Below are 57,671 nucleotides of genomic sequence, written 5' to 3' on the forward strand. Positions count from 1 at the left end.
TCAGCCCTTTGGACAGGCAGATGAAGTCCGGCCTGATACCGGCCTGCTGGTGGGCAAACAGGCTGCCGGTGCGGCCAAATCCCACGGCGATCTCGTCCACCACCAGATGCACTGAATAGCGGTCGCACAGCGCACGGGCCAGACGCAGGTATTCGGCGTCATGCATGGCCATGCCGGCGGCGCACTGCACCAGCGGCTCCAGAATCAGGGCAGCAGTCTCCTGGTGATGCGCCTGCAACCAGGACTCCAGACCCTCTGCTGCGCGGCGTGCCACATCGGCAGCGGTTTCGCCGGGCCTGGCCTGGCGTGCATCGGGACTGGGCACTGTGGCCGACAGACGCACCAGGGGGCCATAGGCATCGCGAAACAGCGCAATATCGGTGACCGACAGCGCGCCTACCGTCTCGCCGTGGTAGCCGCCGGCCAGGCCCACGAAGCGGTGCTTGGCAGGATGCCCCTGGTTGCGCCAGTAATGAGCGCTCATCTTCAGTGCGATCTCGGTGGCCGAAGCACCGTCACTGCCGTAGAACGCATGGCCCAGGCCGGTCAGGCCGGCCAGGCGCTCGGACAGCTCGACCACGGGGGCATGGGTGAAGCCGGCCAGCATCACATGATCGAGCTTGCACATCTGCTCGGTCAGCGCCGCCCGGATATGCGGATGCGAGTGACCGAACAGATTGACCCACCAGGAACTGATGCCGTCCAGATAACGGCGGCCCTCGGTGTCCACCAGCCAGGGCCCGGTGGCGTGGTCAATGGCAATCGGCGGCGCGGCTTCGTGCCGCTTCATCTGGGTGCAGGGGTGCCAGACATGGCGCACGCTGCGGCTGGCAAGACTGTGTTCCATCAAAAACTCCTGAGGCGAATCACCCGCCTTGTCAAAACGCAGGCGCAGCGCGGCCTGGCCCGCACCAGAGGCAGGGCCATGCAATTTGCAATGAGAAAGCCCCGGCGCGATGGCCGGGGAAGATTCAGGGATCAGCTTGCAGCCGATGCCCCCAGCCCCTTGAGGCCCAGCTTGCGCATCAAGGTGGTATCGGCCTCCACATCTGGATTGCCGGTCACCAGCAGCTTGTCGCCGTAGAAGATGGAATTGGCTCCCGCCATGAAGCACAGGGTCTGCACGGCCTCGCCCAGTTGCTGGCGGCCCGCCGACAGGCGCACGCGGGCCTTGGGCATGGTGATGCGCGCCACGGCGATCACACGGACAAAGTCCAGCGGATCCACCGGCTCGCTGTCGGCCAGCGGCGTGCCGGGCACGGGCACCAGGCTGTTGATGGGCACGGACTCGGGGTAGGGCTCCATGTTCGCGAGCTGGGCAATCAGGCCGGCACGGTGGACCTCGGTCTCGCCCATGCCGATGATGCCGCCGCAGCAGACGCTGATGCCCGCATCACGCACGGCAGCCAGCGTGTCCAGCCTATCCTGGTACTGGCGCGTGCTGACCACATCCTTGTAGTACTCGGGCGCGGTGTCGAGGTTGTGGTTGTAGTAGTCGAGACCCGCATCGCGCAGCGATGCTGCCTGGTGGGGCTGCAGCATGCCCAGCGTGGCGCAGGTCTGCATGCCCAGTCCCTTCACGGCACCGATCAGCTCGTTCATCTTCTCGATGTCGCGGTCCTTGGGCGCGCGCCAGGCAGCGCCCATGCAAAAGCGGGTGGCTCCGGCATCCTGGGCCGCCTTGGCGGCGCGGGTGACCTCCTCCACGCTCATCAGCTTCTCGGCCTTCACGCCCGTATCGAACTCGGCCGACTGCGGGCAATAGCCGCAGTTCTCGGGGCAGCCGCCGGTCTTGACAGACAACAGGGTCGCCAGCTCGATCTCGCCTGCAGGCCAGTTCTCACGGTGCACGCTCTGAGCACGGTGCAACAAGTCCAGAAAAGGCAGGTCCAGCAAGGACTGCACTGCCTCCACGGGCCAGCGCTGCGCTTCGGGAGCCGCGGCGGGCTTGGCCGGCGCATGCCAGTGCATGGTCTGGCTGCCGCAGGCAGCGGCTTGCTGCGCGTCGGCGGCGCGCACTGGGTTGTCTTGCTCGGGCACGGAATAGGACATCGCGGTCTCTCCTCAATCGGGGGAATGCCGCGCATTTTGGGCAAAAAAATCAAGGATTTACAGAGCCCGCATGCAAATAGTTGCTCACCAAAGAGTTGCAACAAGAAGCGCTATTTTTGAGCGCTATTTCAATGCATTTGACAGATTTTCAGCACTCATTAGAAACAGCCAGCCATAACTTCTGCCAAATTGAGCTCTTGTGCACTCAATTAAGTGGAATACACCAGATTCGGACCTTGGATTTCAACGAGGAAGAGCGTAGATATCGGCAAAAAACACGGGTTTTGGTGATTTTTACCCGGACAAGGCCTGGATCAGGGCCAGAAACGGTGCTGTACCGCCCGTGCAAAGGCGGACAAACACCCCAAACTGGCGGATTTAATTCCCTCAACTCTTGTTGGACATTCGCACCGGGCGCAAAAAAGCCGCAGCAAGGCTGCGGCTGTGGGGCTGGAGGCCTGGGCTCAGAAGGCGTGAGCCATGCCCACGCCGAACGAAGTTCCCGAGTCCGCGCCGTACTCGTAGCTCTTGCGCCCCAGGCTGGCATAGAGCGTGGTGCGCTTGGACAGCGCGTAGTCGGCGCCCAGAGAGTAGAAATGATTGGTCTGCTCCTGCATGCGCTGGCGTCCATAACCGGCCTTCAGCGTGGTCTGTCCCATCTGATAGGTAGCGCCCAACGTCACGGCCTTGGCCGAGAGTGCCGTCTGTGCCACGCGCGAATAGTCCCAGGCGGCCATCACGGCGGCTGCGCCAAAGCGGTATTTGCCAGCCACGAAAGTGTCCTTGTCACCGCTGCCGTTGCGCTCGAAGGCCAGCATCCCGCTCAGGCTTTCCGAGTCGTAGTTGAGAGAGGCCGAATAACCGCGCCCTTCGCGGCGCAAGGTCAGCGGTACCTCGGTGCGCTCCGGCGAGGCACTCAGATGCAGGGTGAAGCCGGCCACCGTGGGCGAGTCGTAGAAGATGCCATTGGCCATGCGCCCATACTCGGCGGTGCCGTTGTTGCTGTAGCGGTCGGTAGGCGTGAGGTAGTGCCACTGATACCAGGCGGGCGAGGAAATGCGGTTGAAATTGGCCCAGGGGTCGAACTTCCAGTCCTGCGACCACATGGCCGACAGGGCGCGGCCCAGGCGCAAGTGGCCAAAGCCGCCCTGCAAGCCCACCGTGGACTCGTCGTGCCAGAACGGCTTGCGGCCCTGATCCTCCAGACGCCCGGTATCGATATCGAAACGTGCGCTCAGACGGAAGGTGGCCTTGAGGCCACCGCCCAGGTCCTCCCAGCCGGCAATCGCAAGATTGCTGCGCTGAATCGTGCCGGCCTGCGCCGTGCCATCAAAGCCGCGATAGATGCCGCCGTCGATCAGACCGCCAATGCTGACGCTGGACGACTGGGCCGCCGCAGGCAGCACGGCAGACAAAAGAGTGAAACATGTGGAACAAGCAATGCCAGTACGCAAGCGCATGCCGGTGGTTCTCCTTGAATTGTGAAGTCACTGCCCCGCAGCCAGCTCTTGGCACAGCAGAAGACAGAGAAAGTCGAAGACCTGTGAGATGAGGTGATGACAGGCAGTCAGGCCCTGCCTGATGCACTGAAGACAGCCGGAACATGGCTGGCAGCCTGGCTGCCAATTCCGACCCGAGAAGCCTGCTCAAAAAGCAGGCAACGGGAAGCATTATGAAAGTGCGGCACGCGCAGAGTCCAGCCCTGCGTCAGCTTGGTTCAGCCGCTGCGCGCCACGCCGGAGGCGGCCCAGATGCGATTCATCTCGCTGCAGAACGGCTGGGCGCAGGGTGCCAGGCCCTGGTACTGGCAGCCTTCGGTCATGCACAGATGCGAACGGTGCTCGCCGCTGCGGCGCGGCACAGGCAGGGCATTGGCAGCCTGGGCCGCGGCCATCATCAGCCAGGGATCGGACTTGTTCTGCAGCAGTTGCTGCACTTCCTGCGCCAGTGCCGGTGCGGGCATGGCCAGAGGCAGACCGGCCATCTGTACCGGCGTCGCCTGAGCGGAACTCGCCGTGACGGGCTGCAGCTCCAGCCACAGCAATGCGCTGGTAGCCAGTGTGCTGGTCGCCACCGACGACTGCGGCTGCACCACCAGAGCCAGAGGACCGCTGCTCAAGACACCCGGATCCGCCATGGGCAGGCGCAGGGCCGTCCCCGGCCCCTGGGCTGTCGGGATGCTTGCCGCACCCACAGCCTGCGCCCAGGCGGCGGGTACCTGCAGTGTCAGGGAAAAGCTGCGCTCGCCTTGCGGCGTGACCAGCGTGCCTTGCTGCACCAGCCAGTTCTGCAGCTGGGGCAGACGCGGTGCGGCAGCGCCGCCAGCAGCGGTTGCAGCCATGCCCTGCTGTGCCTGCTCCAGCGCCACGGCCGCCGTTGGCGACAGGGCCGCAGCCGTCTGCAAAGCCGAGCTGTGCGGCTGCGCGCCAGACACCGCAGCCTGCGCCAAGGCCTGCATCAGCGCAACCGATCCCTGCTGGCCGGCCAACAGTTGCAAGGGCTGGGCCTGTCCCTGCAGGCTGACCTGAACCTGCGCGAGCAGGCTTTGCACAAACTGCTGCACGGCCGCTGGCAGGCCCTGACTGGGCCAGCTCGCCGCAGGCGCACCGGGTTGGGCTTGCACCTGCAGTGCCAGCTGCGCAATCAGATGCTCAAAGGCCTGGAGCTTGAGGTTCTGCAAGGTTTGCGGCGACCACTGCACCATGCTGGTCGCCGGGGGCGCAGCTTGAGCAGCAGGCGGTTGCTGCGCTGCGGGAAGATCCGGGACAGCGGCTGCAGCCACATTGCCGGCCTGCGCAGCCGCCTGGCTCGTGGGCACGGACACGGGCAGTACGGAGGCAACGGGTTGCAGTGGTGCAGTCATGCGGTCGTCGGTGGCGGGCCATCAAAGCCGGAATCAGGCCATTGTGCCCGCCCCTGCGGATAAGCATCGGAAAAAGAGCTGCCAATGCTTGTGGCTCAAGCACCAGGGCTGCCCGGATCGTGCCGGGGCCGCATGGTTCACACCGGCGATCCGAAGCGCGGGTCAGGGGCGAACCATTCCAGGCGGAATCAGGCTTCGGCCGGGTAGAACAGCTTGCGCGTGGCCGTGGCCTGCACAGCCTTGGCAATGGCTCCGATATGGTCGGGCGTGGTGCCGCAGCAGCCGCCCACGATATTGACCAGACCTTCGGCCGCGAACTCGTGCACCAGACGGCTGGTGATCTCGGGCGTTTCGTCAAAACCGGTGTCGCTCATGGGGTTGGGCAGGCCGGCATTGGGGTAGCAGCTGATGAAGGTGTCGGGAGCCGCCTTGGCCAGTTCCTGCACATAAGGACGCATCAGCGTGGCACCCAGGGCGCAGTTCAGACCCACGGACAGCGGGTTGCTGTGGCGCACGCTGTGCCAGAAGGCCGTCACGGTCTGTCCGCTCAGAATGCGGCCCGAGGCATCGGTCACCGTGCCGCTGATCATGATGGGCAGGCGCTCGCCGGTCTGCTCGAAGGCCTCGTCCACGGCAAACAGCGCGGCCTTGGCGTTGAGGGTGTCGAAGATGGTCTCGACCAGGATCACGTCGGCACCGCCTTCAATCAGCGCCAGCGTCTGCTCCAGATAGGCCTGGCGCAGCTGCTCGAAAGTGATATTGCGCGCGGCAGGGTCGTTCACATCGGGGCTGATGGAGGCCGTCTTGGGCGTGGGGCCCAGGGCGCCGGCCACATAACGCTTGTGATCGGGCGTGCTGTACTTGTCACAGGCCGCACGCGCCAGCTGGGCGCTCTTGAGGTTCATCTCATAGGCCAGATCGGCCATGTGATAGTCCTCCTGCGCAATCGTGGTCGCGCCAAAGGTATTGGTCTCGATCAGATCGGCGCCGGCGGCCAGGTATTTCTCATGGATGTCGCGAATCACGTCGGGACGGGTCAGCGACAGCAGTTCGTTGTTGCCCTTGACGTCATGGGCGAAGTCCTTGAAGCGCTCGCCCGCACCGTCGGCACCGGCATAGCCCTCGCCGCGATACTGAGCCTCGCCCAGCTTGAAACGCTGAATCATGGTGCCCATGGCACCGTCAAGAATGACGAGGCGCTTGGCAAGCGTTGCGGGCAGCTCCTGGGCTCGGGTGTAGGCGGGGGTGGGGTGCGACTGGCTCATAGACCGCCATTGTAGGAAAGCTGGCCGGCTTTGCCGGGCAGCCGGGCATTGCCCTGTCGCCAGCGCCTATTCCGATGGCTGGCCTGCCGGGTAGCGAGCCTTGGCCATGCGGAACGTCAGATTCCAGCGCTCATTGCCAAGCAGCGGGTGCTGGCCCTCCCTGAGCGGAGCGACGCCATGAAAAACCAGGCGCGAGGGGCCGCCCCAGACCAGCACATCGCCATGGGTGAGCGCAAGGCGCCGGGTGGGACTCTGGCGCGTCAGCCCGCCCCAGAGAAAACGACAGGGCAAGCCCAGCGAGACCGAGACTATGGGCGCAGCAAAGTCATGCTCGTCCTGGTCACGGTGCAAGCCCATGCGCGCACCCGGCTGATAGCGGTTGATCAGGCAGGCATCGGGTGCAAAGCCCGGATAGCCGGCCAGCGCCGCCGCTCTGGCGGCCTGCTCGCCCAGAAAAGCCGGGATGGCAGGCCAGGGCTTGCCGGTCTGCGGATCGACGGCACTGTAACGATAGCCCTGCAGATCCGAAATCCAGCCCCAGCCGCCAGCGTTGGTGATCGCCACCGACATGAACTTGCCGCCGGGCACCTGCATGGTGCGAAATGCGGCCCGCGTCTGCAAAGCCGTCACCTCGGCCACCCAGCGCTGCTCCTCGGCTGTCGCAAACCCGCGCAGCAGCACGGCACCGTCATCAATGATTTCGGCGGGCAGGGAGTCGGCAGGAAACAGCGAAAGCGTCATTGCAACGCCATCATAGGCCTGGCCGGCGACTGGCCCTCCCAGCCGCCAGCCAGCGCCTGGTACAGCGCCACGGCGGCACGCAGGCCGCGCGCGCGGCTGTCGGCCGCCGCGTCCTGGGCCGCATAGAGGTCGCGCTGCGCGTCCAGCACCTCGTACAGGCCCACGCTGCCCAGGCGGTAGCGGCGCTGCGCGAGCTGCTCGGCCCGTGCACGCTGCTCGGCGGCCTGGGCCAGATGGGCGTCCTCGCTGCGGGTGCGCGTGAGAAGCACCAGGGCGTTCTCGGTGTCCTCCAGCGCCAGCAGCACGCTTTGCTGGTACTGAGCCAGCGCGACCTGAGCGCCCGCTTCGCTGGCAGCGATGCGAGCGCGTACGCGGCCCACGTCGAGGAAAGACCAGTCCACGCCCAGGAACACGCTGCGGCTGGCACTGCCGGCCCCGAACAGCGCGCCCGTGCTGAGAGCGGAGCTGCCCAGCAGACCGCCCAGCGACAGGCGCGGGAACAGCTCGGCCGTGGTCACACCCACCCGCGCCGTGGCCGCATGCAGACGCGCCTCGGCGGCGGCCACATCGGGGCGACGGCGCAACAGGTCGGCGGGCGTGCCGGGAGCGATGGTCTGCGGCAACTGCGGCAACGCGGCCGGCGCGTCCAGCGTCGCGATCAGTGCCTCGGGCACCTGGCCGGTGAGCACGGCCAGCCGATGCTGGGCCACAGCGATCCGGGCCTGCAGCGCCGGAATGCGCGAGCGCGTGGTCTCCAGCTGCGCCTGGGCGCGCGCCAGGTCGAAATCGGTGCCACTGCCATGCGCCAGCCGCAGCTGCACCAGGCGCAGCGTATCTTGCTGATTGGCGGCATTGGCCTCGGCCAGATGCAGACGCTGCTGCCAGCCGCGCAGGTCGGCGTAGCTGGCCGCGACCTGGGCAGCAATGGCGACCTGCAGCGCAGCCAGATCGGCGGCACTGGCCCGCAGATCGGCTCTGCCTGCCTCGATGTTGCGACGTACGCGACCAAACAGGTCCAGCTCCCAGCTCGCATTGATTCCGGCGCTGTAGCTGCGCTGGCTGCGCGGCCCGCCCATGGCTTGGCTTTCGCTGCGTCTTTGCTGCAGCGCCTGGCCCGACAGGGTAAGCGTCGGGAGCTGATCAAGACGGCTTTCGCGCAGCAGGGCCTGGGCTGCATCGAGCCGCGCCAGCGCAGCGCGCAGATCCTGGTTGGCCCGCAGGGCCTGCTCGACCAGTTGCGTGAGTTGCGCATCCTGGAACTGGCGCCAGAACGCGGCGTCGGAGCCGGTCTCGGGCGATGCCTGTTGCGGGACTGCCGACGGCTCGGCCCGCGCGAACTGCGCGCCGGCCTGGGGCAGCTCGGGCGTGCGGAAATCGGGGCCGACGGCGCAGCCTGCGAGCAAGGCCGAAAGGCCCGCCACGGCATATGCCAGAGCATGTTTGCGCAAGGGTTTGCGGATCTCAGACATGGCTGCCCTCCAGGGATGTGGGTGAAACAGGTGAAGCAGGATGGGCAGGCGTGCGGGTCGCCAGCGACCGGCCCGACAGGCGGCGCAGCGTGACGTAGAACACCGGCGTGAGGAAGAGGCCGAACAGCGTCACACCCAGCATTCCCGAGAACACCGTCACGCCCGTGGCCGCGCGCACCTCGCTGCCCGCGCCGCCGCCGATCAGCAATGGCACGGCGCCCGCGATGAAGGCGATGGAGGTCATGACGATGGGACGCAGCCGCAGACGGCAGGCCTGCAACGCGGCATCGACGATGGGCGAGCCGCGCATCTCCAGCTCGCGTGCGAACTCCACGATCAGGATCGCGTTCTTGCAGGCCAGGCCCATGAGCACCACCAGGCCCACCTGCACGAAGACGTTGTTGTCCCCCCCGGCCAGCCAGACGCCGAACAGCGCCGCGCAGATGCACACGGGCACGATCAGGATGACGGCCAGCGGTAGGGTCCAGCTCTCGTAGAGCGCGGCCAGCACCAGAAAGACCAGCATCACGGCGATCACGAAGACCACGGCTGCGGCATGGCTCTGCTCGACCTGCTGGTAGCTCAGGTCCGTCCAGGCCAGCTCGATGCCGCGCGGCAGCGTGCGCTGCGCAATCTCCTGCAGCTTGGTCAGCACCTCGGCCGAGGACAGCAGGCGCGGATCGGAGTCGCCGATCAGGTCGGCGGCCGGAAAGCCGTTGTAGCGCAGCACCGGATCGGGCCCGTAGCTGGGCACCACCGTGACCATGGAGCCTATGGGCACCATCTCGCCGCGCGTGTTGCGCGTGCGCAGCTGGGCGATGTCCTCCACGGCCTGGCGGTAGTCGGCATCGGCCTGCAGCATCACGCGCCAGACGCGGCCGAAGGCGTTGAAGTCGTTGACGTAGACCGAGCCCAGATAGGCCTGCAGGGTCTGGAACAGGTCGGTCAGCGCCACACCCTGGGCCTTGGCCTTGATGCGGTCCACCTTCACTTCCAGCTGCGGGATGTTGGACTGATAGCTGCTGACCGGGTAGGTCATGCCCGGTGTCTTGGCAATCTCGGCCTGAAAGGCCTCAAGCGCCTGCTGCAGCGCTGCATAGCCCAGGCCTGCGCGGTCCTGCAGGAACAGCGAATAACCCGATCCGTTGCCCAGGCCCTGGATGGGCGGCGGCATCAGCGCATAGGCGAAGCCGCCCTCGATCTGCGCGAACTTGGCACCCAGTTCGGCATTGATGGCCTCGGCGCTACGTGTGCGCTCGCCAAAGGGCTTGAGCATGATGTAGGAGCTGGTCAGATTGGGCGTGGTCGTGGACTGTAGCGCATTGAAGCCCGCGAAGGCCGCGACCATGTCCACGCCATCCACGCTCTTGGCCGTCTCCACCATCTGGCGCGTGAGCGCATCGGTGCGGTTCAGCGACGCGCCCTCGGGCAGCTTGGCGCCGGCAAACAGGTAGAGCTTGTCCTGCATGGGGATGAAGCCCCCGGGCACGGCATGGAACAGCACGGCAGTGCCGGCCAGCAGCGCCGCATAGACCGCGAACACCAGGCCGCGTCGACGCAGCGAGCGGCCCACCGAATTCTGGTAGCCATGAGCGCTGCGATCGAAGAAGCGGTTGAAGGGCCGGAAGAGCCAGCCCAGGCCCTTGTCGATGACACGCGCCAGCGCGTCGCGCGGTGCGCCATGCGGCTGCAGCAGCTTGGCCGCCAGTGCCGGCGACAGGGTCAGCGAGTTGATGGCCGAGATCACCGTGGAGATGGCGATTGTCACCGCGAACTGCTGGTAGAACTGGCCCGTGACGCCGCTGAGAAAGGCCATGGGCACGAAGACCGCGCACAGCACCAGGGCGATGGCGATGATGGGCCCGGAGACCTCCTTCATGGCCAAATGGGCAGCCTCCTGCGGGCTGTGCCCCTGCTCGATGTAGCGCTCCACGTTCTCGACCACGACGATGGCGTCGTCCACCACGATGCCGATCGCCAGCACCAGGCCGAACAGCGTCAGCGTGTTGATCGAGTAGCCCAGCAGGTACAGGCCCGCGAAAGTGCCGATGATGGACACAGGCACGGCCAGCAACGGAATGATGGAGGCGCGCCAGGTCTGCAGAAAGACGATGACCACCAGCACCACCAGGATCACGGCCTCGATCAGCGTGCTCTGCACGGCCTTGATCGAGTCGCGCACAAAGACCGTGGGGTCCCAGACGGACTCGAAGGCCACGCCTTCGGGCAGGTCCTTGGAGAGCCGGTCCATGGCCGCGTAGACCTGCTCGGCCACGCCCAGCGCATTCGCGCCCGGTGACAGGAAGATGCCCACGGCAGCCATGTTCTTGGTGTCGCTCCACGAGCGCAGCGTGTAGTCGCTGGCGCCCAGCTCGATGCGCGCCACGTCGGCCAGACGCACGACCTGGCCGCCTTCGCCGCTCTTGAGCACAATGCTGCCGAACTCCTCGGCCGTCTTCAGCCGCCCGCGCACATTGATGGACAGCAGCTTGTCGGACTTCTGCGCACTGGGCTCCGCGCCCAGCTGGCCGGCCGAGACCTGGATGTTCTGCTCGCGGATGGCGGCGATCACCTCGCCGGCCGTGAGCTGGCGTGCCGCCACCTTGTGCGGGTCCAGCCAGACGCGCATCGCATAGTCGCCCGCGCCGTAGATGCCCACGTCGCCCACGCCGGGAATACGTGCCAGCACATCCTTGATCTTGAGCGTGACATGGTTGCGCAGATACAGCGCATCATGCGCGCCGTCGCGGGACACCAGGCCCACGTACATCAGCGGCGTGGACGCCTGCTTCTGCGTGGTCACGCCGAACTGTCGCACCTCCTCGGGCAACCGGCTCTGGGCCTGGCTGACACGGTTCTGCACGCGAACAGCTGCCGTGTCGGGGTCGATTTCGGGGCGGAAGGTAGCGACCACCTGCAGGCTGCCGTCCGAAGCCGCGACCGACTTCATGTACATCAGGCCTTCGACCCCGTTGATGGCTTCCTCCAGGGGCACTGCCACCGACTCGGCGACCTCCTTGGGATTGGCTCCCGGATAGGTGGCGCGCACGACCACGCTGGGCGGCACGACTTCGGGATATTCGCCCACCGGCAACTGCGGAATGGCCACCAGGCCGACGGCGAACATGATGATGGAGAGCACGACCGCGAAGATGGGCCGGTCTATGAAGAACTTGGAGAAGTCCATGGCACTCCCCCTTACTGCGCAGCGGCGGGCACAGGCTGCACGGCCGCTGCCGCCACCGGCCTGGGATTGACGGGCATGCCGGGGTAGTAGATGCGCTGCACGCCGCCCACCACCAGCCGGTCACCCGCGGCCAGTCCTTTTTCCACTAGGCGCCGACCATCGACCATGCGACCCAGCGTGAGGTCGCGACGCTCGGCCACATTGCCTTCGCCCACCACATAGACGTACTTGCGGTCCTGGTCGGTGAGCACGGCCTTGTCGTCGATCAGCAGCGCCTGGGACTCGCCCCCCTGCGGATCCGGGCCGCTTTGCATCTGCACGCGTGCGAACAGGCCTGGCGTCAGCACCCGATCGGGGTTGGCCAGGCGCGCGCGCAAGCGCATGGTGCCCGTGCCCGGCTGGAGCTGGTTGTCGCTGAAATCCAGCGTGCCCGCATGGGCAAAGCCGCTGTCGCCGACAAGGGCCACGCGCACCGCGCGGCCCTGGCCGCTCAGGCCGGCCTTCTGGTAGCGCAGAAAGCTGTGCTCGTCGGCATCGAAATAGGCATACACCGGGTCCTGCGAGACCAGGGTGGTCAGCACGCTCTGGTCGGCCTGGGCCATATTGCCCACGGTGAGCATGGCTCGGCTGGCACGGCCCGTGATGGGCGCGCGCACCTCGGTGAAATCTAGCTGCAGCCGCGCTGTGGCCAGATCGGCCTCGGCCGCGCGCACCTGGGCCGTGGCCTGGGCCAGTGTTGCGGCCCTTGTATCGGCCTCTTCGCGCGAGACCGCATTCTCGGCCACCAGCTGACGCGCGCGTTGGTCCTGCGTCTGCGCCAGCCCGGCAGCGGCACGCGCGCGTTCGAGCTGGGCCTGAGCGCTGGCCAGGGCCGCGCGATAGGGCCGCTGGTCGATCACGAACAGCAGCTGGCCTTTCTTCACCTCCTGGCCCTCGGCGAAGGCGATGCGCTCGATATAGCCCGACACGCGCGAGCGCAGCTGCACCGACTCCACGGCCTCGATGCGGCCGTTGAACTCGTCCCAGGGACGTATGGCCTGCAAGGCGACCTCGGCCACCTGCACCTCGGGCGCGGGCGGCGGGCCGTTGCTGGCATGTGCATCGCCCGCGCCGGGACGGCCGCAGCCGGAAAGCAGGACCAGCGCCGCGAAGCCGCCGGCCAGCAGCAAGGGCCGCAGTGGCGGCGTGGAATGGACTGACATATGGACTCTCCCAGAATGAATGCGCCCGCCCTGCTGGCGGCAGCAGGCCTGACGAAACGGCCGCCTCTGCCTACAAGACGCAGGAGCAGCCAGGCTTGTGACAAGCATTGGCAGGTGGCTGAGAGAGATTCAATAAAGATAGCTGCTGCCGCAATTCACCAAATGACTTCAGGCACAAAACCATCTGAAGTCGTTTTTCATCAAGCGAATACAGCTACGGATATCAGAAGAACTCCGGCCAGCGCTTGGGCCGTTGATTGCGGCTCCACCGGCTATCGATCACAATGGCGGCATTCTTCAAGTTCAAGTGAACTTTAAGTCAAGCTCCGGAGAAAGACATCATGAAAACTGAGGATGATCCGCTGATGAGCATCAGCGACTTCGCGCAGCGCAGCGGCGTCAACGCATCGGCGCTGCGCTTTTACGAGTCGCTGGGTCTGATCGAATCGGTGCGCAGCGCCGGCGGCAGGCGGCGCTACCACCGCTCGGGCCTGCGGCGCATTGCCTACATCGTGTTTGCGCAGCGCGTGGGCTTCACGCTGGAGGAGATCGCCGCGCAGCTGGCGCGGCTGCCGACGCGGCATGTGCCCACGGGCGGCGACTGGCAGAAGATGTCGCGCATCTGGCAGCAGCGGCTGGACGAGCGCATCACCGAGCTGCAGCGCCTGCGCGACAGCCTCAACCAGTGCATAGGCTGCGGCTGTCTGTCGCTCAAGGTCTGCAGCATGTACAACCCCGGCGACCAATGCCAGCGCGGCGGCCCTGGGCCCCGCCGCTGGCTAGGCGACGAGCTGCAGGCCGAGGACCACTAGCCTCGGCCAGGGCTCAGCGACCGCTGGCCTGGGCGAAGGCCAGCACGGCCTGCAGCAGACGCTGCATGGTGGGCTGGATACGCGCCGCAACCTCGGGCAGGTAGTCAAAAGGCATCTGCTCCTGCATATAGCTGGACTGCGTCATCTCCAGCTGCACGGCGTGGAAGCCCTGCTCCGGCTGACCATAGTTGCGCGTGATGAAGCCGCCCTTGAAGCGGCCGTTGAGCACGCTGGTGTGGTCCGGTGCCTGCCGTGCAATATCCAGCAGCTGCTGGGCCAGCGCCGGCGCGCAGCTCTTGCCGTCGGCCGTGCCCAGGTTCAGATCGGGCAGCTTGCCCTCGAAAAAGCGCGGCAGCACCGAGCGGATGCTGTGCGCATCCCACAGCATGGCCACGCCATGCTGGCTCTTGATGCGATCGAGCTCGGCGCGCAGCTGCGCATGATAGGGCTGCCAGTAGAGTTCGCGGCGGCGCGCGACTTCTGCCTCGTCGGGCTCCAGGTCCTTGCTGGCATACAGGGGCTTGCTGTCGAAGCCGTCAACCGGGCACAGCCCGGTCACGCTCTGGCCCGGATAAAGGCTGGCACCATCGGGCGGACGGTTCAGATCGATGACATAGCGCGAATGCGTGGCGACCAGAATGGATGCGCCCAGCGCCTTGGCGAAGTCGTAGAGCTGCGGCATATGCCAGTCGGTGTCGTGGACTTCGCGCCCTTCGGGCGTGAGCCTGGCCGCAATGTCGGCCGGTACATGGGTGCCGGTATGCGGCATGGAAATCAGCAGCGGTGCCGTACCCTGGTGGAAGACAAAGGGGGCGATGGCTTGGCTCATGGAGCGTCTCTCTTCTGTCAAAAATCTGAATGCAGCGGCCCTCAGGCGCCTTGCAGCAATGCCTTGCGGGCCAGGACAAAGCCCTGTTGCGCAACCTCGTGCAGCGCATGGCGGCCTGCCTGCACGCGCTGCTGGCCGCGAACCCAGACATCGGCTATGGCCGAAGTGCGATGGCTTGCAAACACATGGGCCGCATGGCCGCTGTCGGCTGGCAGGCCGTTGAGGGCCACATGCCGGGCATCGAGCACCACGAAGTCGGCCTGCTGGCCCACGGCCAGACCGGCAATGGCGCGGCCGGATGCCTGGGCACCGCCGGCCACCGCCTGCAAGGTCATGGAGGTCGCCACCTGGGGCTGGGCACCGCCGCCGAGCACATTGCGCTGGCGCAGGTTCAGGCGCTGGCTGTATTCGAGCATCAGCAGCTCTTCGGCCGCGTTGACCGTGGCGTGGCTGTCCGAGCCAATGCCCCAGCGGCCGCCATGCCTGAGCCACGCCGGCATGTCGAAAATCCCATCACCGAGGTTGGCTTCGGTGGTGGGGCAGATGCCGGCCACGGCAGCGCTGCGAGCCGCGCCCGCATATTCCTCGGGCGTCATATGCGTGGCATGAACCAGGCACCAGCGCGCATCGACGGGCGCATGCTCGAGCAGCCATTGCACGGGGCGCTGACCGCTCCAGGCCAGGCAGTCATCCACCTCCTGGGTCTGCTCGGCGATATGGATGTGCACCGGCGCCTTGGGCAGCATGGCGTGCAGGCCTGCGAGCGCGGCCTTGAGGCTGTCCGGCGGCACGGCGCGCAGCGAATGCGGAGCCAGGCCCAGGGCTGCCTGCTGCGCCCTGGTCACGGGCTCCAGCTGCTGCAGCAGGGAGAGCATGTTGTCCGTGCTGCGAATGAAGCGAGCCTGATCCTCGCGAGGCGGAAGCCCCCCGAAGCCGCTGGTCTGATAGAGCACGGGCAGCAAGGTCATGCCTATGCCCGTCTTCTGCGCCGCACGCAGCAGCGCCAGGGACAGGCTGGCATCGTTGGCATAGGGCTTGCCGCCCACATCATGGTGCACATAGTGAAACTCGCACACCGAGGTGTAACCTGCCTCCAGCATCTCCAGGTACAGCCAGGTCGCAATCGCTTCCAGCGCCTCGGGCGTCATGCGGTTGGCAAAGCCGTACATCAGCTTGCGCCAGCTCCAGAAACTGTCCTGCGCCTGGCCACGGAACTCGGTCAGCCCGCCGAACGCACGCTGGAAGGCATGCGAGTGCAGATTGGGCATGCCGGGGATCAGCGGGCCAGCGGCGCGGATGGCGGTATCGACCTCGCCGGCCTCTCCGCTTTGCGGATCCACATCGGTGAGCACCTCGGCCAGACGCCCGCTCTCATCCCAGCTGAGCAGGACATTGCGCGCCCATCCCGTGGGCAGTAAGGCGTCTTCGGCAAAAAGTGTGCCGCTGGAGGAGGAAGAGTGCATGATCATTTCGAAATGCCTGAAGGAGATGAAACCAAACGCTGGCCACGGGCCGCAAGCGCCAGCGCAGCCACAGCCAGCAAGGCCAGCGCGGCGCTGACCTGGATGGCCTGGGTGTAGCCGCCAGTCTGGTCGAACACCCAGCCGGACGCGCTGGCGCCGACGACTGCTGCCAGCCCCACGCTGATGTAAAGAATGCCCAAAATGGCACCCAGCCGCAAGGTGCCGAACCACTGGGCGGCAAGGACGGGAAACAGGGCGATGCAGCCGCCATGCGCCGCGCCGAACAGCAGGGCAAACACGGCAAGCGCGGCCCAGCCATGTGCCTGCCACCACAGCAGGTGCAGCAGGGCCAGAAAAATGCTCAGACCCATGAGCAGACGCAGAGCTCCCAGCCTGTCGCCGAGACCGCCGAGCAGCGGCCGGCCCAGCACATTGCCAGCGCCTATCAGGGCGATCAGCCACTGGCTTGAAACGGCATCGATATCCAGGCCCTGGGCCATGGGAGCGATATGCACCAGGGCCGCAAACAAGCTCACCGAAGCCAGGAAGATGGCCAGGAAAAACCAGCCGAAGCTGCTGCTGCGCACGGCCTGGGACAGCTCCATGCCCTGCGCTTGAGCTTGAGCTTGCGCCTGGGCAGGGTGGGGATCGCCGTCGCAGCTCAGGCCCAGCTGCGAGGGCTGGCCGACCATGGACAGCGCGGCCGGCAGTCCCAGCAGCAAGATGGCCAGCGCAAACCACTGCATGGTGATCTGCCAGCTCTGCAATTCCAGCAGCCAGCCCGCAAACAGCGGCGCGGCGAAGGTGCCGACGCCGGTGCCGGCCGAGGCCAGGCCGGAGGCACGGCTGCGTAGCCGTATGAACCAGCGCTGCACGGCCACCAGGGCCGGTACGTAGATCAGGCCCACGCCAGCGCCCACGAACAGGCCGAAAACCACGAACAGCTGCGCCAGCGAGCGGGTCTGGCTGGCCAGCGCAAAGCCTGTGGCCAGCAGCAAGACCCCCGCACCGGTCACGCGGCGCAGGCCTATGCGGTCGGCCAGGGGGCCGGCAACAGCGCCCACGCAGTAATACAGCAAAGCCGTCACGGCAAACAGCGAGCCCACGGAGAAACGGCCCGCATCGAACTGCGTCTGGATGCTCTTGAAAAAAGCGCCAAAGGAATAAGCTGCACCGAAGGCCAGGGCGAGCAGGCCATGGGCCGCCGCCACAATCGTCCAGCCCCGGAACAGCTTCATGGCTCAGGCCTCGAGCGCGGCCAGCAAGGCCTGCACAAAACGCACGTTGTCGCCTTCGGTGCCTATGGACACGCGCAGGAAATGCTCGAAGCCGGGCTCCTTCCAGGGTTTGACGATCACGCCCTGCCTGAGCAGCGCCTCGGTCACCGGGCCATTGTGACGGCCGAGGTCGAGGAACAGGAAGTTGGCCACCGAAGGCGCAATGCGCAGGCCTTGCAGCGGCCGGCCCGGCCCTGCCAGCGCCAGCAGCTGTCTGCGCAGATCTTCGCGCAGCGCCACCGTGGTCGCCACACCGCTGCGCATGTGCGCGGGATCGTTCCAGGCGGCCAGCGCCGCACGCTGGGCCGCCATGTTCACATTGAAGGGCGAGCGCACCTTGTCCATCAGGCTCACCAGCTCGGCGCTGTCGGCCATGCCGTAGCCCACGCGCAGACCGGCCAGGCCCCAGGCCTTGGAGAAGGTGCGCAGCACGATCCAGGGCCCGACACGCGCCTCCAGCATGGCCAGCACATCGGGGTAGTCGTCGTCATGCAGCGCGTATTCGTAATAGGCCTCATCCACCACCAGCACGGTGTTGACGGGCGTGGCCTCCAGCACCTGCGCAAACTGCGCCGCATCCATCATGCAGCCCACGGGGTTGGACGGGTTGGGCAGGAAGGCTATCTTGGGGGCCTTGGCCACTGCAGCGCACCAGGCGCCCAGATCGAAGCCCAGCTCCTCGTTGAGGTCGAGGAGCTCGACCTCCGCGCCCATCATCTTCGGATAGATTTCGTGCAGGCCGAACACGGGGCGCTGGGTCACAACCAGATCGCCGGGAGCGAGAAAGACCTCGCAGAGAATCTTGATCAGGTCTTCCGAGCCGTCGCCGAACACCAGGCGCCCGGCGGGCAGCCCCGTGCGCTCGGCAATGGCTTCGCGCAAGGCCGTGCAGTTGGCATCGGGATAGTTGCCCACATCATTGGCCACATCGGCAATCGCCCGGCGCACCGAGGCGCTGGCACCGAAGGGATTTTCATTGCTGGCCAGTCGCGCAATATCGGTCACGCCATAGCGCGCCCGCACCGCTTCGTTGGACAGGCCGGCGTTGTACGCAGGCAGCGGGCGCACCTGGGCACGGGCCAGCGAGGCCACCAGGGAATTCGTCATAGATCAAACACCTTTCCGGGATTCATCAGGCCCAGTGGATCGAGGGCCAGCTTGATGGCCCGCATCGCCGCCAGCTCCGCAGGCGTGCGGCTGTTGCCCAGATACGGTTTCTTGTGCAGGCCGATGCCGTGCTCCGCGGAGACGCTGCCCTGCATCTCGCCCACGATGCGGTAGAGAAGCTCCTCCACCTGCTCGCATTCGCCGTTGACGGTCTTGCCATCCACCGAGACATGGAGGTTGCCGTCGCCCACATGGCCGAAGTACAGCGCCTGGTGACCAGGCCAGCGAGCGGCAAAGGCCTGCATGCAGGCTTCGGCAAAACGGCCGATGTCGGCCTGAGGCAGGCTCACGTCGAAGTTGATCGCGGGATGCATATTGTTGTTGAGCTCGGCCGGTGCCTCGCGCAGCTTCCACAGCTGCTGCACCTGGGCGACCGACTGGGCCACGATGGCATCGAGCACCTCGCCAGCCTCCATGGCTTCCTCAAGCACCTGCTGCAGATCGCCCTGCAGCTGCGCCTCGTCCTTGCCGTCCACATTGATCAGGGCCAGCAAGGGGTACCGCTGCTCAAAAGGCGCAGCGAGCTTGAGCCAGGCCATGGAGGCCTGCACAAAGCTGTCCCACATCAGCTCATAGGCCGCGACGCTGTTGCCGAAGCGCGATTGCATGCGCTTGAGCACGGCCAGGGCCGAGTCGAAATCGGGCATGGCCACCAGCGTCGTGGCCGTGGCCTGGGGCGCGGGGCGCAGGCGCAGCAGCACGCGTGTGATGATGCCCAGCGTGCCTTCGGCACCGATGAAGAACTGCTTGAGGTCGTAGCCCGTGTTGTTCTTGATCATGGGACGCAGCATGGGCAGCACCGTGCCGTCGGCCAGCACCACTTCCAGGCCCAGCACCTGCTCGCGCATCATGCCGTGCTGCAGCACGCCGTTGCCGCCCGCATTGGTGGAGACATTGCCGCCGATCTGGCAACTGCCGCGAGCACCGAGATCCACGCCGAACACCATGCCGACATCGACGGCAGCTTCCTGCACGGCTTGCAGGGTGACGCCGGCCTGCACCTGCATCAGTCCAGTCTTGGCATCGATGTCCTCGATACGGTTCATGCGATCCAGCGACAGCGCGACAGCGCCCTCCGTAGGAACCGCTGCACCGGCCAGCCCGGTCAGACCGCCCTGCGGCACTACCGCAATCCGGTGGACGCTGCACAGACGCATGACCGCGCTGACTTCCTCCGTGCTGCGCGGGCGCACCAGCGCCAACGGCTGCTGGGGCGGCGTGCCGCTCCAGTCGGTGCGGCTACGCTCGGGCGTGTCCGTGCCGTGCAGCGCCACATCGGCGCCCAGGGTGGAAATCAGTTCATTGAGAAATTGTTCGTGAGACATCAGCAACCTTTCGCGCTCCCCGCTTTCAGGCTTTGGCTTGCTGCGCAATCAGGCCCTGGCGCACCACCGTACAGTCAGGCTTGCTGCCGAACCAGTAGGCCAGCTCGGCAGCCTGCTTTACGGGCCAGAGCACGAAGTTGGCGGGACGGCCCACGGCAATCAGGCCTTGCTCGTCCTGCAGACCCAGAGCCTGCGCGGCATGCCGGGTGATGCCTGCCAGAGCCTCGGGAACCGTCAGACGGAACAGCGTGCAAGCCATATTGGCCATGAGCAGCAAGCTCAAGCACGGGGAGGTACCCGGATTGTGATCGGTAGAAACGGCCATCGGGACCTTGGCGGCCCTTAATTCCTCAATCGGCGGCACTTTGGTGTCGCGCAGCGTGTAGAAGGCTCCGGGCAGCAGCACGGCCACGGTACCGGCCTTCTTCATCTCGTCAATGCCGTGTTCGGACAGGTGCTCGATGTGGTCGCAGGACAGCGCACCATAGCGGGCCGCGAGGGCTGCACCCTCCATATTCGACAGCTGCTCGGCATGCAGCTTGACGGGCAGACCCAATGCCTTGGCCGCCTGAAAGACCTGCTCGGTCTCTGCCAGCGAGAAGGCAATGCGCTCGCAGAACACATCGACGGCATCGATCAGGCCTTCGGCGGCCAGTGCCGGCAGCATGACCTGACAGACCAGATCCGTGTATTCCTGGCTGCGGCCTGCATATTCGGGCGGCAGCGCATGGGCCCCTAAAAAGGTGGTGCGCACAGTCACCGCACACAGCTCGCCCAGGCGCCTTGCGGCACGCAGTTGCTTGCGCTCGTGTTCCAGGGCCAGGCCGTAGCCCGACTTGACCTCTATGGCCGTCACGCCTTCGGCCAGCAACTGCTCGAGACGCGGCAGCGCCAGCGCCACCAGCTCGTCCTCCGACGCTTCGCGCGTGGCCCTGACGCTGGAGACGATGCCTCCGCCGGCACGGGCCACTTCTTCGTAGCTGGCCCCGGCCAGGCGCATGGCAAACTCGTTGGCACGCTCGCCGCCATAGACCAGGTGGGTGTGGCAGTCGATCAGGCCCGGCGTGGCCAGGCGCCCTGCGCCATCATGCCGGGGCAGCGCCTGGTATTCGGCGGGCATGGCATCCTGCGGGCCCACCCAGACCATGCGGCCTTGCTGCACCACGATGCAGGCCAGCGTGCCTTCGGGAATATCCGCCACTTCGGAGACATACAGCTCCGGCGCCAGACGCAGGTTGTACCAGCAGCCGTCGGCAGAGACTGCGGGATGGGAAATAACTTGCGTCATGGCGATGCTCCTAGTGTTCGATTACGGCAATTCAAACCATGAAACTACTAATTTCATAGCTTCATGCGCTTGCCACTCCTGATTTTTCATATCAATACACATTGAAATGACCAACCAAAGCGCGCAAGCTGCTCCTGTTTCAGCTATGCGGCGTCAGGCTGACCAGGATCAGCCTGGCCTTTTCGTCCTGCGCCAGCAGCGGCTCGGGCCGGACGCTGCTCCACCACAGGCCCTGACCGGCTTGCAGTATCCGCCCGTCGGTGCATTTCCAGCCACCCTGCAACACCATGCAAAGCCCCGCGGCGCTCAGCCCCGCCTCTGCCTGGCCGCCGAGCTGCTCCAGACTGGCCGACCACTGTCCGCGCCGGGTCATGACATTGAAGTCGCTGGACGGCCCGCCCAGCAGATCGCAATCCAGCGCCATATCGCCCGAAAAGGCGAATGGCTGCCAGCGCTCGTTCAATGCATGCTCGAGCCCGGCCTGGGCGCTGTGCAGCCGTACCCCGTCGCCATCGAGCAGCATGATCTGGCGGTCTATGCCCGGAAATGCAGAAAACGGGCCGGCCTGGGCAATTGTGGCCACGCTCACGCGCCAGCCAAAGCTGTCCATGCCCGCACCCTGCGGCCAGCAGGCAATCTCGCGCGTGCTGCCGCCCCCGTTCTTCCACGGGCTGGGCGCAATCTGGTTCAGGTCAAAGCGTTGCATCGATCAAAAGCACAAAGAATTAAAACAAACGCCGCGCTAGAACCGGCGTACTCCAGCGCGGGAGTACCGAGCCGGGGCCGCAGCCGTCTGGCACGCAATGATGCGTGTCAAGGCTTGCCCAGGAAGCCCAGCGCCGCCAGGCTCATGGCCTTCACGCCGGTCTTGATGGAGGGCTCCGGCAGCGGCGCGAACTGCGGCGAGTGGTTGAACACCAGCGGCTTGCCGCCGGGGCGCTGCGAGGCGGCCACTTCCTGCGGGTCGGTGACGCCGACCAGGAAGAACATCGAGGGCACGCCCTCGGCGCCGTATTCGGCGAAGTCTTCGCTGGTGGTCAGCGGCGGCGTGCGCGCCACGTTGTCGGCCCCCAATGCGGCCTTCAGCACCGACTCGACCTTCGCCACGACGGCCGGGTTATTGACGGTGGCGGAGCTGGTGTCCGGCAGCGAGATATCGGGCTCCGGCGCGCCAGCCGCTGCGGCCGAGGCAAGCGCGACACGGCGCACGCCGTCGAGCAGTTGTGCCCGCACCGCCGGTGCGTAACTGCGGATCGTGCCGCGCAGCACCACCCGGTCGGGGATGATGTTGCCCGAGCTGCCCGCCTGCATCGCGCCGATGGTGACGACGCCGAATTCCATCGGGTCCTTGTCACGGCTGACGACCGACTGCACGTCGACGATGAAGCGCGCGGCAATCATCACCGGATCGAGCGCCTTGTGTGGCGCCGAGCCGTGGCCGCCACGGCCCTTGAAGGTGATCTGCACCTCGTTGGCGGCCGAGGTCATCGGCCCCACCGCATAACTGACGGTGCCGATGGGGCGCGGGTCGGTGTGCAGCGCCAGCGCCACGTCGGGCTTGGGAAAGCGGGTGAACAGTCCGTCGGCCAGCATGGCACGCGCACCGGCGCCGGTTTCTTCCGCGGGCTGGGCAACCAGCATGAGCGTGCCGCGCCACTGCGACTTCAGAGCCGACAGCGTGCGCGCCACGCCGACCCACGCCGCCATGTGAACGTCGTGGCCGCAGCTATGCGCCACGAAGGTCTCGCGGCCGTTCCAGGTGGTCTTGGCGCGGCTGGCATAGGACAGGCCGGTCTTTTCCTCCATAGGCAGCGCGTCCATGTCGGTACGGACCATCACCGTGGGGCCCGTGCCGTTGCGCAGCAGGGCCACCACGCCGGTCTTGCCGACCTGCTCCGTCACCTCGAAACCGAGGCTGCGCAGCTCCTTCGCCAGCCGGGCGGCGGTACGGGTCTCGGCAAAGCCCAGTTCGGGGTGGGCGTGCAGATCCTTGTACAGCGTATCCAGCTGCGGGTACATCTCGCCCAGCAGGCGATCGATCGCGGCGGGCTCCTGCGCGGCCGCCCAGCCGGGCACCAGCAGCGCCGCGGCCAGGGCGACGCCACGCAGCAATGCGGGAGCACGGAGGATTCTCCGTTGAGTCATGTGCGTGGCGGCCATGGCGCTTACTTCACCATGGGCAGCTTCAGGCCCTGCTTGCGTGCGGTCTCGATGGCCAGCTCGTAGCCTGCGTCCGCATGGCGCATCACGCCCGAGCCGCAGTCGTTGACCAGCACGCGCGCCAGCCGCGCGGCGGCTTCATCGGTGCCGTCGGCCACGATGACCATGCCGGAGTGCTGCGAGTAGCCCATGCCCACGCCGCCGCCGTGGTGCAGGCTGACCCAGGTGGCGCCGCCGGCAGTGTTGAGCAGGGCGTTGAGCAGCGGCCAGTCGGAGACGGCATCCGTGCCGTCCTTCATGGCTTCGGTCTCACGGTTGGGGCTGGCCACGGAGCCGGTATCCAGGTGGTCGCGGCCGATGACGATGGGGGCCTTGAGTTCGCCGTTCTTGACCATTTCATTGAAGGCCAGGGCCGCCTTGTGGCGCTCGCCCAGACCCAGCCAGCAGATACGTGCGGGCAGGCCCTGGAAGGCGATGCGCTCGCGCGCCATGTCCAGCCAGCGGTGGGTGTGCTTGTTCTCGGGGAACAGCTCCTTGATCTTGGCGTCGGTCTTGTAGATGTCCTCGGGGTCGCCCGACAGCGCCACCCAGCGGAACGGGCCCTTGCCCTCGCAGAACAGCGGACGGATGTAGGCGGGCACGAAACCGGGGAAGTCGAAGGCGTTCTTCACACCCTCGTCGAAGGCCACCTGACGGATGTTGTTGCCGTAGTCCACCGTGGGGATGCCCATGGCCTGGAAGTCCAGCATGGCCTGCACATGCACGGCGCAGCCCTGGGCCGCGGCCTTGGTCAGCTTGGCGTGCTGGCTGGGGTCGGCAGCGGCTGCTTCCCACTGTGCCACGGTCCAGCCCACGGGCAGGTAGCCGTTGATCAGGTCGTGGGCCGAAGTCTGGTCGGTCACGATGTCGGGCTTGGGGCCGCCGGCCTTGGCGCGCTTGACCAGCTCGGGCAGGATTTCAGCGGCATTGCCCAACAGCGCGATGGAGACCGCCTCACCCTTTTCGGTGTGATGCTTGATCAGGGCCAGCGCGTCGTCGACGTCCTTGGCCTGCTTGTCCACATAGCGGGTACGCAGACGGAAGTCGATGCTGGACTGCTTGCATTCGATGTTCAGCGAGCAGGCGCCGGCCAGCGTGGCGGCCAGGGGCTGGGCGCCGCCCATGCCGCCCAGGCCGGCCGTGAGAATCCACTTGCCGGTCAGGTCGTTGTTGTAGTGCTGGCGACCGGCTTCGACAAAGGTCTCGAAAGTGCCCTGCACGATGCCCTGGCTGCCGATGTAAATCCAGCTGCCGGCCGTCATCTGGCCGTACATGAACAGGCCCTTGCGATCCAGCTCGTTGAACTTCTCCCAGGTGGCCCACTTGGGCACCAGGTTGGAGTTGGCGATCAGCACGCGGGGCGCGCCCGGATGGGTCTTGAACACGCCCACAGGCTTGCCCGACTGGACCAGCAGGGACTCGTCCTCATTGAGTTCCTTGAGGGACGCCAGGATCTGGTCGTAGCACTCCCAGTTGCGGGCGGCGCGGCCGATGCCGCCGTAGACCACCAGGGCTTGCGGGTTCTCGGCGACCTCGGGGTCGAGGTTGTTCTGGATCATGCGGTAGGCCGCTTCGGTCAGCCAGTTCTTGCAGCTGAGCTGGTTGCCGCGAGGGGCGCGGATGACGCGGGTGGGGTCGATGCGCGAATCGGTAGGGGTAGTCATGGCTGCTCCTTTGACAGTAATGGAGAGAATATGGAAAAGGCGTTACGGCTCGGCGCGGAAGCGGGTTGCCTCGGCGTAGAAGTCGGGCTCGACGGCTGGGGCCGGGCTGCACTTGGGATAGATCATGGCCGCAGGCACCTTCATGGACCGCTTGGCCAGTGGGTAGTACACCAGCGATGTCACCAGCAGGCTGACGATCCAGGAGATGTCGGCACCGCCCAGCATGGAGGCGAGCGGACCCTTGTACAGCGCCTGGTTCAGGAACGGGATCTGCACCAGGATGCCCAGCACATAGCAACCCAGCGCCATGAAGTTGTAGCTGCCATAACGGCCCTGGGGGTCGTATAGCGCGGGAATGTCGACCCGCTCCTTGGACACCAGGTAGTAGTCCACCAGATTCACCGCGCTCCAGGGCACGAAGACGGCGAGCAGCAGCAGCACGAAGTTCTTGAAGTTGTTCAGGAAATCGGCGCTGGCCAGCAAGGCCACCACCAGCGACAGCAGCACGAAGCCGACGATGTAGGCGATGCGCGCGACGGGCGAGATCTGCGTCTTGTTGTTGAAGCCGCTGACCGTGGTCAGGATGGTCATGAAGCCGCCGTAGGCATTGAGGCAGTTCACCGTGAGCTTGCCCGAGACGATCACCAGGTAGATCACGATGGCGGCCGGACCAGCCAGATCACCGATGAAGCCGACCTGGTTCTTCAGGAACTGGCCCCCCAGCGCGGCGACCAGCACGCCCAGCGTCATGGCGATCTGCGCGCCGATCACGCTGCCCATGAAGGTGGTGGTGAAGGCCCGCGACGTAGGCGTGTTGGACGGCAGGTAGCGCGAGTAGTCGGCGACGTAGGGCGCGAAGGTCATCTGCCAGCCGGCCGACAGCGCGATGGTGAGCAGGAAACTCGCCCAGGTGAAGGGCTTCTGACCGAAGGCGCTGGCCACGTCGTACTGCATGCCCAGGCGCACGGCCAGGTAGGCAAAGCCCAGCAGCCCGATCACCGTGGCCACGCGGCCGAGCACGTGGATGAGGCGATAGCCCACCACGGCCACGATAGCGGTCAGCGTGCCGAAGATGATCATGCCGGTCTGCGGGGCCGAGAAATCGAACATGCGGTTGATGGCCTGGCCCGAGAGAACCGTGCCCGTGGCCGCGAAGCCCAGGTACATGAGGATCACCAGCAGCAGCGGCAGGGCCGCGCCCTTGACGCCGAACTGCACGCGGCTGGAAATCATCTGGGGCAGGCCCAGGCGCGGGCCCTGGGCCGAATGCAGGGCCATGACGATGCCGCCGAGAATGTTGCCGATCAGCAGACCGATGATGGCCGTCATGGCCTCGGCGCCGAACACGATGGCCAGCGCTCCGTCGACAATGGCCGTGATCTGGCAATTGGCTCCGAACCAGAGGGTGAACTGGCTGGAGGGCGAGCCGTGGCGCTCGCTCTCCGGAACCATGTCTATGGTTCTGGTCTCTATGGCGCCAGAGGAACCCAGCGTTGCTGTATCAATACTCATGAATTGCTCCGTCAATCCCTCTGGATGTCTCTTATATGTCCGAACAACTTTCATTTATTTTCGCAAAGTTGTATAGACGAATTTTGTGATTTACTCCAACCCACGTCAATCATCTAGACAGCTTTTCTGATCCACACAAACCCTATGTCGCGAACCGATACCACCGCCGCCGTACCTGCGTTCCAGCGCATCAAAGACCATGTGCTGCAGCAGATTCAAAGTGGCGTATGGCAGGAAGGCCAGGCCATTCCCAGCGAGGCCGCCCTGGTCAAGCAGTTCAATGTGGCGCGCATGACCGTCAACCGCGCGCTGCGCGAGCTCAGCGACGAAAAGACACTGACGCGTGTCCAGGGCTCGGGCACTTTCGTGGCCCAGCAGAAGTACCAGGCCACCCTGGTGGAGCTGCGCAATATCGCCGACGAAATTGGCGCACGCGGCCACCGGCACCGGGGGGAGTTGCAGCGGCTCGAGCGCTGCAAGGTCGATGCCGCCCTGCTGCGCCAGTTCGAGCTGAGCGCCGCCACCCATCTGTTTCACTCCGTGGTCGTGCACTTCGAGAACGATGTCCCCATCCAGATCGAAGACCGCTATGTGAATCCGGCCGTGGCTCCCGACTATCTGAGCCAGGACTTTGCAAGCCAGACGCCCAATGCCTACCTGGTGCGCGTGGCTCCGCTGCAGGGCGTGAATTTCTCCATCGAAGCGAGCATGCCCACGGCCGAGGTGGCGGAGCTTTTGCGCATGGAGGTCACCGAACCCTGTCTGGTATTGCGCCGCAGAACCCGCTCCCAAGGCCAGGTGGCCTCGGTTTCGGCCCTGTGGCACCCGGCTTCGCGCTACCAGTTCGCGGGAAATTTCTGATCCCCCTGAGCGGCTGCGCCGCCTTCCCCCAAGGGGACGGCGCCCTCGCTGCGAGGCGGCTCTTGCTCGGCACCCCTGGCCTGGGGCACCGGCGATTTTTGCGGTGTGGGTTGTAGGCAGCAGTTTCAGCGCTCCGTGCTCGGCAGAATGCTCTGCAACACCTCGGGCCAGGCGGTTTCCAGCGCCCACAGACGCATGATTTCGATATCGGGGGCCAGATAGCGGTCCTTGTCCAGATAGGGCACCTGACTGCGGATCAGCGCGTACTGCTCCTCGATCAGCGGCGAGCTCTTGAGCCGGCGGTCGAAGTCCATGCCCTGGACTGCGGCCATGGCCTCCACGCCCACGATCACGGCCGTGTTCCTGACCATGTCTGCCAGGCGACGCGCGCCATAGGTGGCCATGGAGACATGGTCTTCCTGGTTGGCCGAGGTGGGCAGACTGGTCACGCTGCTGGGATGGGCCAGGCACTGGTTCTCGGCCGCCAGGGCAGCCGCCGTGACCTGGGCGATCATGAAGCCCGAGTTGACGCCGCTGTCCTCGATCAGAAAGGCCGGTAGGCGCGATAGTCCGGTGTCCAGCAGCAAGGCCATGCGACGCTCGGAGATGGCGCCGATTTCAGCGATCGCCAAGGCCATGATGTCGGCGGCGAAAGCCACGGGTTCGGCGTGAAAGTTACCGCCCGAAATCACGTCGCCGTTATCGAACACCAGCGGATTGTCCGAGGCTGCATTGGCTTCGATGACCAGCACGCGCGCGGCATGGCTGAGATTGTCCAGGCAGGCGCCCATGACCTGCGGCACGCAGCGGATGGAATAGGGGTCCTGCACGCGCCCGCAATTGGGGTGCGAGGGGTCGATGGCGCTGCCGTCCAGCAGCGAGCGCACGGCAGCCGCCACGGCGATCTGTCCCTGCTGGCCGCGTGCCGCGTGGATGCGCGCATCGAAGGGCTTGATGGAGCCCTGTATGGCTTCCAGCGTCAGGCAACCTGCGACCAGTCCTGCGGCCAGCACGCTTTCGGCCTGGAACAGGCCGGCCAGCGCCAGCGAGGTGGAAACCTGGGTTCCATTGAGCAGCGCCAGCCCTTCCTTGGGGCCGAGCACAAAGGGCTCCAGGCCGATATGCTGCATGGCCTCACGGCCGGAAACGAGCTTGCCGCCCACCTTGGCCTGCCCCTCGCCGATCAGCACGCAGGCCAGGTGCGACAGAGGCGCCAGATCGCCCGAAGCCCCTACCGACCCCTTGGAGGGAATCACGGGCAGGACATCGGCATTGGCCAGGGCCAGCAGCGCGTCCACCAACGCCGTGCGGGCTCCCGAATGCCCGCGGGCCAGACTCACGGCCTTGGTGGCCAGAACCAGGCGCACCACATGGTCCGGCAGCGGCTCGCCCGTGCCGACACTGTGCGAAAGCACCAGATTGCGCTGCAGCTCGGCCAGACGCTCATGGGCGATCTTGGTCGAAGCCAGCTTGCCGAAACCGGTATTGATGCCGTAGACCACCTGGTCTTCATCGACGATGTGCTGCACATGCGCCTCGGCCTTGCGCATGGCGCCATAGGCAGCCTGCGCCATGCTGAGCTGCATGCCGCCGTCCTGAATGCGGCGCAGCTGAGCCAGCGTGAGTTCGCCGGGATGCAGTTCCAGTTCGGAGTTCGAGAGCTCTTGGGTGGTGGTCGTGTTCATGGCTATACCTGTCTATACAGTCAAGAGAAACAAAAACGTACTGAGGGATTCAAGGGCCTGGCCGGGATCAGCCGCCGTGCACTGAATCGGTTCGGAAACGGCTACCGAGTCGGTAGCGCATGCCCGGATGCACGCAATGCACCCAGGTGATAGGGACGCCGCGCAGCCAGGTACGGCGCGTGAGCATCAGGCAAGGCTGGTCGAGAGCCATCTGCAGCAGCCGGGCCTGCTCGGCCGTAGGCAAAATCGCATCGACCACATGCTCGATCTGGTCGTACTGCACATTGCGCACCAGATAGACCGAGGGTTGCACGGCAGAGAAATCCTGGTCCATGAAGTCGGGGACCAGGCGGGGGTTCACATAGCGGTCTTCGATCTGGACCGGCAGCTCGTTTTCGAAGTGCACGCCGTGCAGGTGAAAGACCGAGGCGCCGACCGCCAGGTCCAGCGCCGCAGCGACCTCGGGCGAGGCGGACTCGCGGCGCATGTCGAGCAGCTCGAAGCGATGGTCATGCCCCCGCTGGGTGATCTCTTCACCGATATTGGCAATGCGCAGCAGGGTCGATTGCGGCTTTTCCTCGGCCACGAAGGAGCCGACCCCCGCCACACGCACGATCACGCCCTGCTCGGCCAGCTCGCGCAGCGCACGGTTCACCGTCATGCGCGCCACGCCGAACTCGTTCACCAGCTCCTGCTCGGAAGGTACGCGCGCACCGGCGGCCAGCGATCCGTCGCCGATCTTGCGCAGCACATGGTCCTTGACCTGCTGGTACAGCGCGAGCGGCATCTGGGCGGCAGGAGCCGGTTTGCGCTGTGCAGGGTCTCGGACATTCATGATGCAGGCCTCAGTGAGCAGCCGCAGCCAGTGACTCGGCGCGAATCTCTTCCGTCAACCGGGCCTTGAGCTCCATGAACTCGGGCGAGGTCTTGACGGTGTAGTGGCGCGGGTGCGGCAGATGGACCGGAATGTCTGCCTTGATGCGGCCCGGACGCGCGCTGAACACGGCCACGCGATTGGCCATGAAGATGGCTTCATCGATATCGTGGGTCACGAACATCACCGTCTTGCGCTCGGCCTCCCAGATGCCCAGCAGCAATTCCTGCATCAGAACCCGGGTCTGGTTGTCCAGCGCACCGAAGGGCTCGTCCATGAGCAGGATCTTGGGATCGTTGGCCAGCGCACGCGCGATCGCCGTGCGTTGCTGCATGCCTCCAGACAGCTGCTTGGGATAGTGATTCTCAAACCCGCGCAAACCCACCTTGGCAATGAAGTAGTCGCTGCGCTCTTTCTGAATGGCTTCGCTCACGCCTTTCTCGCGCAGCCCGAAGCGGATGTTCTGCGCCACGGTCAGCCAGGGGAACAAGGTGTAGCTTTGGAACACCATGCCGCGGTCGGCGCCAGGCTCCTGCACCAGTTTCCCGTCCAGCAGCACCTGCCCTGTCGTCGGAAAATCCAGACCCGCAACAATGCGCAGCATCGTCGATTTGCCGCAGCCCGAGGGGCCGAGAATGGTCACGAAATCGTTCTCCCGGACCTCGAAATCCACCGGCAGCAAGGCCTGGGTGCTGACGCCTTTGTGGCTGGTGAAGGTGCGCGAAACGCCTTGAATGGACAGCTGGTTCATCACAGGGAACTCCATTCGAACATGCGACGGTTGACGGTTTTGAAGATGAAATCCGACACCAGACCGATGAGCCCGATGATGATGATGCCGAAGATGATCTGTCCGGTATTGAGCAGCGCCTGGCTGTCGGTGATCATGTGCCCGATGCCCGAGGACGAGCCGATCAGCTCGGCGACGATCACGTAGGTCCAGGCCCAGCCCAGCACCAGGCGCAGGGTTTCCGCGATGCCCGGGGCGGCACCGGGAATCAGCACCCGCTTGACGATGCCGGTATTGCTGGCGCCCAGTGTGTAGGCGGCCTCCACCAGGTCCTTGCGCGCACCGCCCACGGTCACGGCCACCATGAGGGTGATCTGGAACACCGAGCCGATGAAGATGACCAGCAGCTTCTGGGCTTCGCCCACGCCGGCCCAGAGAATCAGCAGCGGGATGAAGGCCGAGGCGGGCAGGTAGCGGCAGAACGAGACAAAGGGCTCGAAGAACGCCTCCACGGGCTTCCAGGCCCCCATGGCAATGCCCAGCGGCACGGCCACGACGCTGGCCAATATGAAGCCCCCCATGACGCGCCATACGGTCATGCCGATGTCATGATGAAAGTCGAACTCCGTGAACAGCAAAATGCCTTCGCGCAGCATCGTCAGCGGGCTGGCGAGAAAGGTCGGCGAGACCAGTCCGCCAAAGGTGACGGCCGACCAGATCAGCAGGAACAGCACGAAGAAGCCCGTGCCGAGCAGCCATTTGGCCTTGGGGCTGACAGGCTCCAGAGGGGCCATGTAGCGCCGGCGAGCCGGCCTCACGGAAGGCGATGCCACCTGAACCGATGCGGGTGATGCAGACTTGATAGAAGGTGATACCGCTTCCATGTGCAACCTCTTTGCGCTTACTTGATGAAGCTGGCGTCGTACATGACGCCGTAGTTCTCAGGAATGCTGCGAATCACGCCGGCCTCCTTGAGGATGGCAGCAGACTCCTTCATGAAAGGCAGCAGGTCGCTGGCAAAGAATTTCTGATTGGCCTCCTTGTCCGACCATTTCAGAAAGGCTGCCGACTTGCCGAACTGCTCGCCGCTTTGCTTGACGGCCGCGCCCATGATTTCGTAGCTCTTTTCCTTGTCGGAATTGATCATGGCGATGGCATCGAAATAGGACTGGGTCAGCGCCTTGGCGGCTGCCGTGTTGGCCTTGAGCCACTTGGGATCACAGCCCACGGTATCCATCACCATCGGGTAGTCGATGGTGGTGGCCAGAATCTTGCCTGCGCTAGGGTTGGCGCGCACCGTGGACAGGTAGGGCTCATAGGTCATGGCCGCATCGTTCTGACCGGAGACAAAGGCCTGTGCCGCAGGCTGGGGCTCCAGCGACACGGTCTTGATGTCCTTCATGGTCATGCCGTTCTTGTTCAGCATCCAGGCCAGCCCGAAGTAGGGAGCCGTACCCGGCGCGCTGACGGCGACGGTCTTGCCTTTCAGATCGGCAAAGTTCTTGACGTCGTTGCGCACGGCAATGCCGTCCGCTCCAAAGGACTTGTCCATCTGGAAGATCTGCACGATCGGCACACCATTGGTGTTCCAGGCCACATGCGTCTCCACGGTGGTGGCGGCGCATTGCACGGCCCCCGAGGCCAGCGCCAGATGCCGGTCCTTCTGGGGAATCATCTTGATTTCGACATTGAGGCCGTTCTTCTTAAAGATCCCGGCCTTGTCCGCGAGCGTCAGCGGCGCAAAGCCTGTCCATCCCGACATGCCCAGGACGATCTTGGTCTCCTGAGCCGCTGCATGTTGTGCAGCAGACACTAGAACGGTTGCGGCTAATGCCAGTTGCCAGATTGGAACGCGACGTGTCGATTTCATGGGACTCTCCTCGGTCGATGCCAAAGCAGTTCGGTTGTTGATGCGGACTTCAAGCCTTGCACGACAGTGCAGACAGCGAAGTTTGCGATTGCTGATTGAACATGTATATACAGGCTTACCCGAGCGCCATAGTTACCGTATTTCCCAGCTGTATAGACATGAGTCAACAATCCACAAAAGCAAGCTATGTGCCAATTCGCTCGCCCGCGAGCCGCCTCCGCCGGCCTTGTGGGCGCGCACCAAAACAGCCCCAGCGTTGCGCTAGTCGGGTGCAATCACGCTTTTTGCCACGGTCAGAAATGGTGCAATCAGCGCCGAGGCATTGCTCCTGGGCACCGACAGCACCACGGCCTGCTTGGCGACGCGGCCCTTGATTCTTTTGCAGACCAGCCGCTTGCCGTCGTGGGTTCGGTCGACCACCGGCCGCGTGGTCAGAACGCTGACGCCATGCCCGTTGGCGACCATGGAACGCACCAGCTCTATCGACGCCAGTTCATAGTTCACCGTGGGAACCACGCCCGCCTCCCGAAACAGCGAGAGAAAGTACTCTCTGCTCTGAGGCAGGTTGATCAGCAGCAACGGCGACTGGGCCAGCTCCGCCAGACTCACGCTGGGCGCCGCAGACAGGGCGTGCCTGGCAGGCAGCAAGGCATAGGGCGGCAACGCGGCAACCGGGTGCATGGTCAGCAAAGGGCGAGCCAGGCCCAGGTCATATTGCAGTGCAGCATGGATCTCCCCTCGCTCCACTTGCCGCGTCAGGGAGGCGATGTCCCCTTCGATCAACTCGATGTCGATGGACGGGTGGCGCTTTTGCATCTGGGTGAGCAGTTGCGGAATCCACAGCGCGCCCAGCGTGCTCAGAAAGCCCAGCCTCAGCGTGCCGGAAACCGCCTGCTTGCGTGGCTCCTGAAGCAGTTGCGCAGCCTCCAGAAGACTCAGGGCCTCCCGGCTTCTGGCCAGCCCTGCCGCGGTCAGGTCCAGCCCGACGGCATGTTTGCGCACAAAAAGCTTCTCGCTCCATTGGGCCTCCAGGTCGGCAATCGCCTTGGAGATGGAGGGCTGTGAAACATTGATGGCCAGCGCCGCCTTGGCCGTGCTGCCGTGGCGTGCGGCGGCGACAAAATATTCGAGCTGGCGCAGATTTATCTGAATCAATTTTTTGAATCCAGTGAATGGGAAATGAATATTTTCCATTGATTCATGTTTTTGGCAGCATGCAGGCATCGCTTCAGATCAACAGCAGGACTCCCATGCTTGCATCAACCGAAAAAACTGCCTCCCGTCCGCTGGACGGCATCCGCATCCTGGACTTCACCCGGGTTCTGGCGGGCCCCATGTCCACGGCCTTGCTGGCCGATCTGGGCGCGGAAGTCGTGAAGGTGGAGCCGCCCCAGGGCGACGACTACCGCGCCATCGGCCCCATGAAGAATGGGCAAAGCGCCTTGTTCACGGTCATGAATCGCAACAAGCAAAGCCTGGTGCTGGACCTCAAACATGCGGATGCGGTCGCCGTGGTGCATGAGCTGGCCCGGCAGGTCGATGTGGTGGTCGAGAACTTCAGGCCGGGCGTCGCCGAGCGCCTGGGCATCGGCCCCGAAACGCTGCGCGCCCTCAATCCCCGGCTGGTGTATGTCAGCGTCTCCGGCTTTGGCCAGACCGGCCCGCTGGCCCACCGCCCGGCCTACGACATCATTGTTCAGGCCATGAGCGGCCTGATGGAGGCCACGGGCGAGCCTCAAGGCGCACCCACCCTGGTCGGCGAGGCGGTCAGCGATGTGGTTGCCGGCCTGTTTGCTTCCTGGGCGACACTGGCCGCCCTGTTGCAGGCGCAGAGAACCGGAGTCGGCCAGCATGTCGATGTCGCCATGTTCGACACCACGCTGAGCTTTCTGGCGACATCGATGTCGCGCTATCTGTTCACCGGCCAGCCTGCCCGGCGTGTGGGCAACCGGCATCCGCTCTCGGCGCCGTTTGGCGTCTACAGGGCACGTGACGGCCATTACGCCCTGGCCGTGCTCAACAAGAAGCTGTTCGACGCCACTGCGGCCGCCATGGACCTGCCAGAGCTGGCCAGCGACCCGCGTTTTGCCAGCGACGAAGCGCGCTCGGCCAACGAGCCCACCTTGCGCGCCGCGCTGGAGGGCTGGAGCACGCAGCACGACGTGGCCGATGTGGTCGCGCGGCTCGAAGCCGCAGGCGTTCCCGCAGCCCCCATCTGGAACATAGAGCAGGCCCTGAACTCCGAGCAGATCCGCTCGCGTGGCCTGCTCTGCGAGGTCGATGACGAACGCCTTCCGGGCCTGAAGCTGCCGACACAGCCCGTGCATTTCAACGGCGCTCTGCCCAATCGTGCGCAACGCGCACCGGCACTGGGCGAACACACGGAGCTGCTGCTGCAAAGCTGGCTGGGCCGCAGCACGGACGCCATTGCCGCCTTGCGCGAAGCAGGCGCTTTGGGTTGATTTTGATAGCAAGAAAACAAGGAGAGACCGCCATGTCATTGATTCGTCTGGGCGCAACCGAAGAAGATCAGGCCGTTGCCGATGCCGTAGCACGCTTTGCCGAGGAAACCCTGGCCCCCGTGGCCCAGGCCATGGACGAGGAAGCCTTTTCCGCCACGCGCCATGTGCCCGGCCTGTCCGCGCTGGGCGTGATGGGCATGAATCTGCCGGAGCGCTTTGGCGGACCGGGCGTCACCCCCACCGCCATGCTGATGTCGCTGGTCGCCATCTCGCGCGCCTGTGCCGCGACCTCGTCCATGATCGGTGCTCACTATCTGGGCACGGATGCCGTTCTCATTGGCGGCGACGAGGCGCAGCGCGAGCAATGGCTGCCGCGCTGCGCCAGCGGGGAATGGCTGGCGGCCTTCGCGCTGACCGAGCCGCGCGGCGGCTCCCACCCTGCAGACATGCGTACCCGGGCCGTGCGCGACGGCGACGACTATCTGATCACGGGCGTCAAGCACTTCATCTCGAATGCGGCAGAAGCCCGCTTCATGGTGGTGTTCGCCAAGACGGATGCGGAGGCTGCAGCACGCGGGGTCAGCGCCTTCATCGTGCCGCGCGAGCTGCCCGGCATACAGATTTCATCGCCCGAAAAGCTCATGGGCATCCGCGGCGGCCATGCCTTTGAGGTTTCGCTGGACAGCGTGCGCGTTCCGGCGGCCAATCGCCTCGGCGCCGAGGGAACCGGCTTCAAGACCGCCATGAAAGTGCTGGACAACAGCCGCCTGGACGTGGCGGCGACCTCTCTGGGCATTGCCGAGGCCGCGCTCATGGCGGCGGCCGACTGGGCCAACCAGCGCCTGGTGGGCGGCGAGCCTATCGCCAGCAAACAGGGCATCCAGTTCAAGCTGGCCGACATGAAGCTGCGCCTGGAAGCCGCCTGGGCGCTGACCATGCAGGCTCTGGCACTGCGCCAGCAGGGCCAGCCCTTCACCCAGCAGTCGGCCATGGCCAAGCTGTTCGCCTCGGAGATGGTGGGCTTCGTGACCGACGAGGCGCTGCAGATCCATGGTGGCTACGGCTATACCCGTGAAATGCCGCTGGAGCGCTATGTGCGCGACGCCCGCATTCTGCGCATCTACGAAGGCTCTTCCGAGATTCAGCGCACCATCATTGCACGCTCCGTATTGAACGCTTAGAAGGCGCAGCGGCACCCGGCCGGATTTGCTGGTGTAATCCACTCCATGGACAAACACTCTTCCATGTCGCTGCACGGAAAAATTCTCACCGAGATTGAACAGAACATTCTCAGTGGCCGCTGGCCGCCCGGCTATCGCATCCCGTCGGAGATGGAACTGACCGTCCATTACCAATGCTCGCGCATGACGGTGAGCAAGGTGCTCAACAAGCTGGCAGAAGCCGGTCTGCTGGTGCGCAAGCGCAAGGCGGGAAGCTTTGTGACGCGCCCGCAAACCAGCTCTGCCGTGCTGGAGATTCCCGATCTGCGCCAGGTGGTGCTGGGCATGGGGCAGGAGTATTCGAGCAGGCTGCTCGGGCGCACGCAAAGGCGCAGCACGCGCGAGGACATGGAGGCCATGCGCATGGCCCGGCCGGCCTCCATCGTCCATGTGCTGTGCCTGCACATGGCGGGATCGCGTCCGTTCTGCATCGAAGACCGCCTGATCAATCTCGAATCCGTGCCGGACGCCGAGCACGAGCCGTTCACCGAGCACAGTCCCAGCTCCTGGATGGTCAACCATGTGCCCTGGAGCTCGGCCGAACACCGCATTCGCGCCGAGGCAGCCAGCGAGGAAACCGCCGGCCTGCTGGAGATCAAGCCCGGCTTTCCCTGCCTGGTGATCGACCGCCGTACCTGGACCGGGCAGCTGCCCATCACCTTTGTGCGCCTGACCTATCCCGCCGATCTCTACGAGCTGGATGCGCATTTTTCGCCCTCCACCATAGGGCAGGCTGGCTGATTGCGCATAACCCGGCCCGGGCAGCGCGCCGGGTCGCAGCGCACAATAGGGCCAGTTCTGATGCTTGCACCAGAGGCCAAATCGGCCTCTTCCCCATATACAGCAAGCGCTACCAGCTATCGATTCAAGAGTACCCGGTGTCTTCCGCGCAATCCATTCTGCAAGCCGTTTTTGGCTACGAGCAATTCCGTGGCCCCCAGCAGGCCATCGTCTCGCATGTCATCAACGGCGGCGATGCGCTGGTGCTCATGCCCACGGGCGGCGGCAAATCGCTGTGCTACCAGGTTCCGGCCATTGCGCGCCAGCAGCTCGGCCATGGCGTGACGATCGTGGTCTCGCCGCTGATCGCGCTCATGCACGACCAGGTCGGCGCACTGCATGAGGCCGGCATCAGCGCCGCCTATCTGAACTCCACCCTGAGCTACGACGAGACGCAGGAGGTGGAGCTGCGCCTGCAAAGCGGCGACATCACCCTGCTCTATGCCGCTCCCGAGCGTCTGAACACGCCACGTTTTCTGGGTCTGCTCGACGATCTGCATGCCCAGGGCAAGCTGTCGCTGTTCGCCATCGACGAAGCGCATTGCGTGAGCCAGTGGGGACACGACTTCCGCCCTGAATACCGCGCGCTGAGTGTGCTGCACCAGCGCTATGCCGATGTGCCGCGCATCGCGCTGACGGCCACGGCCGATGCGCTGACGCGCGCCGACATCATCGAGCGCCTGCAGTTGGAAGCGGCCCAGCATTTCATCAGCAGTTTTGACCGCCCGAACATCCGCTACAAGATCGCCGAGAAAAAGGACGTCAGCAACCAGCTGCTGCGCTTTATCGAACGCGAGCACGAGGGCGAGGCCGGCGTGGTCTATTGCCAGTCGCGCAAGCGTGTCGAGGAGCTGGCCCAGACCCTGGTGCAGAACGGCATCAATGCCCTGCCTTACCACGCAGGCCTGCCCCAGGACATGCGCCAGAACCATCAGGACCGTTTTCTGCGCGAAGAAGGCGTGGTGATGTGCGCCACGATTGCCTTCGGCATGGGCATCAACAAGCCCGATGTGCGCTTTGTGGCTCATGTGGACATGCCCAAGAACATCGAGGGCTACTACCAGGAAACCGGCCGTGCGGGCCGCGACGGCCTGCCCGCCGATGCCTGGATGGCCTACGGTCTCAGCGACGTGGTCAACCAGCGCCGCATGATCGACGAAAGCCCGGCCGAGGAACAGTTCAAGCAGGTGATGCGCGGCAAGCTCGATGCCCTGCTCGGTCTGGCCGAGGCCACCGACTGCCGCCGCGTACGCCTGCTGGCCTATTTTGGCGAGCAATATGGACAGGAGCCGAGCCTGGATGGCAAGCCACTGCAGGCCGTTGCCCGCACCCATTGCGGCAACTGCGACAACTGCCTGGAGCCGCCGGCGCTATGGGATGGCACGGATGCGGCACGCAAGCTGCTGTCCACCATCTTCCGCGTGCACGAGGCCAGCGGCCTGACCTATGGTGCGGGCCACATCATGGACGTGCTGCGCGGCAAGGAGACGGACAAGGTCACGCAGTACGGGCATGACAAGGTATCCACCTTCGGCATCGGCAAGGAGTATTCGGAGCCACAGCTGCGCGCCGTGATGCGCCAGTTGCTGGCTACGGGTGCCCTGGGCCTGCACAAGGTGGTGAGCGAGAACAGCGGCCATGTGTTTGACACCCTGTGTCTGGCCGCGGGCTCGCGTGCCGTGCTCAAGGGCGAGATACAGGTGCAGCTGCGCGAGGCCGTGGCCGCATCGCGCAGCAAGAAGCAGGGCAAGAAATCGGCCTCCAATGCAGCTGCGGTCAATCTGGGTCCCGACGCACAGGTTCGCTTCATCAATCTCAAGGCCTGGCGCGCCGAAGTCGCCAAGTCTCACAATCTGCCGGCCTATGTGATCTTCCACGACGCCACGCTGGCATCGATTGCCGAACTCAACCCCCAGAGCCTGCAGGAGCTGCAGGGAGTCAGCGGCATGGGCACCAAGAAGCTCGATGCCTATGGCGCCGAGGTGCTGCGCGTGGTGGCACTGGGCTGATCGGCCCGGATTCGGCAGCGGTCTGGACGCCGCCTCGACGAGCGGCAGCGAGCCGCGCCCCGTACTTTGAACAGGGCCGGGCAAGCTGCTGCAGGCAGCTGCGCGCGCCCGGACATCTGTCGCCGCCATTTGCGGCGCTGAAAATCGGCCGACGCAGAGCTCTCCACAATTCCCACACAAATGCTCGACAGCCCGGAAATATTGCAAACGCACACTGCTGCCGCATACCGTTGACTGAATCCATTTTTGCGGAGCGCTTTCTGCTGTGATCAATACTGCCCAATTGCTGGCTGACGAAGCCAAATACTGCTCGTTTGGCGACACCGTCCACTACGTCAATCCTCCCAAGATTTTCACGGGCTGCGAAGGCAGCTATATGTACGACGATGCAGGCACGTCCTACCTCGATCTGCAGATGTGGTATTCGGCCGTCAACTTCGGCTACAAGAACAAGCGTCTTGAGGCCAAGATGATCGAGCAGCTGCAGGAGCTGCCCCAGGTGGCCAGCCAGTATCTGCACCCCACCAAGATCGAACTGGCCAAGTTCATTGCTGAAGACGCCAAGCGCAAATGGGGCCACGACGGCCGCGTGCACTTCAACGTGGGCGGCGCGCAAGCCATCGAGGACTCGCTGAAGGTCGTGCGCAACGCCAGCGGCGGCAAGAGCCTGATGTTCGCGTTCGAAGGCGGCTACCACGGCCGTACGCTGGGCGCGTCCTCGATCACCTCCAGCTACCGCTACCGCCGCCGTTTCGGCCACTTCAGCGACCGCGCGCAGTTCATCCCCTTCCCCTACCCCTTCCGCCGTCCCAAGGGCATGACGTCCGAGGAGTATGCGGACCAGATCGTGCGCGAATTCGCGCGCAAGTTCGAGAACGAATACCACGCGGTCTGGGACCCCAAGACCAACCAGTGCGAATACGCGGCCTTCTACGTGGAACCCATTCAGGGCACGGGCGGCTACGTGGTTCCTCCTCCCAACTTCTTCAAGGGTCTGAAGAAGGTGCTGGACGATCACGGCGTGCTGATGGTGGTCGACGAAATCCAGATGGGCTTCTGGCGTACCGGCACGCTGTGGTCGGTGGAAAACTTCGGCATCAAGCCCGATGTACTGGTGTTTGCCAAGGCACTGACCAATGGTCTGAATGCGCTGTCCGGCCTGTGGGCACGCGAAGAGCTGATCAACCCCACGGTGTTCCCGCCCGGATCCACCCATTCCACCTTTGCCTCCAACCCGCTGGGTACGGCCCTGGGCCTGGAAGTCATGAAGATGACCCACGAGATGGACTTCGGCCGTCAGGTGCGCGAATCGGGTGCCTACTTCCTCGAAGGCCTCAAGGAGCTGCAAAAGCGCCACAAGGAAATCGGCGATGTGGACGGCCTGGGCCTGGCGCTGCGCGCCGAAATCTGCACCGAGGACGGCTTCACGCCCAACAAGGCGCTGCTGGACAAGATGGTGGACATCGGCCTCGAAGGCGGCCTGGAATACCAGGGCCAGAAGCGCGGCCTGGTGCTGGACGTGGGCGGCTACTACAAGAACGTGATCACCTTCGCGCCTTCGCTGATGATTTCGCGCAGCGAGATCGACGAAGCCATGGTGCTGCTGGATCAGTTGCTGAGCAAGGCTAAAAAGGCGTAACCCCCTGAGCGGCTTTGCCTAGGCGGCCCCGCCGCTTCCCCCTCTGTCTTCGGGAAGGGGGACGACAGCCTCGCTGTGCGGCGGCGGGGGCCGCTCAGGTCTTGCTCGCTGTCTCTTGCTTGGGTTGTGCCAGTTTTCTGCGCTGCAGACACACTCAGGCGCCATCACAACCGACTACAAAAAGGCGAAATGGCGACGGAAAATTTCCGCAACCAGCTCGAACCCAGTGGCTTGCTGCAGCAGTTCACCAACCATCCTCCAGAAGGCTTTGCCTTGCTGAAGGAATGGCCGGCGCCAGCATTCACCGCCCCCTTCGATTTGCTGACCACCGCAGATGACGCGCTCAAGGCGCGTCTTCTGTCGTTGCCGGGCGGGCGCTTTCTGAGCTCCAGGCTCAGGCTGAAGACGGACTTCATCGGCAGCACGGTCAGCGAGTATGCGCCCCTGCCCCAGGGCGTGGATGCGGCCACGCTGGCGCGGCAGCTGCGCGCCGTGGCGGGCCGGACCATGCTCACCATCGTCAAGGATCTGCCGCAGGCATCACCCTTGCTAAGCGAGGAAGACAACTGCTTTGCGCAGGAGTTGTCTGACGCGCTTTCGGAGCAAGGGTTCATTGCCCTCGAAGGCCAGGCCCTGGCCTATGTCCCCATCAGCTTTGCCAGTGCGGACGAGTATCTGGCCGGCCTGTCCAAAAACCGCCGCAGCAGCCTCAGGCGCAAGCTCAAAAGCCGCGCACAGCTCTCCGTACAGCGTATCCCTACCGGCGCAGCCTTTGCCGCTGATGCCCAGGTGGATGCCTACTATGCGCTGTTTGATGCGGTGTACGCGCAAAGCGACATTCACTTCGACAAACTCACGCGCAGCTTCTTTGCCGACTTGCTGCGCGATGCGGACAATGGCGGCATGGTGTTCGAGTATCGCGACGCGCAAAGCGATGCGCTGCTGGGCTGGAATCTGTGCTTCGAGCATGACGGCAGGTTGATCGACAAATACATAGGCCTGTCCTACCCCGCAGCGCGCGAGGCGAATCTCTATTTCGTGAGCTGGATGGTCAATCTTGAATACGCACTGGAGCGGGGCCTGTCCCACTATGTAGCGGGCTGGACCGACCCGGAAGTCAAGGCCCAGCTCGGCGCCAGCTTCACCATGACGCAGCATCTGGTCTTCATCCGCAATCCCGTGCTGCGCGCCTTGGGTCGGCGCTTCTCCGGTCTGTTTGAAAGCGATCGCCAGTGGAGTGACAAGGCATGATGCAACAAACACCTGTGGTGCTGGATGTCGATGAATCGGTAGGCCCGCTGCTCCAGGAGAAGCGGCTTGCGCTCGCCCAGTGGCAGGAGCTGGTGCGCTTTGGCTGCGGCCTGCGCAGCTTCAGGCGCTTCACCCAGGCCATGCAGGAGCAGCTGCCCGCGCAGCACGGTACCGTGCTCATGGGCAGCGGCGACTTTCACCATCTGAGCTGGCCGCTGATCGAGCGCTGCATTGCCCAGAAGGGCTTCAGCGCCAAGCATCCGCTGCGCGTGGTGGTGCTGGACAACCACCCGGACAATATGCGCTTTCCCTGGGGTGTGCACTGCGGCTCCTGGGTGCGACGCGTGGCCATGCACCCGGCCGTGTCGCAGGTCCATGTGGCAGGCATTACCTCGCAGGACATAGGCTCGGCCCACGCCTGGGAGAACTATCTGCGGCCGCTGCGCGCCGGCAAGCTCACCTACTGGAGCTGCGGCGTGGACACCGGCTGGGCCAGGCGCCTGGGCGCGGGCAAGGCGTTTCGCAGCTTTGCCAATATCTCGGAGCTGGTACAGGCGCTGTCCAGCCATCTGCATGACTGGCCGCAGGACACGTATCTGAGCATAGACAAGGATGTGTTCGCCGCCGAAGTCGTGCGCACCAACTGGGACCAGGGCCGGATGCTGGAAGAGCAGGCCGTGCAGCTGATCGATGCGCTGCGCGGACAGATCGCGGGCAGTGACATCACGGGCGACGTGTCGTCATGGCACTATGGCACCTGGTGGAAGCGACTGATGAGCGCGGGCGACGGCCAGGACACACAGATTGACGCTGCTACGCTGGCCGGCTGGCAGGCCGGGCAGCATGCATTGAACCAGCGGCTGATACAGCGCATAGCGCTCAGCAGCACGAGTTAGAGCGATTTCACCGGCCACTTTTCAACACTTCGCTTCAAGGAGCTGACATGCTGGATCGGTTGACCGAAAAATTGCTGCAACAGGCATTTGCACCTCTGGTCACCACGGGACGGCTCGAAGTCATCACTCCCTCAGGAAAGGCGCTGATCTTCGGCGACGGCGGCCAGCCCCAGGCGCGCCTGCGCTTTGCCGACAGACGCGCCGTCCTTGCGCTGCTGCGCGACCCCGACCTCAACTTTGGCGAACTGTTCATGCAACAGCGCCTGCTGGTCGAGCAAGGCACGGTCTACGACGTGCTGGAGCTGGTGCTGCGCGGCGCCAGGCAGGTGCCCGTCAGCGCCACGGTACGCCTGCTCGATGCCTGGCGCATGAAGCTGCGGCCCTTGCTGCAGAACAATCTGCGCGGCAAATCGCGTGCCAACGTGGCGCATCACTACGATCTGGACGACCGGCTCTATCAGCTGTTTCTCGACAGCGAGCGCCAGTACTCCTGCGCCTATTTCGAGCAGGGCAACGAAGACCTTGAAACGGCACAGCTGGCCAAGAAGCGCCACATCGCCGCCAAGCTGCTGATCGAGCCGGGCCAGCGCGTGCTCGATATCGGCTGCGGCTGGGGCGGTCTCTCGCGCTATCTGGCCGAGGTGGGCGGTGCCGGCCATGTCACAGGCATCACGCTGTCCACGGAGCAACTGGCCGGCGCGCAGTCCAGGGCCTCGCAATCCATCCATGGCGAGCGGCTGGAGTACCGACTGGAAGACTACCGCGACATGAATCGCGAAACACATGGGCCGTTCGAGCGCATTGTCTCCGTCGGCATGTTCGAGCATGTGGGCACGAGATTCCATGACGCCTTCTTCCGCAAATGCCATGAGCTGCTCAGCGAGGATGGCGTGATGCTGCTGCACTTCATCGGCAACAGCGATGTGCCCGACTTCAACAATCCCTGGATTGAGCGCTACATCTTTCCCGGAGGCCATATTCCGTCGATGTCGGAGTTCACGCCTGCCATAGAGCGCGCGGGGCTGGTGATCTGCGATATTGAGGTGCTGCACCTGCACTATGCCCAGACCCTGCGCCTGTGGCGCGAGCGTTTCATGACACGCCGTGCCGAAGCCGCAGCCCTGTATGACGAGCGCTTCTGCCGCATGTGGGAGTTCTATCTGTCCATGTCGGAGACCGCGTTCCGCTATCAGGACATCGCCATCTTCCAGGTTCAGCTGGCGCGCAGGCAGGATGCCGTACCGCTCACGCGCAGCTATATCGCCGAGCGTGAGACAGCACTGAAAGCCAGGGAATCCGGACAGAAATGCAGAGTCTCCGCGATGACAGATCCCACTGAAGCAAGGGCAAATATCGCTTGACTCCAATGATCTTGTCAGAAGAAAAGCTCATGAAAACCCGGGAATCTTCCAGCTCTCAACGGAAAAATCCTTGCGCACCAGCTTTTCATTGAGCAGGAAGCGTTTGGCCTCGGAGATCAAATGCAAGCCTTGCTCCGGATAGGCCTGAGCGGGCAGATTGCTCAATGCCACAGAGGCTTTGACCGCAGGCACCGGGAAACCGCTGGCCTCGGCATGAAACGCCAGATACGCTGCGCTGTCGCTACGAATCTCCCCCAGGGCAATGCTGCGTGCACGGCCCCAGGTAGCAGGAAATTGCGGCAACCTCGCAAGCAGTTTGGGAGAAATCACAATGACCGATGTGCCCAGCAGCGTCGGATACTGCGCAGCCTCTGCCAGAACCGGAAAGCCTTGCTGCGCCAGCAACGGCCCCATATTGATAGGTGCGGCAAACGCAGCTACATCCCCACGCTCCAGCGCCGGCGCACCGTCGCGCGGCAGCATATGCACCACCTTGACCCTGCCGCTCAAACCATGCTGCCTGAGCAGACCCAGCACAAAGCGGTGCATGTATGAGCCCAGAGCCACGCCAACGACTTTGCCCTTGAGCTCCTCCACCGTCTTGATGCCAGCCTTGGGGGTCAGCAGCCAGGTGTTCATGCCCACGCAATCAAAACCCAGTAACTTACCTTGAAAGCCTTGCGCATGAGCGACCACTGCGGGTGTGTCGCCATAGATGCCGATGTCCAGATGGTCGGCAATGAATGCTTCGTTCAAGTCCGGTCCATTGGGAAACACACGGGTCACGACCTGGGAGAAGCCCAACGTGCTCAGCTCCCGCTGCAAGATACCCTGCTGCAGCGCCCAGCCCGTGGCATAAGCAGGCTTCTTTCCAGGACCGATATAGCCGATACGCAAGGTCTGCACCGCGCTTTGAGACTGCGCTTCACCCAGCATGGGAATGCTTGCCGCCAAAGCGCCAAGCAGCCATTGACGACGATTGAAAGCGGCACAAGAGCCTGCTTCCGACAAACGGATTTCATGTTCTGACATGGATGACAAAATTTCTAATGCGCACGCGCCAGCAGCTCGTAGCTGGCATCCAGTGCTGCGGTAGATTGGCGACCTTTGCCCCAACCAACGGAGGCGCGATAGCTGCCCAGCAAAGCTTGCGTGGCAGGCGCGAGCTCATCAACATGGGCAGCAGCATCTGCCACCGGGGCAACATACAAGGCGTCCTCAGGACAATACAGCTCGCACATAAAGCAAGTCTGGCAATCGCTTTGCCGGGCAATGCGCGGAGCCTGCCCTTTGACCATGTCGAACACATTGGTAGGACAGGCATGGACGCAGATATTGCAGCCGGTGCAACGCTCTGAACTGATGATTTCGATCATGCGAGCACTCCTTCGGAAGACGGCACTTCTTTGACCCGCTGACGACGCACCCAGACTTCATCAAGGCCGCCAGAAATCAATCGATGTCTCTGGCCAGGGTCCAATTCTTGATGATCGCGACGGCGATGCATGCCCCGGGTTTCGGTACGCTGCAAGGCACTCCGGTACATCCATCGCGAGGTAGCCAGCATGGCAGTTGCCTCCCTCAGGCGCAGGCGCTCTTCGATGGACTGGAACTGCACACCAGTACGCAGGCGCAGCCACAAGGCATCAAGGTTCTGCAGAGACTGCTGCAACTCATCGGATTGGCGATTCCAGTTGCGCTCGTACGGGAAGACTTCGGCCTGTACCGCTTGAATCAGCTGACTGCTGTCCAGCCGAGCTTGACCCTGCTCTTCAAGACCTGGACTGCCAGCGCGGTAAAGCTGCCGTGTTTTTATCGGGTTATGCAAGGCAAAGTGCGCAGCGCCGGCACCAGCCCAGAATCCCGAAGAGAGCGCCCAGGCTGCGTTATGACTGCCGCCTCCGGTAAAGCCACCGCAGATCAGCTCGCGCGTTGCTGCATCGCCTGCAGCGTACAGCCCGGCCACGGAGGTTGCACAGTCGGCATCCACCACATTCAGACCGCCAGTGCCACGCACCGTTCCTTCCAGCCGCAAGCTGACCGGGAACATTTCATGAAAAGGGTTGATGCCTTTGCGGTCAAACGAGACAAAGAAGTTGGGCTGTGCCGTGCGCATCCATGCCTGAATGCTCGCATCGGCTTTGTCCAAACGCGCAAAAACAGGCTGTGTTTGCAACGTCTGCGCAATGATGCTGCGCCCGCGCGAAGACCCTGCACCCTCGATCAGCGAGCCGTCTGCATAGTAAAAACTGGCCCAGTTGTAGAACAGTGACTTGGTGACCGAAGAGAACGCCGGCCCCAGCCCATAGGCATTGGAGAATTCCATGCCCGAGAGCTGTGCCCCCACCTCGGCGGCCATCAGGTATCCATCACCGGTCAGCACATTGCAGCCCAGCGCGCGGCTAAGGAAAGCGCAGCCACCGGTGGCAATGATGGTTGCACTTGCACGCACGACCCAGGTATCTTCGGCTTGCCTGCGCACACCTGTTGCGCCGCATACCGTGCCAGCGTCATCCACGAGCAATTCCAGCGCCGGGCTATGGTCAAGAATACGTACGCCGGCAGCCTTGACCTGCTTGCGCATCAAACGCATATATTCAGGGCCCTGCAGGGAGTTGCGCCGCAGCTTGCCTTCCACATCGACAGGGAACGGGTAGCCCCATTCAGTCAACAGCTCGATGTTGTTCCAGGTCTGCTCCAGCACCCGATCCATCCATGCCTGCTCGGCCAGCATGCCACCCATGGTGTAACGACTGGCTTTGGCTTTCTCACGCAAATCCCCGGTATTGTCGACATGCCAAACGCCGCAGCCCGAAGGTGCAGTTGCGCCCGATGTTCCGCAATATCCCTTGTCGACCAGCAGCACGTTTGCCCCCTGGCTGGCTGCGCTGATGGCAGCCCATGCCCCTGCTGGTCCAGCGCCGATAACCAGAACATCCACGTCGTGCTGGCAAGTCCCCGCCGCGCTTGACAGCGCTTGCCTCGAGCGTTTTCCTACTCCCATTTTCACCACTCCTTGTGCCTTGATCTGCGGGGCAACAGGCCATGCAGTCCGTTCAAGTTCAGTGTAGAAACGAGCCGGCTAAAACAGAACGAATGGATTTCTATATCGTTATTGCAGACAGATTGCAGGCGTAGGCGTATCAGCGTGCTGCCAGCGTGTCCAGCAAATCCGCAAAGCGCTCGTCATCCAGCCATGGGCTATTGCTGATGGCGAGCAAGCGCTGTGCCCAGTCTCGCGCCTGGCTGACCGCGTCGTCGCGTGCAGCACCCAGCACATGGTCGTAGCGGCCATAGTCGGGCAGCACATGGACAAAGGGCAGAGACAGACCACAGCCACCGCCCCAATGCGCGCGCAGCACGGCATCCCTGGCCTGCTGGCTCGGCATGCGCAGCAGGATCACCGGCCACACGCCCTGCGCCCGGGGGGCGGCATCCTGCACCACTTCCAGCTCGCAAGCCTGCAACTGAGCGATGCGCAGGCCGGCCTGCCCGGATGCTTGCCGCTGAAACGCCTCCAGCCGCCGCAATGCCCTTGCCCCCACGCTCTGGCGCCAGCGTCCCAGACTGTGCTGTGGAATGAGATCGTCGAAGTCATCGCCTGCGGCCTCTACCCAGTCACCACGCGACAATGATTTCTCCAGCGGCTTGCCATAGGCCATGCGCAGACCCGAGGGCCGGTAGAGCATGGCGTAGCCCAGCAGCTCGATGCTTCGGCGCAGCTCCCACCACAGGCTGAACCGGGTGGCGGCGCCGGCTGCGCTCAGCGCAGCACGCATGGAAGGCTCGCGCGCCATCAGCACGCCACCTTCAAAGGTGCTCAACCCCTTGCCGACGGCCAGGCTGAAAAAGCCGATATCGCCTTTGAGGCCCACCGAAGCTTCGCCGCTGCGCGCTCCCAGCGCCTGGGCGGCATCCTCGATCACATAGGCGCCCACGGCGCGCGCGCATTGCAGGGCGGCGTCCACATCGGCCACACGCCCGCACAGATGCGTGGGCAGCACGGCCAGCGTCCGGTCGCTGCACAGGCGCTGCAGGCAGACAGGGTCCATGTCCAACGCGTCGGCGCGCAGATCGCACAGGCGCAGCTGCAGCCCGCACTGCGCAATCGCTAGCGCCACCAGCGGACAGGTATAGGCCGGTGCAACGACCTCGCTGCGCCCAGGACTGAGGGCCTGCAGGCTGCGCAGCGCCACCATCAGGGCCGAGGTCCCCGAGCATTCGAGCTGCACCGCCTCCACGCCCAGCCAGGCAGCCAGCTGTCCTGCCAGGCTGCCCGCACCCGAAGGCCAGAGGTCGCCGAGCTGTAGTGGCAGGCCGGCCGTTGGCGGCACCGTGGGCTGGCGCATGTCAGGCGACCTGCTCGGCCTCTGGCTTCTCGCTCACCGCCAGGCACATGATGCCGGCCACGATGAACAGACAGCCAATGATCTGCGGCCAGCCAATGGGCTCGTTGAACAGCCAGTACGAGAGCGCCAGCACCGAGATGATCTCCAGATGCGAGGCAGCGAATGCCGGGCCGATGGGAGCGTGCTTGAGCAGGCTCATCCAGGTGAAAAAGGCACCGATGTAGCCAACGAATGCACCGTAGATCCAGGGCTGGCTGAACACGCGCAGCAGCCAGCCGGTGGAGAACTCCAGCGGCAGTGCGGAATCACCGGCCTGCTTGAAGCTGAGCTGCGCCAGCGTGTCAAAGGCCATGAGTACCAGAAAGCCGACAATGTAAAAACGCTTCATAGCCGACGGCCCTCAGTGCAATCCAACGATGGCCACGCCTACGGACACCAGCACGATGCCGGCCACGCGCATGGGCGCGAGCTTTTCGCGAAACAGCACCCGCCCCAGAATCATGATGGCGACGATGTTGATCGAGCCCAGCAGCACCCCGTCCGACAGCGGCACCAGCGACAGAAACGCCAGCCAGACCAGAAACTCCGCCACATAGCAGGCAATGCCCACCCACAGCCAGGGCCTGGCCAGCATGAAGCGCCAGCGCTCCGTGCCATTGCGATGCCCCGGCTCGCTGGCCGCGGCCTTGAAGGCCAGCTGCCCCCCGCTGTCCACCAGCACATTGAGTATCCACAGCGTCACCACCAGGGGCGAGAGATCACTACCCATTCGCACCCCTGGCAGGCGCCGCCGAGCTGGCGATGCGCGCGATGAACTCGTTGAGCTTGGCAATCACTGTGCGGCGCTCGCGGTCGATGGTGATCATGTGATAGCAATTGTCCAGCAGCACCAGGTCGACATGGGCGTTGACCGCGCCACGTTGGATATCGTGGGCATTGCTGACCGAGGAAATATCGTCTTCCCGGGCATGAATGACCAGACAGGGCGAGCGCAGCTGCGCCAGTCCGGCCTGCACATTCGCGGACAGGGCGCGCAGCTCGATGACGCTCCACCAGGGATTGCCAGGCAGGCCTGCGGCAGAGCTGTCGCCGCTGTTCATCTGCTCGACCACGCGCGCGCGCAAGGCCTCGTCCTTGATGCCGTAGGGTGGGGCCTCCATGAAGACACTGTTGCGGCCAATGCCCAGCAGGCGAAAAAGCGGCAGCAGGAACGCCAGCTTGGTATAGGCCGGAATGCTCCAGCCGTCATAGCGGAAGGTGGTGGACAGCGCGCAGACGCCCGCCACCTTGTCGGGATGGCGCTCGGCCACGGCCAGCGACAGCAGCGCCCCCATGGACAGACCGCCAACCACCATATGGTCCACATGCTGCAAGAAGCGCTGCAGACCCGACTCCACACTTGCCAGCCAGTCCGTCCAGCGGGCAGCCACCAAGTCCTCCATGCTGCCGCAATGTCCTGCCAGCTGCACCCCGTAGACCGTGAAACCCTGCTTGTTCAGACCTTTTGCGAGCAGGCGCATCTCGGCCGGCGTGCCGGTCAGGCCATGGATCAGCAGCACGCCCGTGCGGGCATTGCTGCCTTCGCCGGGCATGACGAATTCATGCGGCGTCACACACAGCTGCTGCAAATCCGGCTGCTGCAGCAACCCAAATCCATCAGAGACATTCATGCAGTCTGCTCCATGCCGAAGATGACTTGCTCCAGCAACTGGGTGGCCTGCGCAAAATGCTCGAAGCGCGCATGGGCAATCCCCTGGCTCTCGCAATAGTCGATGAGCTTGTACTTGGCCAGCACGAAATCCGCCTTGCCGGAAACGCAGAAGTCCGACGTGCTGTCGCCGATATAGAGCACCCGCCCGTGCACGGCCTGCTGCTCGGCCAGACGTTCGCACTTGCAGTTGCCGCTGGCCCGTGTGCAGCGATTGCTGGCCCAGGGCGAATCCAGTCGCCAGCTGCGCTCGCCCGTCTGAACCAGATGGTTGGCGATGACTTCCAGATCCCCGAGGCCATGGCGTGCTAGCACATGGCGAATCGCATAGTCAATGCCGTCGCTGACGACCTGCACCTTGATGCCATGCAGCCCGGCCTCGGCCACGAAGCCGGTAAAGTGCTCATCGATCTCGATGCTGTCCAGATGGTTCTGCAGCTCGGCCTCGCTCATGTCCAGCAGGGCCACCTGCCCCTTCATGCATTCGCGCGAGCCGATCTCGCCACGCTCCCAGGCGTCCTCCAGCTCCTGCCAGCCCGGCTTGCCAAAGCGGTTGAGCAGGGTATCGGTCACGTCCAGCAGGCTGATCGTGCCGTCGAAATCGCTTTGCACCATCCAGCCGGCCGAAGCTGTACCTGCCGGCGACGGGCAAATCTGAATGCGCTTATTCATGGAAACTGACCCTCACGTTCTGACCGACCTTGACATTGGCGGGCGGCTGATCAAATGCCAGCACGCATTCCACAACTCTTACCGGGCCGCGCTGTGCATCGTCCTGCAGCCTGGCCGTGCCGTAGACGGGGCTGATTCGCAGCACGGTCGCAGCGGGAAACTCCTGCCTGGCGGCGCTGCCGTCTGCGTCCACCGCCACCTGGGCTTTCATGCCTTCGCGAATCGCCGTCACAAAGCTTTCGTTGACTTCGGCCCGCACGATCAGAGGGCGCTTGGGCAGCAGCACCGCCACCGGACTGCCGCTTTGCAGCATGCTGCCGCCCTGTGCCTGCAGACGCACCACGACTGCGGCCTCGGGCGCACGCAGCTCGTGGCGCTGCAGCAGAGCCCGCAACTGTTCGGCCTTGCGCTTGGCGACCGTGACTTCTGCAGCCGCAATATCCACTTCGGACTGCGCATCACGCAGGGCCTGCACGGCTTCGTCCACGCTTTGCAGATCCGCTGCCCCCTGTTTGGCAGCAGCCTGCCAGCGCGTCAGCGTGGCCTTGAGCGCGGGCAGGCGATCCTGGCGCGTCTTGAGTTTGGTCTGTGCCAGCTGCAGCTCGGACTCCGCCACCGCCAGATCGGCGCGCGCGGCATCGTCCGCGAGACGCAGCACCGGCTGGCCTTTCTGTACGCTCTGGCCTTCCTTGACCAGCAATTGCTGCACCACGCCCGATGCGGCCGAGGAGAGATCGAGCAGACCACCTTCTACGTCGATCTTGCCCCGCGCAACGGCTACCTGGCTCTGAGGCTTGATCTGGGCTGCAGCCGGCGTGATCACGGAGGCAGCATCCTGAGACGGAGAGCACCCGCCCAGCATCAGCACGGCCGCCGCCAGCAGCGGCGCGCCCGACACAATGCTGAGACGAAATGGGCTTGGGTTCATGTTTATTCCTTGATGGGGCTGTTCTGGCGCCAGTCGCTGCGAATGGCGCCGTCTTCCATGCCCAGCACACGATCGGCGTGGCGCACCAGACGCGGGTCATGGCTGACGCAGAGCACCGTGGTGCCGTGCGTGCGCGCCGCACGGTGCAGCAAGTCAATGACGCGCTGGCCGCTCTCGGCATCCAGCGCACTGGTGGGCTCGTCGGCGAAAAGCAGGCGGGGCTGCTTGGCCATGGCACGTGCGATGGCCACACGCTGCTTCTCGCCGCCCGACAGCTGGGCCGGGCGCATATGACTGCGGTGCGAGAGCCCCACTTCGTCGAGCGCCTCCCTGGCACGGCGCAATGTCTCGGCGTTTCTGAGCCCCATATAGCCCAGCGGCAACTGCACCTGCTCCAGTGCCGTCAAGGCCGGAAACAGATTGAAGCCCTGGAAGACGAAGCCCGTATGGCGCAGACGAAATTTCTCCAACGCCGCCGTGCCGAGCTTGGCCAGATCCTCGCCCAGTGCGATCGCGTGACCGGCATCGGGCTTTTGCAGTCCCGACATCAGCGACAGCAGCGTGCTTTTGCCGCAGCCCGAAGGGCCGGAGATCAGGCTCAGCTCCCCCGCATAGAGGCTGACGGACAGCCCTTGCAGCACATGTACCTGGACGATGCCCGAGACAAAGGATTTGTCGAGACGCACGGCCTCGAGGCTGGGCGCTGCATCCTTGGCTGCAGCAGGCGTTTTGATGCGTTCCATCATGGTCTCGGCTTGCATGTTTCAGGCCTTAACGCAACAGGGTTGCCGGATCGGCACGCAGCAGGCTGCGCATGGCGCCCAGACCCGACAGCAGCGACAGCACGGCCACCAGAAAGCCGCAAGCGAGTACCGCTGAAAGGTTGAGGGCAACAGGGACGCGGTAGCTGGATGCAATGCTGAGCAGCACCGCGCTGGTCAGTGCCGCCAGCACAAAGCCCAGGCCGCCAATCCAGCAGGCCTGCTCGACCACCACGCGGCCCAGTGCCGCTCGGCTCACGCCCAGAGCATTGAGCACCGCATACTCGCGGGCGGACCCTGCCACCACCGCCTTGAGCGACTGGCTGGTCACGATGGCGCCCACCAGGCAGACGATGACGGCCATGAAGAGCACGCCGGCACCGGCTCCGGTATCGAGCATCCAGTAACGTTGAGAGCGGCGCGCAAAGGCATCGGCAGTCCAGACCTCGTACGGGCCGAAGCTGCTGCTGGACTGGCTCAATCTCGCCTGGGCCTCGCCTGCCTTGGCAGCTTGCTTCAGGCGTGCCACGAAATAGGTGCTGCCATGCTCGGCACTGGTTTCTGCAATTTCGCGGGCCGTGCTGAGCGAGGAGATCACGTTGACACCGCCCAGGCCGCGCAAGCCGTCTACGGCTGCCACGATCTTGACCGCATGGTTGTTGATCCAGGTCGTGCTGCCTTCCTGCGCGCCCAGAGTCCCCAGGTCCGCCCTGTCAACAATCACGGCACCGGGCTCGCGCAGCAGCTGTCGCTGCCAGGATGTGAGCACCTTGGTGAACATCATGGAGTTGTCCGCAGTGCTGACGCCCGAGAGATAGACCGAGACTCCGCCTCCGGTCGCGCCCTGGGCACTGGCGCGCGCGCGCCAGTCGCCATCGACCCAGACATAGGATTCCACGGCCGCCACATCGGGGTCCATGCGCAGGCGCATCTCCACATCGCTGCCGATACTGCGCCCGAAGTTCACGCTTTGCGTGCCCGGATAGCCCACCCAGAGATCGGCCGAAGAGGCCGTCACGTAGATCGCGGCAGAGCCGAAGATGCCCAGCACCAAGGCGGCCTGCATGGCCAGCAGAACGCCCGAAAAGCCCACGGCGAACACCGAAGGGACGAAGCGTCTCCACTCATGGATCAGCGTCTTGCGCGCCAGGGCAATCATGGCTGAGCCTCTGTGGTTCGGGTAACAAGCGCGGCATCGACAGGCGCAGCACCCACTGCCTTGTAGAGAGCCACATAGGCCAGCGCCTCGGCAGCCCTGGCGGTTGCCAGCTCGCTCTGGTTTTGCAGGCTGGCGCGGGCGCTATCGATGCCCGCAAGCTCGCTGGACAGGCCCAGTTGCTGGCGCACTGCCTGAGCCTTCTCGCGCCCGGCATGAATCTGCTGCTGGAACTGCAGCTGCTGCTGTCTTTGCTGCTGGGCGGCAACCGCTGCTAGGGCAGTTTCGGACTCGGCAATGCCATTGAGCACGGCCTGGCGGTATGCCTTGATGCTGGCCTGCAGCGCCAGCTCCTTGCCGTCCGCCACGGCACGGCGGCGACCCCAGTCAAAGAGCGGAATGTCGATCTGCGGACCGACCATGGGAATGGAGTCCGAGGTCGTGCGGTGATTGCGCGTCAGGTTGTATGCGTACAGCAGGGACCCTGTCAGGGTCAACCGCGGATAGAGCGCCGCGCGCGACACGCCGACCTCGGCCGCAGCCTGCTCCACCGCAGCCTCGGCACTTTGAATATCGGGGCGGTTGCGCAGCAGGTCTGCCGGCAATACGGCAAGCGCCTGCATCGCGGGCAACGCGGCATCCGTCCTGGGCTGCAGCCACTGCGGCTCGGCACGCTCACGTCCCAACAGGGCAGCCAACGCATGGGCAGCACGCGCCTGGGCTTCGTTCAGAGTGAACAGCTGAGACTCTGCGGTGCGCAGCTGCAGCTGTTGCTGCTCCAGAGACTGGGCATCTGTCAGTCTCTGCTCATGCCGAATCTGCAAGAGCTGCAGCTGTCGCTGCGCCTGCTGCAATTGCCTCTCGACCAGGCTGCGCTGCACCTGGGCCAGCCGGATATCGAGATAACGGTGCACCACATCGGCCACCAGCGCCACCCGCGCTGCATGCAGCTGGGCTTGCGCATCCAGCACGCCGGCCGTGCCTGCACGGCGCGCCGCTTCGGAGTCACCAAACAGGCCAAGATCCCAGCTCACATCAATGCTGGCATGAAAGTAGGTATCAACTGCCGCGATATCCTGCAGGGTCCGCGCTCCGGTGCTGACTATGGGGCGGAAAGCCGCATCGGCCGTACCCGCCAGCAAGCGCTGCTGACGCAGACGCAGCACGGCCTGAGCCACATCAAGGTTCTGGGCCAGCGCCTCGTCCACCAGCACATTGAGAGCAGGGTCATTCCAGGCGCGCCACCAGTGGGCCAATGCCGCAGGGTCCGACTTTTGAGCCGACTCCTGCTGCTGCCACTGAGGTGGCGTGGTCCGGTCCAGCTTGACTGCCTCGGGCGCAGCACAGCCTGCCAGCAACGACAAGGCACACAGACACAGAATGCCCATGCGAAGACGCGAGACGTGGGAAGGAAATATCACAGCGCAGTTGGCTCAAGCTATAGGTGTCACCCGGGAAGCTGCAGAAAGCAGAAACAGCTTTCCATCCTCGCCATTGAACGGCAGCAAGCTTTCGCCAGATTGCAGGGTTTATGTAGGAATTATGGAGAGCCTCCGCCATTCGGCTATTGCAGCGGCAACGCACATAATGTGCAGATAACAAGTTTCAGGGAGTCCAGCAGATGCATGACTTTGCTGCACACAAAACCATGACTACTTTTGCTCAACCTGCTTCCACGCCCATGGTGCTTGTAGTCGAAGACGAACCCGGAATTGCCGGCGTTCTTAGCGCCTATCTGGAGCGCGACGGCCTGCGCATTCGCATGGCGCAAGATGGCGAGGAAGCCCTGCAGAGCTTTCGCCAGTTGCGCCCGGACCTGGTGCTGCTAGACATTCATCTGCCCAAGGTCGATGGAGTGGATGTGCTGCGCATGATTCGCAATGACAGCGATGTCCCCGTCATCATGGTGACGGCCCTGGCAGACGATGTGGACAAGCTGCTGGCACTGCGCCTGGGGGCGGACGACTATGTGGTCAAGCCTTTCAACCCTCCCGAGGTGGTGGCCCGGGTGCGTGCCGTGCTGCGCCGTACCCAGGCCAAGCCTGCGCCGGTGGCCGCTCCCATTCGCGTCGGCCCCATAGAGATCGACGTGGAAGCCCATAGTGCAGCCGTCTATGACGATGCGGGCCAGGCCGTGCCTCTGGCGCTGACGCTCACGGAGTTCCGTCTGCTGGCCTGCCTGGCGGCCCAGCCACGCCGCTGCTTTTCACGTGCCTACCTGATTGAGAACTGCCTGCCGGAAAGCGATGCGCTGGAGCGGGTGATCGACTCCCACCTATCCAAACTGCGCCGCAAGCTGCAACTGGCCGGCCAGGACGGGCTGATCGAGACCGTGCGCGGTATTGGCTATCGTCTATGGCCCTGGGACTGAACCGCATCTGGGTCCGCTTTGGTCTGTGGATCACGGCGGCCGTGCTGCTGGCCATTGCCTCCCTGGCCATTGGCGTGCTGGCGTTTTCCGAGCTGCAGTACCGCGAGTTCTACCGCCACCTGCCAAGCCCCGTCAAAACCGAGCTGGAGGCGCTGAAGTCCCAGGATCTGGAAGACAGCCCCAGAGCCCTGCAGATCTACTCCGAGTACTGGGAAGGCGACCGCCTGTTTGGCGAGAAATGGTCGCTGGTCATCGGCCTGGCTGTCAGCCTGCCTTTCGGCATGGCCGTGGGCTTCTGGATTTCGCGACGCATCACCAGTCCGCTGGCCTCCATGGTGGAAGTGGCTGCGCGCGTGGAGCGTGGCGATCTGGCCTCCAGAGCCGTCAAGGGCAATGCCCATGGCGAGATGGCAGAAATGATCGATGCCTTCAACGGCATGGTTGATTCGCTGGAGACGCTGGAAGCAGAGCGTCTGGCCACGGCCGCCTCCATCTCCCACGAACTGCGCACCCCATTGACGGTGCTGCAGGCAAGACTGCATGCGATCTGCGACGGCGTCATCGACTCCAGCCAGGCCGAGATGAAGACGCTGCTGGCTCAGGTCGAGCATCTGGGACGGCTGGTCGGCGATCTGCACACCCTTTCCATGGCCGACGCTGGACAGCTGTCTCTGCGCAAGGAACGCATAGACCTCGCCGCACTGGTCGGTGATGTCGTCGAGGACTTGCACCCGCAGCTGCAGAAGCTGGACATGGCCCTGTCACTGGATCTGCCCATGCAGGACGGCGATGGCAGCACCGACATCAAGGCCGACACCGATCGCTTGCGTCAGATCACCACCAACCTCATCAGCAACGTGCTGCGCCATGCCAGCAGCGGCCACTGGCTGAGCATCCGGGTGCATGCGAGCTCCGACCACCAGAACCAGTCATGGGTGATCCTGGAAGTGGGCGATGCGGGGCCCGGCCTTGCTGACGAAGTTCAGGCCCATCCGTTCCAGCGCTTTGTTCAGGCCCCAGGAAAGCGCCGCCGGGAAGGCTCGGGTCTGGGCCTGTCCATCGTCAAGGCTCTGGTGACCTCGCAGGGCGGCACCGTCAGCACGGGCATATCCGAGCGTGGCGGCGCGCTTTTTACCGTGCGCTTTCCTCGTCTCTGACACCGCACTCTGCATTCAGCCCCGGATAGAGGTCGGCCATGATCTGCTGCAGGCTTTGCGAGAGCAGCTCCACCATGGCGACTCTCTGCGCATCGGCAGCCGCTCCTGCGGCATGTGCTTCGCGCAGCTGCGCCCAGAGTGCGGCCCATTGCGCGGCATGCGTCTGCACCGTGCCTTGGGCCAGCTCACTCCATTGACTGGGCGCCGCAGGGCTGGTGTAGCGACCCCGACCACGGCCGAAATGCGAGATCAGCAGGTACTTGAGCAATACCTGACCAGCTGCTGCGTTCAGATAGTCGGTCGAGAGTTGAAAGCTCTGCTGCTCCTGGTCGAACATCTTGTTCGCTCCCCAGGCCGCGCCCCCAAAGGTGAGGGCCCCCAGCAGCGCCCCAACCAGGGCACCGGCACCCAGCGTCAAACCTCCTGCCATCAGATCGGCCCCCAGTCCTGTGGCTGCGCCGGCAGTCAACGCCCCCCACAAGCTGGCTGCCTGCGCATCGACCGGCGTGGTGATCTGAAGCTGGCTGCGCAATTGTTCCTGTATCTGACTGGCCGCCTGACCGTCGAGTCCATGAATTTCGAGCAAGCGCTGGGTGGCCTGCACATCGGCCTGACG

Annotated in this window: 50 protein-coding genes (2 of these 50 cut by a window edge); 12 read left to right on the forward strand and 38 right to left on the reverse strand. The window is 64.4% G+C overall.

What is annotated here, in order from left to right; translation table 11 throughout:
- The 9 genes from bioA to AAIL66_RS07210 form a co-directional block, all read right to left on the reverse strand.
- Positions 1–847, reverse strand: the 5' portion of a protein-coding gene (bioA, locus tag AAIL66_RS07170) for an adenosylmethionine--8-amino-7-oxononanoate transaminase (protein ID WP_343496359.1). The gene continues 497 nt to the left of window position 1, outside the view; only the first 847 of its 1,344 coding nucleotides appear in the window; the start codon lies at positions 845–847; its stop codon lies off the left edge, out of view.
- 131 nt (positions 848–978) lie between these two features.
- Positions 979–1,971, reverse strand: a complete 993-nt coding sequence (gene bioB, locus AAIL66_RS07175; RefSeq protein ID WP_052057553.1) for a biotin synthase BioB — start codon at positions 1,969–1,971, stop codon at positions 979–981.
- A gap of 545 nt (positions 1,972–2,516) precedes the next feature.
- Positions 2,517–3,512 (reverse strand): porin, encoded by a 996-nt coding sequence (locus tag AAIL66_RS07180; protein ID WP_034382781.1) that lies wholly within the window; start codon positions 3,510–3,512, stop codon positions 2,517–2,519.
- 257 nt (positions 3,513–3,769) lie between these two features.
- Positions 3,770–4,915, reverse strand: coding sequence for a Fe-S oxidoreductase (locus AAIL66_RS07185; protein ID WP_343496360.1), 1,146 nt, complete (start codon positions 4,913–4,915; stop codon positions 3,770–3,772).
- A 188-nt stretch (positions 4,916–5,103) separates the two neighbouring features.
- Complete coding sequence (locus tag AAIL66_RS07190) at positions 5,104–6,180, reverse strand: homocysteine S-methyltransferase family protein (protein WP_003070538.1); 1,077 nt, start codon at positions 6,178–6,180, stop codon at positions 5,104–5,106.
- A gap of 66 nt (positions 6,181–6,246) precedes the next feature.
- Positions 6,247–6,921, reverse strand: coding sequence for a DNA oxidative demethylase AlkB (alkB, locus tag AAIL66_RS07195; protein ID WP_343496361.1), 675 nt, complete (start codon positions 6,919–6,921; stop codon positions 6,247–6,249).
- A complete protein-coding gene (locus AAIL66_RS07200; protein WP_343496362.1) occupies positions 6,918–8,390 on the reverse strand; it encodes an efflux transporter outer membrane subunit in 1,473 nt (490 codons plus the stop codon). The genes alkB and AAIL66_RS07200 overlap by 4 nt, the downstream gene beginning before the upstream one ends.
- Entirely contained in the window at positions 8,383–11,577 is a 3,195-nt protein-coding gene (locus AAIL66_RS07205) for a multidrug efflux RND transporter permease subunit (protein WP_059440110.1), read from the reverse strand. The genes AAIL66_RS07200 and AAIL66_RS07205 overlap by 8 nt, the downstream gene beginning before the upstream one ends.
- Positions 11,578–11,588: 11 nt before the next feature.
- Positions 11,589–12,779 carry an efflux RND transporter periplasmic adaptor subunit gene (locus AAIL66_RS07210; RefSeq protein ID WP_034382769.1) on the reverse strand — a complete coding sequence of 397 codons (1,191 nt, stop codon included), beginning with the start codon at positions 12,777–12,779 and terminating at the stop codon, positions 11,589–11,591.
- Positions 12,780–13,120: 341 nt separating this feature from the next.
- Between AAIL66_RS07210 and soxR the strand changes: the two genes are divergently transcribed.
- Positions 13,121–13,591, forward strand: a complete 471-nt coding sequence (soxR, locus tag AAIL66_RS07215) for a redox-sensitive transcriptional activator SoxR (protein WP_034351383.1) — start codon at positions 13,121–13,123, stop codon at positions 13,589–13,591.
- A gap of 13 nt (positions 13,592–13,604) precedes the next feature.
- On the opposite strand, the gene hutG is transcribed toward soxR, so the two are convergent.
- From hutG to AAIL66_RS07265, 10 genes are all read right to left on the reverse strand, one after another.
- The gene (hutG, locus tag AAIL66_RS07220; protein WP_012836664.1) at positions 13,605–14,420 is read right to left on the reverse strand and encodes an N-formylglutamate deformylase; all 816 of its coding nucleotides are present in this window, start codon (positions 14,418–14,420) and stop codon (positions 13,605–13,607) included.
- 41 nt (positions 14,421–14,461) lie between these two features.
- Positions 14,462–15,889 (reverse strand): formimidoylglutamate deiminase, encoded by a 1,428-nt coding sequence (locus AAIL66_RS07225; protein WP_034351378.1) that lies wholly within the window; start codon positions 15,887–15,889, stop codon positions 14,462–14,464.
- Positions 15,886–17,121 carry an MFS transporter gene (locus AAIL66_RS07230; RefSeq protein WP_343496363.1) on the reverse strand — a complete coding sequence of 412 codons (1,236 nt, stop codon included), beginning with the start codon at positions 17,119–17,121 and terminating at the stop codon, positions 15,886–15,888. The genes AAIL66_RS07225 and AAIL66_RS07230 overlap by 4 nt, the downstream gene beginning before the upstream one ends.
- Before the next feature lie 3 nt (positions 17,122–17,124).
- Positions 17,125–18,267, reverse strand: a complete 1,143-nt coding sequence (locus AAIL66_RS07235; protein WP_045839260.1) for a histidinol-phosphate transaminase — start codon at positions 18,265–18,267, stop codon at positions 17,125–17,127.
- Entirely contained in the window at positions 18,264–19,652 is a 1,389-nt protein-coding gene (locus tag AAIL66_RS07240; RefSeq protein WP_343496364.1) for an FAD-binding oxidoreductase, read from the reverse strand. The genes AAIL66_RS07235 and AAIL66_RS07240 overlap by 4 nt, the downstream gene beginning before the upstream one ends.
- A 25-nt stretch (positions 19,653–19,677) precedes the next feature.
- A complete protein-coding gene (gene hutI, locus AAIL66_RS07245) occupies positions 19,678–20,940 on the reverse strand; it encodes an imidazolonepropionase (protein WP_343496365.1) in 1,263 nt (420 codons plus the stop codon).
- A gap of 139 nt (positions 20,941–21,079) precedes the next feature.
- A complete protein-coding gene (locus AAIL66_RS07250) occupies positions 21,080–21,646 on the reverse strand; it encodes a HutD family protein (RefSeq protein ID WP_343496366.1) in 567 nt (188 codons plus the stop codon).
- A 107-nt stretch (positions 21,647–21,753) separates the two neighbouring features.
- Positions 21,754–23,100 (reverse strand): amidohydrolase, encoded by a 1,347-nt coding sequence (locus AAIL66_RS07255; RefSeq protein WP_343496367.1) that lies wholly within the window; start codon positions 23,098–23,100, stop codon positions 21,754–21,756.
- A 5-nt stretch (positions 23,101–23,105) separates the two neighbouring features.
- The gene (hutU, locus tag AAIL66_RS07260) at positions 23,106–24,803 is read right to left on the reverse strand and encodes a urocanate hydratase (RefSeq protein ID WP_045839261.1); all 1,698 of its coding nucleotides are present in this window, start codon (positions 24,801–24,803) and stop codon (positions 23,106–23,108) included.
- Between the two features lie 42 nt (positions 24,804–24,845).
- Positions 24,846–26,315 (reverse strand): cytosine permease, encoded by a 1,470-nt coding sequence (locus AAIL66_RS07265; RefSeq protein ID WP_045839262.1) that lies wholly within the window; start codon positions 26,313–26,315, stop codon positions 24,846–24,848.
- A 144-nt stretch (positions 26,316–26,459) separates the two neighbouring features.
- On the opposite strand from AAIL66_RS07265, the gene hutC (AAIL66_RS07270) reads away from it, so the two are divergent.
- Positions 26,460–27,176 carry a histidine utilization repressor gene (gene hutC, locus AAIL66_RS07270; RefSeq protein ID WP_034351364.1) on the forward strand — a complete coding sequence of 239 codons (717 nt, stop codon included), beginning with the start codon at positions 26,460–26,462 and terminating at the stop codon, positions 27,174–27,176.
- Between the two features lie 125 nt (positions 27,177–27,301).
- On the opposite strand, the gene hutH is transcribed toward hutC (AAIL66_RS07270), so the two are convergent.
- The 6 genes from hutH to AAIL66_RS07300 form a co-directional block, all read right to left on the reverse strand.
- Positions 27,302–28,861: a histidine ammonia-lyase gene (gene hutH, locus AAIL66_RS07275; RefSeq protein ID WP_343496368.1), complete on the reverse strand. Its 1,560-nt coding sequence runs from the start codon at positions 28,859–28,861 to the stop codon at positions 27,302–27,304.
- 67 nt (positions 28,862–28,928) lie between these two features.
- Positions 28,929–29,696 carry a histidine utilization repressor gene (gene hutC / locus AAIL66_RS07280; RefSeq protein WP_034351361.1) on the reverse strand — a complete coding sequence of 256 codons (768 nt, stop codon included), beginning with the start codon at positions 29,694–29,696 and terminating at the stop codon, positions 28,929–28,931.
- Between the two features lie 10 nt (positions 29,697–29,706).
- Entirely contained in the window at positions 29,707–30,486 is a 780-nt protein-coding gene (locus tag AAIL66_RS07285) for an ABC transporter ATP-binding protein (RefSeq protein WP_034351586.1), read from the reverse strand.
- Entirely contained in the window at positions 30,486–31,349 is an 864-nt protein-coding gene (locus tag AAIL66_RS07290; protein WP_034351359.1) for an ABC transporter permease, read from the reverse strand. Before AAIL66_RS07290 ends, AAIL66_RS07285 begins: the two co-directional genes overlap by 1 nt.
- A 17-nt stretch (positions 31,350–31,366) precedes the next feature.
- The gene (locus AAIL66_RS07295) at positions 31,367–32,335 is read right to left on the reverse strand and encodes an ABC transporter substrate-binding protein (RefSeq protein ID WP_034351357.1); all 969 of its coding nucleotides are present in this window, start codon (positions 32,333–32,335) and stop codon (positions 31,367–31,369) included.
- 261 nt (positions 32,336–32,596) lie between these two features.
- Positions 32,597–33,529 (reverse strand): LysR substrate-binding domain-containing protein, encoded by a 933-nt coding sequence (locus AAIL66_RS07300; RefSeq protein ID WP_080746062.1) that lies wholly within the window; start codon positions 33,527–33,529, stop codon positions 32,597–32,599.
- Here AAIL66_RS07300 and AAIL66_RS07305 point away from each other — a divergent pair.
- The 8 genes from AAIL66_RS07305 (at position 33,508) to AAIL66_RS07340 (ending at position 43,953) form a co-directional block, all read left to right on the forward strand.
- Positions 33,508–34,797, forward strand: coding sequence for a CoA transferase (locus tag AAIL66_RS07305; protein ID WP_343496369.1), 1,290 nt, complete (start codon positions 33,508–33,510; stop codon positions 34,795–34,797). The two genes, AAIL66_RS07300 and AAIL66_RS07305, sit on opposite strands and share 22 nt — an antisense overlap.
- Before the next feature lie 32 nt (positions 34,798–34,829).
- Positions 34,830–35,978, forward strand: a complete 1,149-nt coding sequence (locus AAIL66_RS07310) for an acyl-CoA dehydrogenase family protein (protein ID WP_343496370.1) — start codon at positions 34,830–34,832, stop codon at positions 35,976–35,978.
- Positions 35,979–36,023: 45 nt separating this feature from the next.
- Entirely contained in the window at positions 36,024–36,758 is a 735-nt protein-coding gene (gene hutC / locus AAIL66_RS07315) for a histidine utilization repressor (RefSeq protein WP_223305653.1), read from the forward strand.
- A 137-nt stretch (positions 36,759–36,895) separates the two neighbouring features.
- Complete coding sequence (gene recQ, locus AAIL66_RS07320) at positions 36,896–38,806, forward strand: DNA helicase RecQ (protein WP_034351351.1); 1,911 nt, start codon at positions 36,896–36,898, stop codon at positions 38,804–38,806.
- 265 nt (positions 38,807–39,071) lie between these two features.
- The gene (locus AAIL66_RS07325; protein ID WP_034351349.1) at positions 39,072–40,445 is read left to right on the forward strand and encodes an aminotransferase class III-fold pyridoxal phosphate-dependent enzyme; all 1,374 of its coding nucleotides are present in this window, start codon (positions 39,072–39,074) and stop codon (positions 40,443–40,445) included.
- A gap of 189 nt (positions 40,446–40,634) precedes the next feature.
- Positions 40,635–41,696: a GNAT family N-acetyltransferase gene (locus tag AAIL66_RS07330; protein ID WP_343496371.1), complete on the forward strand. Its 1,062-nt coding sequence runs from the start codon at positions 40,635–40,637 to the stop codon at positions 41,694–41,696.
- Positions 41,693–42,592: a hypothetical protein gene (locus AAIL66_RS07335; protein WP_080746056.1), complete on the forward strand. Its 900-nt coding sequence runs from the start codon at positions 41,693–41,695 to the stop codon at positions 42,590–42,592. The genes AAIL66_RS07330 and AAIL66_RS07335 overlap by 4 nt, the downstream gene beginning before the upstream one ends.
- A 47-nt stretch (positions 42,593–42,639) precedes the next feature.
- Positions 42,640–43,953, forward strand: coding sequence for a cyclopropane-fatty-acyl-phospholipid synthase family protein (locus AAIL66_RS07340; protein ID WP_343496372.1), 1,314 nt, complete (start codon positions 42,640–42,642; stop codon positions 43,951–43,953).
- A gap of 27 nt (positions 43,954–43,980) precedes the next feature.
- Here the strand turns inward: AAIL66_RS07340 and AAIL66_RS07345 are convergent, their stop codons facing one another.
- The 12 genes from AAIL66_RS07345 to AAIL66_RS07400 all read right to left on the reverse strand — a co-directional run bounded on the left by AAIL66_RS07345 (position 43,981) and on the right by AAIL66_RS07400 (position 54,915).
- Positions 43,981–44,985, reverse strand: a complete 1,005-nt coding sequence (locus tag AAIL66_RS07345; protein WP_034406791.1) for an ABC transporter substrate-binding protein — start codon at positions 44,983–44,985, stop codon at positions 43,981–43,983.
- 14 nt (positions 44,986–44,999) lie between these two features.
- The gene (locus tag AAIL66_RS07350; RefSeq protein ID WP_034382744.1) at positions 45,000–45,329 is read right to left on the reverse strand and encodes a ferredoxin family protein; all 330 of its coding nucleotides are present in this window, start codon (positions 45,327–45,329) and stop codon (positions 45,000–45,002) included.
- Complete coding sequence (locus AAIL66_RS07355; protein ID WP_343496373.1) at positions 45,326–46,957, reverse strand: FAD-binding protein; 1,632 nt, start codon at positions 46,955–46,957, stop codon at positions 45,326–45,328. The genes AAIL66_RS07350 and AAIL66_RS07355 overlap by 4 nt, the downstream gene beginning before the upstream one ends.
- A gap of 139 nt (positions 46,958–47,096) precedes the next feature.
- Positions 47,097–48,302, reverse strand: coding sequence for a DegT/DnrJ/EryC1/StrS family aminotransferase (locus tag AAIL66_RS07360; protein ID WP_343496374.1), 1,206 nt, complete (start codon positions 48,300–48,302; stop codon positions 47,097–47,099).
- Position 48,303: 1 nt separating this feature from the next.
- Positions 48,304–48,690, reverse strand: a complete 387-nt coding sequence (locus AAIL66_RS07365; protein ID WP_045839271.1) for an EamA family transporter — start codon at positions 48,688–48,690, stop codon at positions 48,304–48,306.
- 12 nt (positions 48,691–48,702) lie between these two features.
- Positions 48,703–49,071 (reverse strand): EamA family transporter, encoded by a 369-nt coding sequence (locus tag AAIL66_RS07370; RefSeq protein WP_003069552.1) that lies wholly within the window; start codon positions 49,069–49,071, stop codon positions 48,703–48,705.
- A complete protein-coding gene (locus AAIL66_RS07375) occupies positions 49,064–49,972 on the reverse strand; it encodes an alpha/beta fold hydrolase (protein WP_063662645.1) in 909 nt (302 codons plus the stop codon). The genes AAIL66_RS07370 and AAIL66_RS07375 overlap by 8 nt, the downstream gene beginning before the upstream one ends.
- On the reverse strand, positions 49,969–50,682 hold the full coding sequence (locus tag AAIL66_RS07380) for an MtnX-like HAD-IB family phosphatase (RefSeq protein ID WP_343496375.1): 714 nt from the start codon (positions 50,680–50,682) through the stop codon (positions 49,969–49,971). Before AAIL66_RS07380 ends, AAIL66_RS07375 begins: the two co-directional genes overlap by 4 nt.
- Positions 50,675–51,610, reverse strand: coding sequence for an HlyD family efflux transporter periplasmic adaptor subunit (locus tag AAIL66_RS07385; RefSeq protein ID WP_343496376.1), 936 nt, complete (start codon positions 51,608–51,610; stop codon positions 50,675–50,677). The genes AAIL66_RS07380 and AAIL66_RS07385 overlap by 8 nt, the downstream gene beginning before the upstream one ends.
- Before the next feature lie 2 nt (positions 51,611–51,612).
- Positions 51,613–52,371, reverse strand: a complete 759-nt coding sequence (locus tag AAIL66_RS07390) for an ABC transporter ATP-binding protein (RefSeq protein WP_063662641.1) — start codon at positions 52,369–52,371, stop codon at positions 51,613–51,615.
- A 10-nt stretch (positions 52,372–52,381) separates the two neighbouring features.
- Positions 52,382–53,530, reverse strand: a complete 1,149-nt coding sequence (locus AAIL66_RS07395) for an ABC transporter permease (RefSeq protein WP_343496377.1) — start codon at positions 53,528–53,530, stop codon at positions 52,382–52,384.
- Complete coding sequence (locus AAIL66_RS07400) at positions 53,527–54,915, reverse strand: efflux transporter outer membrane subunit (RefSeq protein WP_343496378.1); 1,389 nt, start codon at positions 54,913–54,915, stop codon at positions 53,527–53,529. The genes AAIL66_RS07395 and AAIL66_RS07400 overlap by 4 nt, the downstream gene beginning before the upstream one ends.
- Before the next feature lie 260 nt (positions 54,916–55,175).
- On the opposite strand from AAIL66_RS07400, the gene AAIL66_RS07405 reads away from it, so the two are divergent.
- Together AAIL66_RS07405 and AAIL66_RS07410 are read left to right on the forward strand one after the other, a co-directional pair.
- Positions 55,176–55,898, forward strand: coding sequence for a response regulator (locus AAIL66_RS07405; RefSeq protein WP_034351578.1), 723 nt, complete (start codon positions 55,176–55,178; stop codon positions 55,896–55,898).
- Positions 55,883–57,055, forward strand: a complete 1,173-nt coding sequence (locus AAIL66_RS07410) for an ATP-binding protein (protein WP_034382737.1) — start codon at positions 55,883–55,885, stop codon at positions 57,053–57,055. The genes AAIL66_RS07405 and AAIL66_RS07410 overlap by 16 nt, the downstream gene beginning before the upstream one ends.
- Here AAIL66_RS07410 and AAIL66_RS07415 read toward each other — a convergent pair.
- Positions 57,030–57,671, reverse strand: partial view of a DUF3482 domain-containing protein gene (locus AAIL66_RS07415; RefSeq protein ID WP_343496379.1) — the end only. 915 nt of this gene lie beyond the right edge of the window; the window shows 642 of its 1,557 coding nt (coding positions 916–1,557); the start codon falls outside the window, past its right edge; the stop codon is at positions 57,030–57,032. The genes AAIL66_RS07410 and AAIL66_RS07415 overlap by 26 nt on opposite strands.

The sequence above is a fragment of the Comamonas sp. F1-6 genome, assembly GCF_039581415.1.
Lineage (GTDB): Bacteria > Pseudomonadota > Gammaproteobacteria > Burkholderiales > Burkholderiaceae_C > Comamonas > Comamonas thiooxydans.

Coding starts and splice junctions, on each gene's coding strand:
- AAIL66_RS07300 (WP_080746062.1), bottom strand. CDS start 33,529: ATGGAAAATATTCATTTCCCATTCACTGGATTCAAAAAATTGATTCAG.
- AAIL66_RS07230 (WP_343496363.1), bottom strand. CDS start 17,121: ATGAAGCTGTTCCGGGGCTGGACGATTGTGGCGGCGGCCCATGGCCTG.
- AAIL66_RS07330 (WP_343496371.1), top strand. CDS start 40,635: ATGGCGACGGAAAATTTCCGCAACCAGCTCGAACCCAGTGGCTTGCTG.
- AAIL66_RS07255 (WP_343496367.1), bottom strand. CDS start 23,100: ATGGCCGCCACGCACATGACTCAACGGAGAATCCTCCGTGCTCCCGCA.
- AAIL66_RS07210 (WP_034382769.1), bottom strand. CDS start 12,779: ATGTCAGTCCATTCCACGCCGCCACTGCGGCCCTTGCTGCTGGCCGGC.
- AAIL66_RS07335 (WP_080746056.1), top strand. CDS start 41,693: ATGATGCAACAAACACCTGTGGTGCTGGATGTCGATGAATCGGTAGGC.
- AAIL66_RS07385 (WP_343496376.1), bottom strand. CDS start 51,610: ATGAACCCAAGCCCATTTCGTCTCAGCATTGTGTCGGGCGCGCCGCTG.
- AAIL66_RS07205 (WP_059440110.1), bottom strand. CDS start 11,577: ATGGACTTCTCCAAGTTCTTCATAGACCGGCCCATCTTCGCGGTCGTG.
- hutH (WP_343496368.1), bottom strand. CDS start 28,861: ATGAACACGACCACCACCCAAGAGCTCTCGAACTCCGAACTGGAACTG.
- AAIL66_RS07340 (WP_343496372.1), top strand. CDS start 42,640: ATGCTGGATCGGTTGACCGAAAAATTGCTGCAACAGGCATTTGCACCT.
- AAIL66_RS07295 (WP_034351357.1), bottom strand. CDS start 32,335: ATGAAATCGACACGTCGCGTTCCAATCTGGCAACTGGCATTAGCCGCA.
- AAIL66_RS07395 (WP_343496377.1), bottom strand. CDS start 53,530: ATGATTGCCCTGGCGCGCAAGACGCTGATCCATGAGTGGAGACGCTTC.
- AAIL66_RS07370 (WP_003069552.1), bottom strand. CDS start 49,071: ATGGGTAGTGATCTCTCGCCCCTGGTGGTGACGCTGTGGATACTCAAT.
- hutC (WP_223305653.1), top strand. CDS start 36,024: ATGGACAAACACTCTTCCATGTCGCTGCACGGAAAAATTCTCACCGAG.
- AAIL66_RS07305 (WP_343496369.1), top strand. CDS start 33,508: ATGGGAAATGAATATTTTCCATTGATTCATGTTTTTGGCAGCATGCAG.
- hutU (WP_045839261.1), bottom strand. CDS start 24,803: ATGACTACCCCTACCGATTCGCGCATCGACCCCACCCGCGTCATCCGC.
- alkB (WP_343496361.1), bottom strand. CDS start 6,921: ATGACGCTTTCGCTGTTTCCTGCCGACTCCCTGCCCGCCGAAATCATT.
- AAIL66_RS07250 (WP_343496366.1), bottom strand. CDS start 21,646: ATGCAACGCTTTGACCTGAACCAGATTGCGCCCAGCCCGTGGAAGAAC.
- AAIL66_RS07410 (WP_034382737.1), top strand. CDS start 55,883: ATGGCCCTGGGACTGAACCGCATCTGGGTCCGCTTTGGTCTGTGGATC.
- AAIL66_RS07400 (WP_343496378.1), bottom strand. CDS start 54,915: ATGGGCATTCTGTGTCTGTGTGCCTTGTCGTTGCTGGCAGGCTGTGCT.
- AAIL66_RS07235 (WP_045839260.1), bottom strand. CDS start 18,267: ATGACGAATTCCCTGGTGGCCTCGCTGGCCCGTGCCCAGGTGCGCCCG.
- AAIL66_RS07225 (WP_034351378.1), bottom strand. CDS start 15,889: ATGATCATGCACTCTTCCTCCTCCAGCGGCACACTTTTTGCCGAAGAC.
- AAIL66_RS07185 (WP_343496360.1), bottom strand. CDS start 4,915: ATGACTGCACCACTGCAACCCGTTGCCTCCGTACTGCCCGTGTCCGTG.
- AAIL66_RS07310 (WP_343496370.1), top strand. CDS start 34,830: ATGTCATTGATTCGTCTGGGCGCAACCGAAGAAGATCAGGCCGTTGCC.
- soxR (WP_034351383.1), top strand. CDS start 13,121: ATGAAAACTGAGGATGATCCGCTGATGAGCATCAGCGACTTCGCGCAG.
- AAIL66_RS07390 (WP_063662641.1), bottom strand. CDS start 52,371: ATGCAAGCCGAGACCATGATGGAACGCATCAAAACGCCTGCTGCAGCC.
- hutC (WP_034351361.1), bottom strand. CDS start 29,696: ATGAATGTCCGAGACCCTGCACAGCGCAAACCGGCTCCTGCCGCCCAG.
- AAIL66_RS07240 (WP_343496364.1), bottom strand. CDS start 19,652: ATGTCTCACGAACAATTTCTCAATGAACTGATTTCCACCCTGGGCGCC.
- AAIL66_RS07405 (WP_034351578.1), top strand. CDS start 55,176: ATGACTACTTTTGCTCAACCTGCTTCCACGCCCATGGTGCTTGTAGTC.
- AAIL66_RS07380 (WP_343496375.1), bottom strand. CDS start 50,682: ATGAATAAGCGCATTCAGATTTGCCCGTCGCCGGCAGGTACAGCTTCG.
- AAIL66_RS07355 (WP_343496373.1), bottom strand. CDS start 46,957: ATGGGAGTAGGAAAACGCTCGAGGCAAGCGCTGTCAAGCGCGGCGGGG.
- hutC (WP_034351364.1), top strand. CDS start 26,460: ATGTCGCGAACCGATACCACCGCCGCCGTACCTGCGTTCCAGCGCATC.
- AAIL66_RS07365 (WP_045839271.1), bottom strand. CDS start 48,690: ATGAAGCGTTTTTACATTGTCGGCTTTCTGGTACTCATGGCCTTTGAC.
- AAIL66_RS07190 (WP_003070538.1), bottom strand. CDS start 6,180: ATGAGCCAGTCGCACCCCACCCCCGCCTACACCCGAGCCCAGGAGCTG.
- AAIL66_RS07265 (WP_045839262.1), bottom strand. CDS start 26,315: ATGAGTATTGATACAGCAACGCTGGGTTCCTCTGGCGCCATAGAGACC.
- AAIL66_RS07290 (WP_034351359.1), bottom strand. CDS start 31,349: ATGGAAGCGGTATCACCTTCTATCAAGTCTGCATCACCCGCATCGGTT.
- AAIL66_RS07180 (WP_034382781.1), bottom strand. CDS start 3,512: ATGCGCTTGCGTACTGGCATTGCTTGTTCCACATGTTTCACTCTTTTG.
- hutG (WP_012836664.1), bottom strand. CDS start 14,420: ATGAGCCAAGCCATCGCCCCCTTTGTCTTCCACCAGGGTACGGCACCG.
- AAIL66_RS07350 (WP_034382744.1), bottom strand. CDS start 45,329: ATGATCGAAATCATCAGTTCAGAGCGTTGCACCGGCTGCAATATCTGC.
- AAIL66_RS07375 (WP_063662645.1), bottom strand. CDS start 49,972: ATGAATGTCTCTGATGGATTTGGGTTGCTGCAGCAGCCGGATTTGCAG.
- bioB (WP_052057553.1), bottom strand. CDS start 1,971: ATGCACTGGCATGCGCCGGCCAAGCCCGCCGCGGCTCCCGAAGCGCAG.
- hutI (WP_343496365.1), bottom strand. CDS start 20,940: ATGACGCAAGTTATTTCCCATCCCGCAGTCTCTGCCGACGGCTGCTGG.
- AAIL66_RS07360 (WP_343496374.1), bottom strand. CDS start 48,302: ATGCGCCAGCCCACGGTGCCGCCAACGGCCGGCCTGCCACTACAGCTC.
- AAIL66_RS07285 (WP_034351586.1), bottom strand. CDS start 30,486: ATGAACCAGCTGTCCATTCAAGGCGTTTCGCGCACCTTCACCAGCCAC.
- AAIL66_RS07345 (WP_034406791.1), bottom strand. CDS start 44,985: ATGTCAGAACATGAAATCCGTTTGTCGGAAGCAGGCTCTTGTGCCGCT.
- AAIL66_RS07200 (WP_343496362.1), bottom strand. CDS start 8,390: ATGTCTGAGATCCGCAAACCCTTGCGCAAACATGCTCTGGCATATGCC.